The 56,936-nt window shown below is 61.2% G+C and carries 55 protein-coding genes and 1 riboswitch (3 of these 56 cut by a window edge); of the genes, 19 read left to right on the forward strand and 36 right to left on the reverse strand.

Translation table 11 applies throughout. The features are described 5' to 3' along the window. Positions 1-2 carry a 2-nt sliver of an alpha/beta hydrolase family protein gene (locus tag PQU94_RS07275; protein ID WP_272740799.1) on the forward strand. The gene continues 964 nt to the left of window position 1, outside the view, so a 2-nt sliver of its 966-nt coding sequence is all that appears in the window; the start codon falls outside the window, past its left edge; only part of the stop codon is in view: it crosses the left edge, with 2 bases visible at positions 1-2. Here the strand turns inward: PQU94_RS07275 and PQU94_RS07280 are convergent. The 4 genes in view from PQU94_RS07280 to PQU94_RS07295 are tightly spaced (at most 9 nt apart) and all read right to left on the reverse strand, a layout consistent with a single transcriptional unit that may run on beyond the window. Continuing rightward, a protein-coding gene (locus tag PQU94_RS07280; protein ID WP_272740800.1) for a glycoside hydrolase family 43 protein crosses the window boundary here: on the reverse strand, positions 1-1,605 show its 5' portion. It extends 18 nt beyond the left edge of the window; 1,605 of the gene's 1,623 nt are visible here — the first part of the coding sequence; its start codon is at positions 1,603-1,605; the stop codon falls past the left edge of the window. The two genes, PQU94_RS07275 and PQU94_RS07280, sit on opposite strands and share 20 nt — an antisense overlap. Continuing rightward, positions 1,602-2,867, reverse strand: a complete 1,266-nt coding sequence (locus PQU94_RS07285) for an MFS transporter (RefSeq protein ID WP_272740877.1) — start codon at positions 2,865-2,867, stop codon at positions 1,602-1,604. Before PQU94_RS07285 ends, PQU94_RS07280 begins: the two co-directional genes overlap by 4 nt. 3 nt (positions 2,868-2,870) lie before the next feature. Further along, a complete protein-coding gene (locus PQU94_RS07290; RefSeq protein ID WP_272740801.1) occupies positions 2,871-4,520 on the reverse strand; it encodes a glycoside hydrolase family 43 protein in 1,650 nt (549 codons plus the stop codon). A gap of 9 nt (positions 4,521-4,529) precedes the next feature. Next, positions 4,530-5,639: an endo-1,4-beta-xylanase gene (locus tag PQU94_RS07295; protein ID WP_272740802.1), complete on the reverse strand. Its 1,110-nt coding sequence runs from the start codon at positions 5,637-5,639 to the stop codon at positions 4,530-4,532. A 197-nt stretch (positions 5,640-5,836) separates the two neighbouring features. Here PQU94_RS07295 and PQU94_RS07300 point away from each other — a divergent pair, with 197 nt between their 5' ends. The 3 genes from PQU94_RS07300 (at position 5,837) to PQU94_RS07310 (ending at position 10,383) form a co-directional block, all read left to right on the forward strand. Continuing rightward, the gene (locus PQU94_RS07300; RefSeq protein WP_272740803.1) at positions 5,837-7,993 is read left to right on the forward strand and encodes a glycoside hydrolase family 43 protein; all 2,157 of its coding nucleotides are present in this window, start codon (positions 5,837-5,839) and stop codon (positions 7,991-7,993) included. A 28-nt stretch (positions 7,994-8,021) separates the two neighbouring features. Beyond that, positions 8,022-8,564 (forward strand): molybdenum cofactor guanylyltransferase, encoded by a 543-nt coding sequence (mobA, locus tag PQU94_RS07305; RefSeq protein ID WP_272740804.1) that lies wholly within the window; start codon positions 8,022-8,024, stop codon positions 8,562-8,564. 73 nt (positions 8,565-8,637) lie between these two features. Beyond that, positions 8,638-10,383 (forward strand): SLC13 family permease, encoded by a 1,746-nt coding sequence (locus PQU94_RS07310; protein ID WP_272740805.1) that lies wholly within the window; start codon positions 8,638-8,640, stop codon positions 10,381-10,383. On the opposite strand, the gene PQU94_RS07315 is transcribed toward PQU94_RS07310, so the two are convergent. From PQU94_RS07315 to PQU94_RS07335, 5 genes are all read right to left on the reverse strand, one after another. After that, positions 10,380-11,408 (reverse strand): methionine synthase, encoded by a 1,029-nt coding sequence (locus tag PQU94_RS07315; protein WP_272740806.1) that lies wholly within the window; start codon positions 11,406-11,408, stop codon positions 10,380-10,382. The genes PQU94_RS07310 and PQU94_RS07315 overlap by 4 nt on opposite strands. 12 nt (positions 11,409-11,420) lie before the next feature. Further along, the gene (locus tag PQU94_RS07320; protein ID WP_272740807.1) at positions 11,421-12,452 is read right to left on the reverse strand and encodes a DUF1852 domain-containing protein; all 1,032 of its coding nucleotides are present in this window, start codon (positions 12,450-12,452) and stop codon (positions 11,421-11,423) included. A 103-nt stretch (positions 12,453-12,555) separates the two neighbouring features. Beyond that, positions 12,556-12,748, reverse strand: a riboswitch (cobalamin riboswitch). Positions 12,749-12,863: 115 nt separating this feature from the next. After that, positions 12,864-14,054 carry a hypothetical protein gene (locus tag PQU94_RS07325; RefSeq protein ID WP_272740808.1) on the reverse strand — a complete coding sequence of 397 codons (1,191 nt, stop codon included), beginning with the start codon at positions 14,052-14,054 and terminating at the stop codon, positions 12,864-12,866. A gap of 110 nt (positions 14,055-14,164) precedes the next feature. Further along, positions 14,165-15,346, reverse strand: coding sequence for a hypothetical protein (locus PQU94_RS07330; protein ID WP_272740809.1), 1,182 nt, complete (start codon positions 15,344-15,346; stop codon positions 14,165-14,167). Beyond that, positions 15,343-16,248 carry a response regulator gene (locus tag PQU94_RS07335; RefSeq protein ID WP_272740810.1) on the reverse strand — a complete coding sequence of 302 codons (906 nt, stop codon included), beginning with the start codon at positions 16,246-16,248 and terminating at the stop codon, positions 15,343-15,345. The genes PQU94_RS07330 and PQU94_RS07335 overlap by 4 nt, the downstream gene beginning before the upstream one ends. 268 nt (positions 16,249-16,516) lie before the next feature. Between PQU94_RS07335 and PQU94_RS07340 the strand changes: the two genes are divergently transcribed. Next, positions 16,517-16,936: a Tat pathway signal protein gene (locus PQU94_RS07340; RefSeq protein ID WP_272740811.1), complete on the forward strand. Its 420-nt coding sequence runs from the start codon at positions 16,517-16,519 to the stop codon at positions 16,934-16,936. A gap of 35 nt (positions 16,937-16,971) precedes the next feature. On the opposite strand, the gene PQU94_RS07345 is transcribed toward PQU94_RS07340, so the two are convergent. Beyond that, complete coding sequence (locus tag PQU94_RS07345) at positions 16,972-18,576, reverse strand: peptide chain release factor 3 (protein WP_272740812.1); 1,605 nt, start codon at positions 18,574-18,576, stop codon at positions 16,972-16,974. Positions 18,577-18,627: 51 nt separating this feature from the next. Then, the gene (trhA, locus tag PQU94_RS07350) at positions 18,628-19,290 is read right to left on the reverse strand and encodes a PAQR family membrane homeostasis protein TrhA (protein ID WP_272740878.1); all 663 of its coding nucleotides are present in this window, start codon (positions 19,288-19,290) and stop codon (positions 18,628-18,630) included. Between the two features lie 150 nt (positions 19,291-19,440). Between trhA and PQU94_RS07355 the strand changes: the two genes are divergently transcribed. Next, positions 19,441-20,649 (forward strand): MFS transporter, encoded by a 1,209-nt coding sequence (locus tag PQU94_RS07355; protein ID WP_272740813.1) that lies wholly within the window; start codon positions 19,441-19,443, stop codon positions 20,647-20,649. A 98-nt stretch (positions 20,650-20,747) separates the two neighbouring features. On the opposite strand, the gene PQU94_RS07360 is transcribed toward PQU94_RS07355, so the two are convergent. Both PQU94_RS07360 and PQU94_RS07365 read right to left on the reverse strand, forming a co-directional pair. Further along, positions 20,748-21,137, reverse strand: a complete 390-nt coding sequence (locus PQU94_RS07360) for a hypothetical protein (protein WP_272740814.1) — start codon at positions 21,135-21,137, stop codon at positions 20,748-20,750. A 64-nt stretch (positions 21,138-21,201) separates the two neighbouring features. Further along, the gene (locus PQU94_RS07365; RefSeq protein WP_272740815.1) at positions 21,202-21,531 is read right to left on the reverse strand and encodes a DUF1491 family protein; all 330 of its coding nucleotides are present in this window, start codon (positions 21,529-21,531) and stop codon (positions 21,202-21,204) included. 72 nt (positions 21,532-21,603) lie between these two features. On the opposite strand from PQU94_RS07365, the gene PQU94_RS07370 reads away from it, so the two are divergent. Next, positions 21,604-22,533 (forward strand): hypothetical protein, encoded by a 930-nt coding sequence (locus PQU94_RS07370; protein ID WP_272740816.1) that lies wholly within the window; start codon positions 21,604-21,606, stop codon positions 22,531-22,533. 3 nt (positions 22,534-22,536) lie between these two features. On the opposite strand, the gene PQU94_RS07375 is transcribed toward PQU94_RS07370, so the two are convergent. Continuing rightward, a complete protein-coding gene (locus PQU94_RS07375) occupies positions 22,537-24,333 on the reverse strand; it encodes a sensor histidine kinase (RefSeq protein ID WP_272740817.1) in 1,797 nt (598 codons plus the stop codon). 192 nt (positions 24,334-24,525) lie between these two features. On the opposite strand from PQU94_RS07375, the gene PQU94_RS07380 reads away from it, so the two are divergent. Further along, positions 24,526-25,269 carry a sensor histidine kinase gene (locus tag PQU94_RS07380; protein WP_272740818.1) on the forward strand — a complete coding sequence of 248 codons (744 nt, stop codon included), beginning with the start codon at positions 24,526-24,528 and terminating at the stop codon, positions 25,267-25,269. A 92-nt stretch (positions 25,270-25,361) separates the two neighbouring features. Beyond that, on the forward strand, positions 25,362-25,775 hold the full coding sequence (locus PQU94_RS07385; protein WP_272740819.1) for a SufE family protein: 414 nt from the start codon (positions 25,362-25,364) through the stop codon (positions 25,773-25,775). A gap of 14 nt (positions 25,776-25,789) precedes the next feature. Here PQU94_RS07385 and PQU94_RS07390 read toward each other — a convergent pair whose 3' ends face one another. The 7 genes from PQU94_RS07390 to cysK form a co-directional block, all read right to left on the reverse strand. Beyond that, the gene (locus PQU94_RS07390; RefSeq protein ID WP_272740820.1) at positions 25,790-26,161 is read right to left on the reverse strand and encodes a hypothetical protein; all 372 of its coding nucleotides are present in this window, start codon (positions 26,159-26,161) and stop codon (positions 25,790-25,792) included. Positions 26,162-26,581: 420 nt separating this feature from the next. Beyond that, on the reverse strand, positions 26,582-26,836 hold the full coding sequence (locus PQU94_RS07395) for a hypothetical protein (RefSeq protein ID WP_272740821.1): 255 nt from the start codon (positions 26,834-26,836) through the stop codon (positions 26,582-26,584). After that, entirely contained in the window at positions 26,833-27,213 is a 381-nt protein-coding gene (locus PQU94_RS07400) for a helix-turn-helix domain-containing protein (protein ID WP_272740822.1), read from the reverse strand. The genes PQU94_RS07395 and PQU94_RS07400 overlap by 4 nt, the downstream gene beginning before the upstream one ends. Before the next feature lie 217 nt (positions 27,214-27,430). Then, entirely contained in the window at positions 27,431-27,937 is a 507-nt protein-coding gene (gene mopJ, locus PQU94_RS07405) for a motility/cell cycle regulatory protein MopJ (protein ID WP_272740823.1), read from the reverse strand. 427 nt (positions 27,938-28,364) lie between these two features. Next, the gene (locus PQU94_RS07410) at positions 28,365-28,820 is read right to left on the reverse strand and encodes a Ros/MucR family transcriptional regulator (RefSeq protein WP_272740824.1); all 456 of its coding nucleotides are present in this window, start codon (positions 28,818-28,820) and stop codon (positions 28,365-28,367) included. Positions 28,821-28,947: 127 nt separating this feature from the next. Continuing rightward, a complete protein-coding gene (locus PQU94_RS07415) occupies positions 28,948-30,177 on the reverse strand; it encodes a DUF2336 domain-containing protein (protein ID WP_272740825.1) in 1,230 nt (409 codons plus the stop codon). A 144-nt stretch (positions 30,178-30,321) separates the two neighbouring features. Further along, positions 30,322-31,308, reverse strand: coding sequence for a cysteine synthase A (gene cysK, locus PQU94_RS07420; protein ID WP_272740826.1), 987 nt, complete (start codon positions 31,306-31,308; stop codon positions 30,322-30,324). Positions 31,309-31,605: 297 nt separating this feature from the next. Here cysK and chpT point away from each other — a divergent pair, with 297 nt between their 5' ends. The 6 genes from chpT (at position 31,606) to PQU94_RS07450 (ending at position 37,800) form a co-directional block, all read left to right on the forward strand. Continuing rightward, positions 31,606-32,310, forward strand: coding sequence for a histidine phosphotransferase ChpT (gene chpT / locus PQU94_RS07425; RefSeq protein WP_272740827.1), 705 nt, complete (start codon positions 31,606-31,608; stop codon positions 32,308-32,310). Between the two features lie 126 nt (positions 32,311-32,436). After that, complete coding sequence (locus PQU94_RS07430; protein WP_272740828.1) at positions 32,437-34,839, forward strand: chemotaxis protein CheA; 2,403 nt, start codon at positions 32,437-32,439, stop codon at positions 34,837-34,839. 8 nt (positions 34,840-34,847) lie between these two features. Then, positions 34,848-35,291, forward strand: a complete 444-nt coding sequence (locus PQU94_RS07435; RefSeq protein ID WP_226744684.1) for a chemotaxis protein CheW — start codon at positions 34,848-34,850, stop codon at positions 35,289-35,291. A gap of 75 nt (positions 35,292-35,366) precedes the next feature. Then, positions 35,367-35,732, forward strand: coding sequence for a response regulator (locus PQU94_RS07440; RefSeq protein WP_272740829.1), 366 nt, complete (start codon positions 35,367-35,369; stop codon positions 35,730-35,732). A gap of 14 nt (positions 35,733-35,746) precedes the next feature. After that, on the forward strand, positions 35,747-36,961 hold the full coding sequence (locus PQU94_RS07445) for a protein-glutamate methylesterase/protein-glutamine glutaminase (protein ID WP_272740830.1): 1,215 nt from the start codon (positions 35,747-35,749) through the stop codon (positions 36,959-36,961). Further along, positions 36,958-37,800 (forward strand): CheR family methyltransferase, encoded by an 843-nt coding sequence (locus PQU94_RS07450; RefSeq protein WP_272740831.1) that lies wholly within the window; start codon positions 36,958-36,960, stop codon positions 37,798-37,800. The genes PQU94_RS07445 and PQU94_RS07450 overlap by 4 nt, the downstream gene beginning before the upstream one ends. Before the next feature lie 119 nt (positions 37,801-37,919). Here PQU94_RS07450 and PQU94_RS07455 read toward each other — a convergent pair whose 3' ends face one another. Continuing rightward, positions 37,920-38,276, reverse strand: coding sequence for an ArsR/SmtB family transcription factor (locus PQU94_RS07455; protein ID WP_272740832.1), 357 nt, complete (start codon positions 38,274-38,276; stop codon positions 37,920-37,922). A 175-nt stretch (positions 38,277-38,451) separates the two neighbouring features. After that, positions 38,452-38,964: an arsenate reductase/protein-tyrosine-phosphatase family protein gene (locus PQU94_RS07460; protein ID WP_272740833.1), complete on the reverse strand. Its 513-nt coding sequence runs from the start codon at positions 38,962-38,964 to the stop codon at positions 38,452-38,454. A gap of 212 nt (positions 38,965-39,176) precedes the next feature. Between PQU94_RS07460 and PQU94_RS07465 the strand changes: the two genes are divergently transcribed. Beyond that, a complete protein-coding gene (locus PQU94_RS07465) occupies positions 39,177-39,536 on the forward strand; it encodes an MliC family protein (RefSeq protein ID WP_272740834.1) in 360 nt (119 codons plus the stop codon). 248 nt (positions 39,537-39,784) lie between these two features. Here the strand turns inward: PQU94_RS07465 and ctrA are convergent, their stop codons facing one another. The 6 genes from ctrA to PQU94_RS07495 form a co-directional block, all read right to left on the reverse strand. Next, the gene (ctrA, locus tag PQU94_RS07470) at positions 39,785-40,486 is read right to left on the reverse strand and encodes a response regulator transcription factor CtrA (protein WP_013478129.1); all 702 of its coding nucleotides are present in this window, start codon (positions 40,484-40,486) and stop codon (positions 39,785-39,787) included. A 446-nt stretch (positions 40,487-40,932) separates the two neighbouring features. Then, the gene (locus PQU94_RS07475) at positions 40,933-42,771 is read right to left on the reverse strand and encodes an SGNH/GDSL hydrolase family protein (RefSeq protein ID WP_272740835.1); all 1,839 of its coding nucleotides are present in this window, start codon (positions 42,769-42,771) and stop codon (positions 40,933-40,935) included. Positions 42,772-42,933: 162 nt separating this feature from the next. Continuing rightward, a complete protein-coding gene (locus tag PQU94_RS07480) occupies positions 42,934-44,352 on the reverse strand; it encodes a rhamnogalacturonidase (RefSeq protein ID WP_272740836.1) in 1,419 nt (472 codons plus the stop codon). Then, positions 44,352-44,633 carry a type II toxin-antitoxin system RelE/ParE family toxin gene (locus PQU94_RS07485; protein WP_272740837.1) on the reverse strand — a complete coding sequence of 94 codons (282 nt, stop codon included), beginning with the start codon at positions 44,631-44,633 and terminating at the stop codon, positions 44,352-44,354. Before PQU94_RS07485 ends, PQU94_RS07480 begins: the two co-directional genes overlap by 1 nt. Beyond that, positions 44,620-44,862 carry a type II toxin-antitoxin system ParD family antitoxin gene (locus PQU94_RS07490; protein WP_272740838.1) on the reverse strand — a complete coding sequence of 81 codons (243 nt, stop codon included), beginning with the start codon at positions 44,860-44,862 and terminating at the stop codon, positions 44,620-44,622. The genes PQU94_RS07485 and PQU94_RS07490 overlap by 14 nt, the downstream gene beginning before the upstream one ends. A gap of 48 nt (positions 44,863-44,910) precedes the next feature. Further along, positions 44,911-46,863: a DUF2075 domain-containing protein gene (locus PQU94_RS07495; protein WP_272740839.1), complete on the reverse strand. Its 1,953-nt coding sequence runs from the start codon at positions 46,861-46,863 to the stop codon at positions 44,911-44,913. Positions 46,864-46,962: 99 nt separating this feature from the next. On the opposite strand from PQU94_RS07495, the gene fliI reads away from it, so the two are divergent. From fliI to PQU94_RS07510, 3 genes are read left to right on the forward strand one after another with little or no spacing between them, the layout of a single operon-like run. Then, a complete protein-coding gene (fliI, locus tag PQU94_RS07500; RefSeq protein WP_272740840.1) occupies positions 46,963-48,294 on the forward strand; it encodes a flagellar protein export ATPase FliI in 1,332 nt (443 codons plus the stop codon). 12 nt (positions 48,295-48,306) lie between these two features. Then, a complete protein-coding gene (locus PQU94_RS07505; RefSeq protein ID WP_272740841.1) occupies positions 48,307-48,720 on the forward strand; it encodes a flagellar export protein FliJ in 414 nt (137 codons plus the stop codon). 19 nt (positions 48,721-48,739) lie between these two features. Further along, a complete protein-coding gene (locus PQU94_RS07510) occupies positions 48,740-49,804 on the forward strand; it encodes an endo-1,4-beta-xylanase (RefSeq protein WP_272740842.1) in 1,065 nt (354 codons plus the stop codon). A gap of 29 nt (positions 49,805-49,833) precedes the next feature. On the opposite strand, the gene PQU94_RS07515 is transcribed toward PQU94_RS07510, so the two are convergent. From PQU94_RS07515 to fliF, 7 genes are all read right to left on the reverse strand, one after another. Next, positions 49,834-50,304 carry a DUF4282 domain-containing protein gene (locus PQU94_RS07515; protein ID WP_272740843.1) on the reverse strand — a complete coding sequence of 157 codons (471 nt, stop codon included), beginning with the start codon at positions 50,302-50,304 and terminating at the stop codon, positions 49,834-49,836. A gap of 62 nt (positions 50,305-50,366) precedes the next feature. Continuing rightward, positions 50,367-52,469 (reverse strand): flagellar biosynthesis protein FlhA, encoded by a 2,103-nt coding sequence (gene flhA, locus PQU94_RS07520; protein ID WP_409648263.1) that lies wholly within the window; start codon positions 52,467-52,469, stop codon positions 50,367-50,369. Between the two features lie 206 nt (positions 52,470-52,675). Beyond that, on the reverse strand, positions 52,676-54,046 hold the full coding sequence (gene flbD / locus PQU94_RS07525; RefSeq protein WP_272740844.1) for a sigma-54-dependent transcriptional regulator FlbD: 1,371 nt from the start codon (positions 54,044-54,046) through the stop codon (positions 52,676-52,678). A gap of 11 nt (positions 54,047-54,057) precedes the next feature. Then, entirely contained in the window at positions 54,058-54,390 is a 333-nt protein-coding gene (gene fliN / locus PQU94_RS07530; protein WP_409648261.1) for a flagellar motor switch protein FliN, read from the reverse strand. A gap of 2 nt (positions 54,391-54,392) precedes the next feature. Further along, positions 54,393-55,055 carry a FliH/SctL family protein gene (locus tag PQU94_RS07535; RefSeq protein ID WP_272740845.1) on the reverse strand — a complete coding sequence of 221 codons (663 nt, stop codon included), beginning with the start codon at positions 55,053-55,055 and terminating at the stop codon, positions 54,393-54,395. A gap of 45 nt (positions 55,056-55,100) precedes the next feature. Further along, entirely contained in the window at positions 55,101-56,120 is a 1,020-nt protein-coding gene (gene fliG, locus PQU94_RS07540) for a flagellar motor switch protein FliG (protein WP_272740846.1), read from the reverse strand. A gap of 10 nt (positions 56,121-56,130) precedes the next feature. Then, positions 56,131-56,936, reverse strand: the end of a protein-coding gene (fliF, locus tag PQU94_RS07545; protein WP_272740847.1) for a flagellar basal-body MS-ring/collar protein FliF. The gene runs 883 nt beyond the window's last position; 806 of the gene's 1,689 nt are visible here — the last part of the coding sequence; the start codon falls outside the window, past its right edge — the gene reads right to left on this strand; it ends in the stop codon at positions 56,131-56,133.

Here is a 56,936-nt window from a genome sequence, read left to right on the forward strand (position 1 = left end):
AAAGTCGCGCTCGCGATAATCGAACCTCGCGAAATCGGCGGGCAAGCCTTCGCCCGACGTATCCTGACAGGCCATGCCGACAAAGGCGCCGGTAAAGTTAGGCGCCCCCGGCACCGTGGCCTCGTCCGACAGGACACTGGCGTCGAAATGCCCGTCGATCCACGTCCAGTCAGCGTCCGCCGCCAGCCGAAAGGCAAAGCGCAGGCGCTCATAATCGACCTCGGCGCGCAGATGGATCGGACCATCGGCGACGGGATAGAGGGCGCTGAAAGCGTCACTCGTGGTGGAGTCCGGCAGGGCCGACATGACCCGCACGTGCCGCCCGACTTGTTCATCTTGGGTGACGTGCAGATAGTGATACTTGCTGCCATTATAGTAGCAGACCAGCCCCGCCGCCTGCTGATAATGGCGCGGCTGATAGTCGAGCACGGTTTCCACCGAATAGCAGAAGCCTTGCTGACGGCGCGCCACCAGCGCCTGCTCAAACAGGCTACCCAGGGTTTCGCGTCCATAGAGCCGCAGATGGCCCGGGCGGTCACTGAGGCTGAACAGCTTTTCGGGATAGGGTGAGCGCAGCCACTGGAAGTCTATGGGCAGATCCGGGCCATTGAAATCGACAGGGGTAGGCTCAAAGACCTCACCGACCGGCTCCGGGCTTTCGGCGATCAGCAGGGGCAGGCCCTGCCCGTCCAGCGTGCGCAGCCAGCCGGCTTCGTCCCAGCGCATCGGCTGGATGGCCGTTTCGCGCCCCAGCACACAACGCCCGCGATTGGGCAGGGGCCGCCCGCACAGATAGACCAGCAGCGGCGTGCCGTCGCGCGCTTCGACCAGATCACCATGACCGGCGCGCTGAAGCGGGCTGTCCGGGCGCAGGCGGCTGGAGAGAATATGCGTTTCGGGGTGCAACTCATAGGGCCCGGCGAGGGTCCGCGACCGGGCCATAGTCACCGCGTGGTTCCAGCCCGTACCGCCCTCCGCCGTGATCAGATAGTACCAGCCGTCGCGCTTATAAAGGTGCGGCCCTTCGGCCATGCCGAGCGACGTGCTCTCGAAAATCACCTGACGCTCACCGATCAGGCGCTGCGCAGCGGGGTCGTATTCCTGCAGGACGATACCGGCGAACCGCACGTGGCCCGGCCGATGATCCCACAGCATATTGATCAGATATTTGCGCCCATCATCGTCGTGGAACAGCGACGGATCGAAGCCGCTGCTGTTGAGATAGATGGGGTCGGACCATTCGCCGTCGATCGTGGGACAGGTGACCAGATAGTTGTGGAAGTCGCGCAAGGACGCACCGCTTGCCCCGCCGACTGTGGTGCGGCCATAGCGCTTCACATCGGTATAGATGAGGTAGAACAGGCCGTTATCGTAGGTCAGACACGGGGCCCAGACACCGCAACTATCGGGCGCGCCACGCATGTCGAGCTGCGCCGGGCGGCGCAAAGGCCGGGTGATCAGCCGCCAGTGAATCAGGTCACGCGAATGGTGGATCTGCACGCCCGGATACCATTCAAAGGTCGAGGTGGCGATGTAGTAGTCGTCGCCCACGCGCACGATGGACGGGTCCGGATTGAAGCCCGGCAGGATGGGATTACGGATCACGTTGCAGGCTCCGGCGTACTTTTCGGGGCGCGGACCAGCGTCCACAGCACCACCGCGGCGATCAGGTCGAGCAGACCCAGTATCACAAAGAAGGGCTCATAGCCGATCGTGCTGACCAGCGCGCCGATGGCGAGGGAGAACAGCAAGACCCCAAGATTGGCGAAGGTCCCGGCCATGCCGGTCACCGTGCCCACCTCGTTCTTGCGGAACAGGTCCGAGGACAGGGTGATCACCGTCACCGACAGGGTCTGGTGCGCGAAAGCCCCCAGACACAGCAAGCCGATGGCGACGAAGGGACTTTTGACCCAGCCGACAAACATGATGCCGGTCATAAGCACCGCGCCCAACGTGAACACCCATCGGCGCGCGTCGATCAGGCTGATGCCGCGCTTTTGCAGCCACAGCACCACCGCCGGGCCGAACAGGCAGCCGATATCGGCAAAGACAAACGGCAACCAGGCAAACAGGGCAATCTCTTTCAGATCAAAGCCGCGCGCCGTCGAAAGATAGAGCGGCATCCAGAAGGTCAGCGTCCCCCAGGTCGGGTCGGCCAGAAAGCGCGGCAGGGCAATGCCCCAGAAGTTGCGCTGCCCCAGAATTTTCAGTGGTGACGGGCGCGCCGCCGTGGCCTCCAGATGGCGCTCCTGACCGTCGCGGATATAGGTGCGCTCGCCGTCCGAAATGGCCTTATGCCTGTCCGGCGACTGATAGAAGAGGAGCCACAGGACGACCCAGACCAGAGCGATGACGCCGGTAATCACAAAGGCGGCGCGCCAGTCATAATAGAGGATGGCCCACACCACTAGAGGCGGGGCCAGCATCGAGCCGAACGACGCCCCTATATTATAGATACCGCCCGCCAGACCGCGTTCCTTCGCCGGGAACCATTCGGCGACGACCTTCAGGCCGCCCGGGTGCGCCACCCCTTCGGCAAAGCCTAAAAGCCCGCGCAGCATGGCCAGTCCCTGCCAAGTACCGGCGAGGCTGTGGGCGATGGTGATAATCCCCCACGCCGTGGCAAACAGGGCAAAGCCGATGCGCAAGCGGATCAGGTCGAGTATGTAGCCCGCAACCGGCTGCATCATGATGCCCAGTTGAAAGGCACTGGTGATGTAACTGTATTGCTGCGGCGTCAGGCTCAGTTCCTGCGTCAGGGTAGGGGCGGCGACGCTCAGCGTGCTGCGCGTCAGGTAATTGATAATGGTGCCCAGCATCACCAAAGCGATGATCCACCAGCGCAGATGCCCGACCCGTTTGAGCATCACCTACTTCGCCTCATAGGCATAAGGGCCGATCAGGGTGCCGACAAAGCCACCCGCCTTGCGCGTAGACAGGAAGGTGATATCGACGTCGCGGCTAAGGGTGCGGGTCTGACCATCCGCCGTATAGTCCGCCGCCAGACGCCCGCCGTCAAAGCGCAGAGTGAGGGTGACATCGCGCGCCGTCAGCGGAGCCGCAGCGATCAGCTTGTCTGCAGCGGTGTTTTCACGGGCATAAAGAGCGATCTGCGGCTTGCCGTCTATGCGCGTCAGGCCGAAGAACAGCCAGGCGTCATCGTTTTGCAGCGCCGCCAGTCCGGCACGGTCGCCGTCTTTTTCCGGGCTATAGCGGAGGGTGGTGGAGACGGTGGCCACGTGGTGCTGCTGACGGTGGGCGATGAAGGCCGGCGTCCCTTTCAGGTCGCCGAGCGCCGCCCCAGAATTGAGCACCAATGCCCCCTTGTCCAGTCGATAGACGGGCGTGCGCGGCGTGCGCACCCCGATCCAGGACAGGGGCAGGCTCTTGCCGTCAAACTCTTCGCTAAAGCCGAAATCGCCATTGACCGGCTGAGCCGGGGCGGGCTGCGTCGGCAGGTTGGGCTTTTTCCCCGTAAAGGGAATGGCCTTGCCGTCTTCCAGAATGACCGGCCAGCCGTCCTTCCACGTCACGGGCAAGAGGAAGGTTTCGCGCCCGATATTGTACAGGTCCGGACCATAGGGCCGCGTGGCGAGGAAGGTCGCCCACCATTCGCCCGTCTGGGTCTGCACCAGCTTGGCATGACCGGCGGAGGTCACGGGGTTTTTGCGCGCCGGGTCCAGCGTGCGCTGGCTGAGGATCGGGTTTTTGTCGTAGGGGACAAACGGTCCGCGCACGCTTTTGGCGCGCAGTACCACCTGCGAATGCTGATCGCCCGTACCGCCTTCGGCCGCCGTCAGGTAGTAGAAACCGTCCTTGCGCAGAATATGCGGCCCTTCGATCCAGATGGGCTTTTTGGAAATATCGACGCCGCCATTTACGATCTGCGTGCGCTCACCGACCAGTTTCAGCGCCTTATAGTCGAATTCCTGCACCCAGATGGCGCGGTGGCCGTCATAGCGCGGCGTCTCGTTCGGCGCGCCGTTGTTGACGATATAGGCCTTACCGTCCTCATCCCAGAAGATCGAGGGGTCGATGCCTTCGAAATCGAACCACACCGGGTCCGACCACGGACCCGCCGGGTCTTTGGCCGTGATAACGAAATTGCCTTTGCAATCCACGCAGGTGTTGACGATGTAGAACAGGCCGTCGTGATAGGAAATATCCGGCGCGAAGACCCCGCGCGACACCTTCAGCCCGTCGAAATTGAGTTGTTCCGGGCGGCTGATGGCATTGGCGATCTGCGTCCAGTGGATCAGGTCTTTGGAATGGAAGATGGGCAGACCCGGAAAGTGCGTGAAGGACGAATTGACGAGGTAGTAGTCGTCGCCGACGCGCGTCACCGACGGGTCGGGATAATAGCCCGACAGGATGGGGTTGAGATATTCCCCCGGCCCCGCCTTCGCCTGCTCCTGAGAGCGGCCCTCATAGGTGAATCTCTCAAAGCGCGCCGGCTCTGCCAGAGCCGGTAAGGACAGGCCCACAGACAGGGCGGCGGAGAGGGCAGCCAGATATCGCATGTCGGTCTCCTATCTTTTCGGGGCGGCCTTAAGCGCAGCGGCAATGGCGTCGCGCAGGGGCTTGGGGCGGTACTGGGCGTCATAGGGGGTCGGGCGCTGCGGCGTCTTGTCGGTGCGCGGCGTCCAGCCCTGAAGCCAGCTATGGTTATCGCTCATGCCCCAGCACAGGAACTGATCCAGTTGCTTGTAAGAGAACATCAGGTCAAGATAGTCCTTCGCCGCTGCGGCCACCCCGGCGTCACGCGCCGCCGTGTCGGTCGGCAGGTCCTTGTCATTGACGTCGAATTCGGTGATCAGTAGCTTGTAATTCATGCCCACCGCCCCGTCGATAAAGGCGCGCCACTGTTCGTGCTGCGCCTCCTTGATGTGGCCATCATTGCCGATATGGCTCTGGATGCCGAAGCCATCGACCGGGACATTCTTCGCCCGCAGGGTTTCCAGCAGCTTGAGCACACCCTTGCGGTGCGTCTCGTTGCCACGCTCCCAAGACATATAGTCGTTATAGACCAGTTGCGCCTTCGGGGCATATTCGCGAGCCGCCTCAAAGGCGATGCGGATACAGTCAAAACCCAGCGCCTTGGTGAAGGGCGTGTCGCGGATTTCGCCGGTCTTGGGGTCGATGGTTTCGTTGACCACATCCCACGAAATGATTTGATCACCATAGTGGGTGCACACCCGCTTGATATAGTCGCGCAGATAGCGTTCGGCCTCGCGCGCCGGGTTTGACCCAAAGTCGATATCGAGCAGCCACTTCGGCATGAACTCGACCTTGTTCCACAAAAGGGTGTGGCCCCGCATCTTCATACCGTTGTCGCGCGCAAAGCTGGCGATGGCGTCGCCCGGTGCGAAGTTGAAGCGGTCCGGCTGAGACGAGATGACATAGACCTTCAGCTCGTTCTCCGGCACGATCAGGCCGCACTCCGCCTTGAGGATATCGAGATACGGGGCCTCACTGATGCGGGCGCTCAGGGCCGAACCGAACAGGATTCCCTTTTCGGCGGCCAGAGCCCGCAGCGACGGGCCGGTGGCGGCAAAGGCGGTAGGGGAGACTATCGCCGGAAGGGCGGCAGCGCTCAGGCCCGCCAGCACGTGGCGGCGTGTCGGAAGTGGATTAGGCATTTGTGTCCCTGCACGAAGCTTGTTTTTATGTTAACGCTAACAAATCACGGTTCCGTCGCGCCTGTCAATCGGCATGACGCTTCACATTTCGCTGACGCCGCACCCAAAACCCCCGCGATCCTTGTCCAGCAAAGCGCGATTGACCGGATAACTCAGACTATTATAGTGCGCCAAAACACAGATAACAGGAAACGCTCATGCCCGCCCGCCCCTTGTCTGCCCGCCGGGTGCCTACCGCGCTGATGGCCGGCCTCGCCCTTCTCGCCCTGCCCGCCCTGGCACAAACCCCACCCGCCCAGACCCTGCCAAAGACTACGGCGGCCACCACATGGACGCCGGACAACGGCAATGGCACTTTTACCAACCCGTTGTTTAACGACGAATTTTCCGATCCTGATATTATCCGCGTCGGCGACGACTACTATATGACCGGCACCACCATGCACACCATGCCGGCCCTGCCGGTGCTTCATTCGAAGGATCTGGTGAACTGGCGGCTGCTCGGCTACGCACTGGACCGTCTGCAGATGGGGCCGGAATACCGCCTCGAAGGCGGCAGGGACGCCTACGGTGCCGGCATCTGGGCTCCCGCCCTGCGCTATCACAACGGCACCTTCTACATCTTCTCCAATATCAACGGTTACGGGATACAGGTGTTCACGGCGACCAATCCCGCCGGGCCGTGGATGCATAAGTCGCTCGACAGCAAGATTCACGACCTGTCGGTGCTGTTCGACGACGATGGCAAGATCTACGCCGTCTACAGCTATGACGAAGTGCGACTGGTCGAGTTGAAACCCGATCTGAGCGGCGTGGTCGAAGGCAGCGAACGGGTCATCATCCCGGCGGGCAACGCCATGGGCGAAGGCCACCATTTCTACAAGATCAAAGGCAAATACTACATCATCAGTGCCAACTATGCGCCGGTCGGACGTATGCAGGCGGCGCGCTCAGACAGCCCGTTCGGCCCCTATGAAACGGTGACGATCAGCGCACGGGAGACCATGGGCACACAGTTCGGCTGGCGCACCCAGGGCGTCGGGCGCAACCTGCCCGCCCCCGGCGACAAAATCAGCGTTTCGCCGCCCCCGCCGGGCGGCAATGCCTTCGGCGCCGATCCCCTGCATCAGGGCGGGCTGGTCGAACTGCCCAATGGCGACTGGTGGGGCTTTTCAATGATGGATGTGAAGTCGATGGGGCGCACCACCTTCCTGTCGCCCGTCACCTGGCAGGACGGCTGGCCCTATTTCGGCCTGCCCGGCAATCTGGGGCGCAGCCCGCGCACCTGGCTGAAACCCGCCACAGGGGCCACAGTCGCCCCGACGCCGACCTATCAGCGAAATGACGACTTCTCTGGCCCGAAGCCGCAAGCGATCTGGCAGTGGAACCACGTGCCGGACGACCGCAAATGGTCGTTGTCAGAGCGGCGCGGCTATCTGCGTCTGCACAGCCTACCCGCCCCCCACTTCCTGCTGGCCCGCAACAGCTTGACCCAGCGCGTGATCGGGCCGGAATCGACGGCAACGACGACGCTGGATGCCAAAGGGCTGAAGGACGGCGATTTGGCCGGTCTGGGCCTGCTCAACATCCCCTACTACTGGCTGGGTGTAGTGCGTGACGGTCAGGCCTATCGCCTGCGCTTCTATGATCAGTTGACCAACAAAACCATTGAGGCGCCCCTGCCGGGACCGCGCGTGCAGTTGCGCGTCAGCGGCAATTACGACACGGAGCTGTCGCAGTTCAGCTATTCCACCGACGGCAAGACCTTCACCCCGATCGGCGGCGACGTGCGCACCGCCTATCAGTTGCGCACCTTTCAGGGTGTGCGCTACGCCCTGTTCGCCTTCAACGAAAAGGGGATGACGGGCGGGCAGGCGGATTTCGACGATTTCCGCGTCGATGAGCCTCTGGCCGACCGCTCGCAGAACATTCCGGCGGGCAAGGTCGTGACCATCCGCAACTTCGCCAATGATCAGCCGATGTGGGCCAATCCGCACGGTATGCTGCATTTTGCGGCCAACGGCTCGAAAGAGGCCGCCGGACCCGGCGTCCGCTTCCGCGTCCACGATCGCGGGCAGGGGCGCGTGGCGCTGGAGGCCATGGATGGCAGCGGCTTCCTGACCGTTGTCGGGCTTGGCCTGTCGTCGGACGTGCGGCTGATGAAAACGGAAACGCCAGACAGCCTGTTCCAGTGGCAGGACATGCTGCGCAAACAGTTCATGCTGATGTCGCTGCGCACGCACCGCTATCTCGGCCTTGACGTGCGTACCGGTGAGCCCTACGCCGCCGACTGGCCCGGTGCCGATCCCGACCGCAAGGACGGCACGGTGCTGGTGTGGGAAGAGGTAAAGTAACACGAAATCCTTTTGGAGATCAGGCCACATGTCCCTTGCCGGTATTGTTCTTTGCGGGGGGAAATCGCGGCGCATGGGCGTGGACAAGGCGGGCCTGATCTTCGACGGCCGGACGTGGCTGGAGATCGCCGCCCACACCCTCACGGCAGCGGGGGCAGACCGCATCCTCTACAGCGGGCGGCCCGACCTGCCCGGCGGACTGGCCGACCCGACACCCGGCAGCGGTCCGGCGGGCGGGGTGGTGGCCGCCCTGCGACAGGCCCGCCTGTATTCCAATCAGGTCCTGTGTGTGCCCGTCGATATGCCGCAACTGTCACCCGACGCCCTGCGCCGACTGGCGGCACAGCCCGGCATCGGGGCCTGTTTCGAAGGTGAGCCTCTGCCCTTCGCCCTCAGACTGACGCCCGCTATCCTCGCGATAGCCGAGGCCTGCCTTTCTGCGCGAGGCGCGCCGTCGATACGCGCCCTTCTGCATCAGGTGGGCTGCGTCGAAATTCCGACCCCGGCGGGACTGAAGTTGCGCAACCTCAACACACCCCAGGACCTCGCGTCGCTCAAACCCGACGGCTGAGCATAATCCCTATCGCGCCTTTACGGGTGTTACCGGCAGTAGAAGGGCCTGCCTTCGACCGGACCTCCGCTGGATGGACTTAAGCCCCCTTGTTTCCCCCGCCCTCATCAGCGCGCTGATTCTAGCCGGGGCCCTCGTGCTGTTCGTCACCGAACGGGTGCGCCACGACCTGATCGCCGTGCTGGCCTTGTTGACCGGACTGATCACCGGGGTCGTCAAGCCCGATGACGCCTTAAGCGGCTTCGGCGACCCCGCCGTGGTGGCGGTGGCCGCCGTCCTGATCGTAGGTCGCACGCTGGAACTCAGCGGCGTGGCGGCCAGGCTGGCGCGCTACATCATGTTCGGTAAGGCGACCTACAGCCTGCAAATGGCCATGCTGATGGCCGTAGGTGCGCTATTGTCGGCCTTCATGAACAATATCGCGGCGCTGGTCATCGTCATGCCGCTGGGGGCCGAAATCGCGCGTCAAAACAAGAAGGCGGTCGGCACCATCCTGATGCCGCTTGCCTTTGCCACCATTATGGGCGGCATGATCACCCTGATCGGTACCCCGGCCAATATGATCCTGTCGTCGGTGCGCGAAGAGCGGCTGGGGCAGGGATTCGGCTTCTTTGCCATGGCACCAGTCGGCATCGCCGTGGCCGTGGTCGGCATCGTCTATCTGGCCGTCATCGGGTGGCGGCTGCTGCCGCCGCGCCGCGGCACGATGGAGGGCCACGCCGCCCCGTGGAAGGTGTTTGAACTGACCCTCACCCACGCCGTCGAACTTAGCCGCCACGCCCTATCGAAGCAGCTGCACACCAGCCGCACGCGCCTCCTGCGCCTTATCCGCCGCGACAAGATCCTGGACTGGCCGCAGGAAGGGCGTCTCAAGCGCGGCGACAAGATACTCCTTTTGTCGCGCTACATGCCGGGCGACGTGGCCGACAGTCTGGAGGTCAAAACCGCCGCGCCCCTGCCGGCCGAGCATGAGGTGACGGCGCACATGGTCGTGGCGCACGGCTCCCCTATCATCGGCGAACGTTACGATGCGATAACCCACCGCAGCGGCGGTGCGCTGAATGTCACGGCCGGCGGCCCACGCGCCGCCCGCCTGAAACAGCCGCTGGGGGGGATTATTCTGCAAGGCGGCGATCAGTTGTTTATCCGTGGGCAGGCCGCCGATATTGCACGCTTCGGTACGCAGCAACGCCTGCTGGAAATCGACCGCGCCGACACCGCACCCGTCAATATCCGCGCGGCGATCCAGACGGTCGGCATCTTCGTGCTGGCCATCGTCGTGACCGTGCTGTTCGACGTGTCCCCCGCCCTGACCTTTCTGGCGGCGGCCGCGGCGATGGCGGCCCTGCGCCTGATCCCTGCCCCGGAAATCTATAAGTCCATCGACTGGAGCGTCATCGTCCTTTTGGCGGCCATGATCCCGGTGGGACAGAGCTTTGAAAGCTCAGGCGCGGCGAAAATGGTCGCCGATGCACTGGCGGGCGGGCTTCAGGGCTCGCCGCTGATCGTCTGCATCGCGGCGGTCTCCGGCCTCACCCTGTTTCTGACCATCCTGCTCAATAATGTGGCTACGGCCCTGATCATGGGTCCGCTGGCCATTCAACTGGCGCAGATCCTCGACGTGCCGCCCGACGCTCTGCTGCTGGCGGTGCTGGTCGGCACCTCCTCGGACTTCCTGACGCCCATCGGCCATCAGAACAACCTGCTGGTCATGGCACCGGGCGGCTATCGCTTCACCGACTATGCACGGGCGGGCGCGCTGCTGGCGGTGCTGGTCGTGGCCACCACCGCCGTCATGCTGAACGTGCGCTTCGGTTAACCCAAAAGCTCCCTGCGCACGATAGCCGCCCCGGCGCCCAGCGCCCGCAGCTTGGCCATAGCGACCTCCCGCGACAAAGGGGCCATGCCGCAATTGGTACAGGGATAAAGCTTGTCGGCATCGACAAATTGCAGGGCCTTGCGCAGCGTCCCGGCCACCTCTTCAGGCGTCTCAATAACAGAGCTCGCTACGTCAATCGCTCCCACCATCACCTTCTTGCCGCGAATCAACTCGATCAGGTCCATTGGCACACGCGAATTGTGACATTCCAGCGAGATGATATCGAGGCTGGAGGTTTGCAGTTTTGGGAAGGCCTCTTCATACTGCCGCCACTGCGAGCCCAGCGTCTTTTTCCACTCGGTATTGGCTCTGATGCCATAGCCGTAGCAGATGTGCACCGCCGTCTCGCACCTTAAGCCCTCGGCGGCCTTTTCGAGCACCGCCACGCCCCAGTCATTGACCTCATCAAAGAAGACATTGAAGGCGGGTTCATCGAACTGGATGATATCAACGCCGGCGGCCTCCAGCTCTCTGGCCTCCTGATTGAGTATCTCAGCGAACGCCCATGCCAGTTTTTCGCGGCTCTTATAGTGGGTATCAAACAGGGTATCGACCATGGTCATCGGCCCCGGCAGCGCCCACTTGATCGGTTGCTTCGTCTGCTGGCGCAGGAACCGGGCGTCTTCGACAAAGACCGGGTGTGGGCGAGAGACCGCTCCCACCACTGTCGGCACACTGGCGTCATAGCGGTCGCGAATCCGGACCGTTTCGCGTTTTTCAAAATCGACCCCGTCGAGGTGCTCGATAAAGGTGGTGACGAAATGTTGGCGGGTCTGCTCGCCATCGCTGACGATCTCGATACCGGCCTGAAGCTGATCGTCCAGCGCCAGGCGTAGGGCATCGCGCTTGCCCTCTATCAGGGCGTCGCCTTGCAGTTTCCACGGCGACCACAGGGTCTGCGGCTGCGCCAGCCACGACGGTTTCGGCAGGCTGCCGGCAGTAGAGGGGGGAAGAAGGAGCGTCATCGGAATTACCTCTCAGGCGTAGCGGGCGGACCACTGCTCAAGCAGGGTGCGGTAGGGGGTGATGAAATGGGCCTCGGCAAAGCGTCCCTGTTCGACCGCCAGACGGCTGCGTTCTTCGCGGTCATAGACGACCTGAGTCAGGGAGTAGTCCCGGTGCTTCAGACTGGGTCGATAGACGGCACCGGCCACGGAATTGGCATTGTAGATTTCGGGCCGATATATCTTCTGAAAGGTGTCCATCGTGCTGATGGTGCTGATCAGCTCCAGAGGGCTGTAGTCCGAAAGCAGGTCACCAGTGAAATAGAAGGCCAGCGGGGCCACGCTGTTCGGCGGCAGGAAATAGCGGACCCGCAACCCCATTCTGGCGAAATACTGATCGGTCAGGGAATAGTCATCCTGCCGGTATTCAACACCCAGCACCGGGTGATGATTGTCCGTCCGTCGATAGGTGCGGGTATGGGACACGCTCAGACAGATGACAGGTGGTTTGTGAAAATGCGCCTTATAGGCCGGTGAATTGAGGAAGCTCTTAAAGAGCTTACCGTGCAGGACGCCATAGTCCGCCGGCGTGCTGAAGGTCGGCTGATCCTGGTTGTGCGCCAGCAGTAAAACGCTAAAGTCGTAATCGCGCACATAGGAGGACAGGTTATTGCCCACAATGCCCTCTGTGCGGGTGCCGGTTGTGCGGTCCAAGATATGGGTTCTCAGGATTTCCAGTAAGGGAAAGGCCTCCCGCTTTCCCTGTCCCCCCAGCGTCAGCTCAACAGAGATGATGTCGAGTTCGACCGCATAGCGATCCCCCTGCGGATTGTCCCAGTGCGCCATCGCGTTGAAGCGAGCGTCGATCATTCTCAGGGCATTGCGCAGGTTTTCGCGGCGGTTGGCCCCTCGGGCCAGATTGGCAAAATTGGTCGTCAGCCGCGTCGTTTCGGCGGGGGTATAGTCTTCATCAAAACGCAGACTTTTGATGGCGAAGTCGAACTCCGTCTGTGGCGTGACAGGCGACGGATGGCGGGTGGCGACAGGCGGTCGGGTGTGTGACACGGGGGGCCCCTTGGCTGTCGGGGGAGCGCTATGGGCACGGGTCCGCGGTCCCGCGACGGGCCGCAGGATCAGAAGACACATGCCCGTGGCCCTCCGCCCGGGATGACATATAAGGTCAGTGGCAGGTCTCCTGGCTTGCGGATCAACGCGTGGACCCACCTTCTCAGGGCGCACCCCAATGGTCTTCCGGATCGACGCTCACCGCCTACAGTTGCGGGGGCAGCGCCGGCTTTGGACCGGCTTCCCTCTTAGCCGCGTGCCACAGGACAGGCGGAACCGCTGACGATCCAAACCTACGCGCCCCCGCCGCAAGAGTCAATAATCATATAAACATATCTTTATATGATTATATTTTATCCAAAGAAAAAAGGCGGGGGTCACCCCTTCGCCTTCTCTTCCCTGTATCTCTTTTTAACCCGCCGGGGCGCTGGCCCGCAGGTAGCCGGACGTGGTCGTGTTGAAGCTGGGCCGGTCTTCGAACAGGTAGTTTAGCCCGCTTTCAAAATCCATCAGCACATCGGCGTACTCCACGGGCTTCATCGGCTTCCCCGTGTAAAGGGCGCGGCTCATGCGGAAGCTCCAGAAGGACGAAATATGATCGAGCGTGCCGATGATTTCCCCCAGCTCGGTAAACAGACCCGACCCATTGAGCAGAAAGCGTTTAAAGGGTCCCGGCTTGTTATGGCTGACCAGATCGGAATAGGCCGTGTCATAGACGTTCAGCACATCATAGGCGTGGTTCAGCGCCCGTGCCATGCCGCGCGCCAGCCGGATGCGAGCATGGGTGATATAGTCCTTGACGCGGTCGTCGCTGACGCCGAACGGCTGATAGCTGCCGATGCCGGAGAGGACTTCGCGTAGCTTGTCCTGAAGGTCCAGATAACGCCATTTATAGTAGAGAAAACCACGCCAGGCGAAGATGCCCTCGGCAAATTCCGAGTCGGACATCCGGAAGGTATCCTTCAGCGGCCACAGTTCGCGGTCGAGTTGATCGGATAGTATCTTGTTGCCGAGCTTCATTGAGGCCCCGGCATAGTGATCGCCCAGCGCCGTATTGACCAGCCGCTCGATTTCGCCCGAGGTGAATTGCATCATGCGCGACAGATCGGCCGGCGACAGACGCAGATAGATGCCCGCCGGACGATGGCCATGGCGCGCCAGGGTTTCGCGGATCAGAAACGGGTCAAGCGACGGCAACTGATCCAGACGACGCAGAATCTTGATGTCCGGATTCTTGTCGTAATCGCCGATGGACAGATATTCCTTTGCCAGTTGCTCGAAGCCGATCTGGTTGATGAAGATGCTCGATGCCCCCAGACGCAGATCGAAGTGGTCGTAGGGCAGGATGATCTTGGTCACAGTACGGCGGGTGCCGTGATAGAAGTGCCGCTCATTCAGCCGCAGGGTATGTTTGAGAATGATGCAGCGGTTGAGCAGCGAGGACTGAAAGAAGGGGTTTTCCCCATAGTCCTCATCCTTGTGATGCAGGCGGTACACCCGCGACAGGTTGAGCACCCGCGTCGAGGCCGCGGTTTGCCCCAGATTGGCCAGATTACGGTATTCGCGGATGACGCGGCTCGGCTGATCGGGGCCACGGGTCATCTTGTAATTTCGGCGGGCCGTTGAAACCATGACTATCCTGGGGGCAACTGGGGACGAGGCGTATCCCAGACCCTAGAAGACAGGTTCCAACAGGGCGTGAATGAAGAGGGTTAATCCTCGTCGTCAGGCCCCAGAATCATCAGGCTGTCGTCAAAGTCCATCAGCACGTCGGCATATTCCAGCGCCGTCAGGCGGTGGGTGGCGAAGCTCGACGTCATGCGATAGCTCCAGAAGGACGCGATGTGCCCCAATATGCCGATGGTTTCGCCCAGCTCGAAAAACAGTTTCGGACCTTGAAGCAGGAATTGCCGGAAGGGACCGGGGTTCTGCCCCTGGGTCAGGGCGTGATAGGCGCGGTCATAGATGCCGATGGTGCGGGCCACCTCATTAACCGCCTTGGCGATACGCCGCCCCAGACGCGGACGCACCTCGCGCAGATAATCGCGCACCTGATCGTCGACGGCCCCAACCGGCTGATAGGACCCCAACCCCTGAATGACGCGGCGCATCTCGTTTTGCAGTTCTTCGTGTCGCCATTTGAAATAGAGAAAGCCGCGCCACGAAAAAATACCCTCGGAAAACTCTTCTTCGGACATGCGCAGGGTCATACGCAAAGGTGACAGTTCCTGATCCAATTCGTTCGACAAGATCTTGCCCGCCAGCTTGATACTGGCCCCCCCGATCATGGCATGGCCAAAGGCCGTGCGCACCAGTTGCTCGATCTCGGCATTGGCAAAGCCGATCATCCGCTGGATGTCATTGGCGGAAATATTGAGATAGCAGGTGCCGGGCTTGAAGCCGTGGCGCGACAGGTGCTCACGCACAAGAAACGGATCGAGCGACGGCAGGGCGTCGAGCAGGCGCAAAATCTGTACGTCGATATGGGAATTGACGTCGCCAATGCCGAACTGCGTACGGCAGAAGGCTTCAAACCCCACCTGATTGACCATCACCGAGCGTCCGCCCAGGCGCAGGTCCGTGGCGTCGAAGGGCATAATGACCTTGGTGGCCGTACGGCGCGTTCGGCTGAACAGATCGCGCTCATTGGCCCGCAGGGTGTGCTTGATCAAGATGGCGCGGTTAAGCTGCTTGTCTCGGAAAAAGGGCCTTGCGATATAGTCTTTTTCATTGGACATGACGAGACCGATGGCCGCCAGATTGAGAACGCGGCTGGTGGAAGCCGTATCCCCCAGATTGGCCAGATTGCGTACATCGCGCGTAGCGGGCTTGCCCTTGTCCGAACGCGCCTGAAACGCCCCCCGGGTCTGTTGGTAGGTCGCCACAGCCGTCATGCCGATAGTCTCTTCCTCTTGCGATTCCTAACCAGCGCCTCAAGCTGACGGATGATGGCCACAGCCTCCGGCATCTCTTCATTGCGCAAGTCATTGAGCCGACGAATGGAACCCAGATGCACGTCGAGCACGTCCGGTTCGGTCTCATTTCCGAAAAATGCCACATATTCCTTTAAAGAACGTGTAGCTTCGGCCAGAAGTTTATGGCGATATTTTACCGCCTGCGTTTCGGCCTCGGTCGTGCGTTCAATCAGATAATCAAGCGTCTCCTTATGCAGGCCGCCACGCGCCGCCATCAGGGCATGCAAGGCCTCAAGTTCTACCGACAGCCCCTGCTGGAACAGGATACGCGAGTGGCGGTCAGCCGCCGCTTCTATGTCATCGACACGGCGCATCAATCCCCGATAGTCGGCATCGCGCCGACGGCGGCGGCACGGCCCTACATAGCGCATGGAAACGATAAATGGACGCGGATGACACAGGGCCGAGGTCACGCCCCGCAACAGGCTGCGGGTCGAGAACGGCTTAATCACAAACTCATCGACACCGGCATTGCGGGCTTCGGCTACGTCGCGCGAACGCTGACGACCGGTCAGCATCAGGACGGGGATGCGCGGATTGGGGAAACGGAGATCATCATGCACCGCCGCCTGACGCAGCAACAGAGTCAGTTCAATGCCCGACAGGCCTGGCAGGTTCCAGTCCAGGATCATCAGGTCGGGATTATAGGCCCCCAGAAGCTCAATCGCTTCTTCGGCATCTCGCGCCTGCACCGTTTGGTGAAAGCCAGAGGACCGCAAGACCTCAACGATCATCCGCCTCAGGCCATCATTATCTTCAACGATCAGAACCGTCGTGCCGGACAGATTGACATTGCGCAACAACGCAGAGGCTTCAGACATGATAAGGGTACCATATAATACCATGGACGGAGAGGTTGATCGCCTCCCGGCCGTTGAAGGCACGAAACGATCTCATCTGCATCCGCGACATGAGATCGTCTCGAAAGGCATACCGAGGACCATTTCCACGAACCTTGATATCAACATGCGAGGCGAGCCTAGAGCACAATCCTTAACCCAGACTTTAACCAATTGAAAATACTATGGTTAATTGAAATTAAGCGCAGCTGGAAACCGCTTGTAAACCCTGTTGTGCTAGTCTGTGACCATGAACAGACGTGACCTTTTAAGATGGCAATTGTCCGGCCTGACCCTGATGGCGGTGGGCGGCGCGGCTTCGCAGGCGCTCGCCAGCGGTGCCCCCAAGAAGAAGGGCGGCGGGGCCGATTTTGTGCAGATGCCGTTGCTGACCGTCTTCACGAAGGCGCGTGGCGGCAAGCACGGTACGCTGACGGTCGAGGTGGGCCTCGACACCAACAAGAACGAAAAGCTGGCCGAAATGCTGAGCAGGTCGGTTCCGCGCCTGCGCGACGCCTATGTGGCCCGCCTGCAAGCCTACGCCATGGGGCTGACGGCCTCGTCTGTGGTCGATCTCGACTATATGACCCGAGAGCTTCAGACGGCCACCGACGCCATTATTAAACAAAAGGGCGTCAGGGTACTGCTGGGCAGCGTGGTTCTGGCGTAAAAACAGCCTGCCCCTGATATCAGGGGCAGCGCTTGTTACCCCCGCTCCTTGGTGCGCAGGAATTTCACGTCGGGATAGCGTTCGGCGACATAGCCGATCTCCCAGGCCGACTTGCCCAGAAACACCGGAAACTCGTCGATATCCGTGCCCATGGCTGAGCGGTGCTTGCCGGCAAAGTCCTCGATCTTGGCCGCATCCCCGCCCAGCCAGCGCGCTTCGGCATAGGGTGAGGGCTCAAAGATCACATCCAGCCCGTATTCGTTGGCCAGACGGTCGGCCATGACTTCGAACTGAAGCTGACCCACGGCACCGACGATAAAGTCTGAACCGATGGACGGACGGAACAACTGGGTCACCCCCTCTTCGGCCAGCGATTCCAGCGCTTTTTTAAGGTGTTTGGCCTTCAGCGGGTCTTTGACGCGCACGCGCTGGAGGATTTCCGGCGCGAAGTTGGGCAGGCCCTGAAAGCGCACTGTGCCGCTTTCCGACAAAGAGTCACCGACACGCAGCACGCCATGATTTGGGATGCCTATGACATCGCCGCCAAAGGCGTCTTCGGCCAGTTCGCGGTCCGAGGCAAAGAACATGATCGGCGCATTGACGCTCAGTTGTTTACCCGTATTCTGCACCTTGAGCTTCATGCCACGCTGGAACTTGCCCGAGGTCAGCTTGAGCATGGCGATACGGTCACGGTGGTTGGGGTCCATATTGGCCTGCACCTTGAACACGAAGCCGGTGACTTCCTTGTCGGTCGGATCGACCGCGGTGTCGGTCCCGGCCTTCGATGCCGCCACTGTCTTGGGGGCCGGGGCGAAGTCGCCAATCGCCTGAAGCAACTGATTGACGCCGTAATGGCGCAGCGCCGAGCCGAAGATGACCGGCGTCATATGGCCTTCGAGGAAGCTCTCGACCTCAAACGCCTTGAAACCGCCCTCCAGCAATTCGGCCGTATCGCGCAGTTCGTCGAGTTCGCCTTGGTCAAGCCAGCCCTTGGTCACGGCCTGATCCAGCGGGGCCGGGGCTTCGTGGCCCTGATCGTATTCCGAACCCGACTCGCGGCGGGTGAAGGGGTAAAACAGGCCGGTCTTCAGCTCCAGCATCCCGCGGAAACGGTTACCCGATCCCGCCGGCCAGTAGAGCGGCGACGGATCGAGTTGAAGCTTCGACGCCACCTCGTCCAGCAGGGCCAGCGAGTCCTCAGCCTCACGGTCCATCTTGTTGATGAAGGTGATGATGGGGATATCGCGCAGGCGGCACACTTCAAACAGTTTGAGCGTTTGCGGCTCGATACCCTTGGCGGCGTCGAGCACCATGATGGCGGCGTCGGCGGCGGTCAGAGTGCGATAGGTGTCTTCCGAAAAGTCTTCGTGGCCAGGCGTATCGAGCAGGTTGAACACCTTGCCATCGTGCTCAAAGGTCATCACCGAGGACGACACCGAAATGCCGCGTTCCTTTTCGATCTTCATCCAGTCGGAACGGGTGCGGCGGTTTTCGCCGCGCGCCCGGACCTGACCGGCGGCGCGGATCGACCCACCGGCCAGCAGCAGGTGCTCGGTCAGGGTCGTCTTACCCGCGTCCGGGTGCGAGATAATAGCGAAGGTACGGCGGCGGGGCGCTTCGGTGGCGGGGGTATTAGACATGCGGTGCGGATAAGGCTTTGGGGGTAAAATGTAAAGGCCCCGAACCCGCCGTCAATGCCCGACCAATACCACGCCGACGAGCACCGCGCACCAGTGCAGGACAGCCCCCGTAATCACGTGGCCATGCCAGATGGCCCGGCGGAATTTCAGCCGCTTCATCATATAGAAGATAGCTCCGACGCTATAAACCACCCCGCCAATGGCCAGCAGGATCATGGCCGCGGGCGGAACATCGGCGATCATCGGTTTGAGTGCAATCACCACCAGCCAGCCGAGGATGAGATAAAGCGCCACCCACACCCCCTTGCCCACGCCCGGCATGAACAGCTTGCCCAATATACCCAGCCCGGCCAGAGTCCATACGCCAGCCGTCATGCCCCAGGCCCACGGCCCGCTTAGGGCCTGCGTGGTGAAGGGTGTATAGCTAGCGGCGATCATCAGGAAAATGCCCGCGTGATCGAGGCGGCGTAGAAAAGGCTGAAAACGCGGGCTGGCGAAATTATAGGCCGTCGAAAAGGCTAGCATGGCGATCATGCCCACCGAATAGATGATCACGGCGGCCACCATGCCCAGCAAACCTTGCGTGACGGCCAGCCCCAGTGCCACCCCGCCACCGAACAGGGCAAAGGCCAGTCCCGTCACGTGCACGATCAGATCGGCGTGGCGCGCCCAGCGTGTGGGATAGTGCGGCAGAGGGGGCAGGGAAATATTCATGGGCAGAGGATCGCGCAAAGGCTGGTCAGGGTCAATTCAAACCCTGTTGCATCGCATTGTAACCGCCTGCCGCAACGGAAAGGCAAGCCCCTTTCGCCCCCGTCCGGTCCAAACGTTTGCATCTTCGAAAACGCCACCCATATGTGCGCCATGACCGATACCCGCGCCCCCGCCCCGCCTAACCTGTCGCCCGCACTTGTGGCGCTGTTCGCCTTCGCGTGCGGCGCCATTGTCGGCAATCTCTACTACGCCCAGCCGATTATCGAGCTGATCGCGCCGGATGTCGGCCTGTCGCAGACGACGGCCAGCCTGATCGTCTCATTGACCCAGATCGGCTACGTGGCGGGGATGGTGTTCATCACGCCCTTGCTCGACCTGTTTGAGAATAAACGCCTGATCCTTATTACCCTCGGTCTAGCGTTTGTCAGTCTGATCCTAAGCGCCACGGCGCAAAACGGCGGGCTTTTTCTGTTCGTTGCCTTTCTGACCGGGCTAGGGGCCGTGTCAGTGCAAATGCTGATACCGTTAGCAGCGCATCTGAGCCCGGAAGAAACGCGCGGTCGCACGGTCGGCAATATTATGGGCGGGTTGTTGACCGGGATTTTGTTGTCGCGGCCCTTGTCGAGTTTTGTGGCCGATCAACTGGGGTGGCGGGCGGTGTTCTTTATCGCCGCCGGGCTGATGATCGCCATTGGTCTGGTGCTGGCCCTGACCCTGCCGCAGCGCCGCCCGGCGCACACAGCCTCTTACGCGGCCCTGCTGCGGTCGATGGCATCGCTATGGCTCAACCAGCCGGTGCTACGGCAGCGCTCGCTGCTTCAGGCGACCATGTTTGGGGCCTTCAGCCTATTCTGGACCGCTGTGCCGGTGGAGTTGTTCCGGGCGTTTCACCTTAGCCAGTCACAGATCGCGCTGTTTGCCCTGTCCGGGGCCGCAGGCGCTCTGGCCGCCCCGCTCAGCGGACGGCTGGGCGATGCCGGGCACGGAGCAAAGGTCACTCTGTTTGGCCTGATCGGTGCGGCTCTGGCTATGCTGAGCGGCACCGTGCCGGCTGTGGTCAGCATTCTGTCGCTGATGGTCGCCGGGATCGTGCTCGATGCCTGCGTGCAACTGACGATGATCCAGGGGCAGCGCGCCATCTATGGCCTCGATCCGCACAGCCGCGGCCGTCTCAACGGGCTCTATATGGCGTCGATCTTTTTAGGCGGTGCAATCGGCTCGGCGGTGGCCAGCCCACTCTATGGTTTGGGCGGCTGGATGGCCATTGCCATCGCCGGTACCGTCGCGCCTCTGATCGGTCTTACCCTCTTCCTGACCCGCGAGCGGAAGATCGCAACCTCACCCGTTGCGCGGTGGTAAAAGGCTGAATTTTGGATAAGATGTCAGGAGCCTAGCGCTGGCTTTATATGGATACAGCCAGGCGACAGCGACGCCCCAGATTGCCAAAAGGCAGGCTATTACGCGGCGTGGCGGTGCCAGACGGCTCCATCCACCTTCGCGGCATCCAGTTGTCCGGCGACCTGTTGCTGGTACATCATACCGAGCGCCATTTCATTAAGCGCCTTGAAATCGGCCAGCACCTCGGCGACCTGACCGCGACCGCCGTGATCCAAAAACTGCGCCGCGTTGACGTGCGGCATCTTGAGATGCAGCAGGTAGCACAGACGGCGGGCGCGTTCCGGGTTGTAGCGGTGGGCCTGCGGGTTTTCGGCAAACATCTCTTTACCCAACTGGGCGATGTAGTCGATCGACAGCGCCTCAAAGCGCTGCGCATCCAGCGGATGCATCATGCGCGAGGGGTCAAGATCGAAGACGACATCGTTGAGGAGAAAATGCAAGGCGATCACCTTTATGAACTACTAGGCGATCATCATGACACAGAGGGTTTGAAATCCCGTTTAGGAACAGGGTTTACAAAAGCTGAATAGACTCGGTGAGGAAATGCCGCCCCTCGGTATCCTCGATTTCGACGACCCATAGATCGGAGTCGAAGCGGCGTTCGCGCACAATATAAGACTCAATGGCCTCAGGATCGCGTGAGGTGATGGGCTTCATCCACTTCACCTCGTCCCCGGCGGTGACCTGACGCAGAATATAGGTTTCGCGTTCGCGAAGGTGGGTGATTTTGAGAATGACGGCCCCGGCCCGTGCATCGCCCTTTTTCAGCACGTAGGCAAAGGCCCCGGCCTGCTCGGCGCGTCGGATCAGGGCCGATACCCAAAGGTCGGTCGGCAGTAACATGTGGTTTACCCTGTTTGCTCACCGGGACTTAAACACGTTCGTCTATAGTCGGCCTGCGAAGGGATGTCGAACGTGAACCGCTGCAAAATACTGGCTTCGGCCGTGGCTCTGATGCTGACCGCCACAGGTGCGGCCGCCGAAACCGTGTCTCTGGAGACCCTGACCCGTCGTCAGTTTATCAGCAGCGCCAATGCCCGCTGTAACTGGTTCGAAGGCCCCACCTTGCTGGCGCTGAAGGCCGGGTTGCTGCAAAACCGCAATGCGGCGCTGAACCATGGCATCGCGGCCTCGACCGTTTACGCGACGATTGATCAGGCGCGTGCCGCCGCCAACCGCGCCGACTGCAATAATCCGGCCCTGAAACAGGAGGTCGAAACCCTGCGCGGCGCCTATCGCGGGTTTGTGGCGCAAAACCGTCTGACCCTGCGCGGCGTGCGAAGCGAATGGCTGGCCGACCGCACCGAAGAACGCCTGTCGAAATGGCGTCTGGTGCAGTATCAGCAGGCCGGCGATGTAAGCATGGGCTTTGGCCTTTATGGCACGCTGAAAGTTCAGACGCTCAGTGTGATGGCGCAATTCCGGGGCGAAACGCCCTATGCGGCGCGGCTGATCGTGCGCGATCCGGCCCGCCGTTCCGGCCTGATCAACCGTGACGCTCTGGCCGTGTCGGCGCAGATGCCGAAAGGGGTGAGCCCGTTTGATCTCAGCTTTGCCGCCTCCGGTCGTCGCAGCACGCAGATCGCTCTGACCAACGCGCCGCGCGTCAATCTGGCGGGGTTCACCGTGGATGGCAAGTTCGCCGGTCACGCCGAAAAACGCGACACCCTGCGCTTTGATTTCCCTCTGAGCGCGACGGTCGCCATCGGCAAACTCGACCCGCGCGAAGACGTTGTGGTGGCGTTCGACTTCAATAGTGGCACGCAGTATGCGCGCTTTGAAGCCGGGGATTTCGTACCGGGTCTGGTCTTCGCCACCCTGCCCTCGCCGTATGGGGTGAAGTAGAGGTTACGACTTCGGGGGGCGGATGACAAAATCACTGCCGGTCAAGTCGGGCGGCGTGTAGAGACGGTCTTCCAGTGGCCTGGGCGTTTCAGTTGACAAGGCGACCAGCGTATCGCTATCCGGGGCTCCGGGCGGGCTGAGCGGCAATTCCGGCTGATCCGTATTGACCGCGACTGGCAGCAGGAGGCTGACGCTTGTCCCCACCCCCAGCTCGCTTTCTATCGTCATACGCCCCCTATGCAGCCCGGCCAGGGCCTGTACCAGCGACAGGCCGAGCCCTGTGCCCATGGCCCGCAACTCCATCGGCCCGGACTGCTCATAGGGCTTGCCCAGCCGCTTGAGGTCTTCGGGCGCGATGCCGACGCCGGTGTCGGTGATCTGGATGTCGATACTGTCCTGCCCGGTTTCGCTGAGCATCAGGGTAACCGTGCCGCCCTGCGGCGTGAACTTTACGGCATTGGACAGCAGGTTAAGGCACATTTGCTTGATGGCGCGCTTGTCGGCCGTGACCTCAAGCGGCGTCGGAGGCAGGACGGACTTCACCGTCACCCCCTTGTCGTGCGCCGTCGCCAGTATTAGGCGCAGCGCCGCCGACACCGGATCGCGCGCATCGAAACGTTCCAGCGACAGCTCATAGCGGCTGGCCTCGATCTTCGACATGTCAAGCACGTCATTAACGAGATCAAGCACGTGCTGCCCGGACTCCCAGATCAGTTGCGAGTATTCAGCGTATTTGCCAGTCAGGGGGCCAAACATCTGCTGACGCATGATGTCGGAAAAGCCGATAACGGCATTGAGGGGCGTACGCAGTTCGTGGCTCATCCCGGCCAGAAAACGCGACTTGCCCTCATTGAGCGCCTGCGCTTCCTGACGCGCCGTTTCCAGTTCATCCTCGCGCGCGTGCTGCAGCGAGGCGTCGGACAGAACGCCATAGAGCTTGCCGTCCGCCCCGCGTCGCAGACTGAGGCGCAGGAAATGATTGAGTGCGGCGTGCGGCATAAAGCCGGCTTCGGCGCGGCCCGTATCCTGCGCCACCTCCAACGCCTGCATCAGGCCCAGACGGTGCGGGACGTGCGCGCACGTAATCAGGCCGTGCTTCATCAAATGCCCCATATCGAGCCCGGGCGGTGATTCGCCATAGGCCGATAAGAGCCGCCCCTCGCCATCGACGCTGATGATCAGATGGGGCTGTTCGCTGAGCAGGGTCAGGAAGCGCGAGCGGTCGTGTTCGACGCCACGCACCGCCTCGGTCCTGACGCGCAGGGCGGGCAAAAGCGACAGACCGAGCCCCGTCACCAGCGTTACCACCGCCACTGAAGCCAGCCAGAAACTTTCGACAATGTCCGGCAGGGGAAACAGCCGCATCAGCGAAAACAGTATGCCGAATAGGGTCACCGCCACCGACAGGGCCGCGCCCAGCAGGATAAGACGCCGCTGATTGAGTGCCACGGCAGCGGCCATCGGCGCGGCCACCCACGGCGCCAGCGGCCCCAGCACACCGCCTGAAAGACCGAGCGCCAGAAGACAGGCCACTGCCCACACCCAGACCAGCATCTGGCGGGTACGAAAATCATCGCGATTGAGCAGGAAGACACTGCACACACCCGGCAGGGAGGCCGCCGCCAGCGCCGCCAGCACATTGATCGACGCCGGCAGGAAGATCAGATAGACCATGGAGGCCAGACTGACCGCAGACCAGCCGAGGTGCCAAGCAATGACCCCCAGGCGCACGCGACCCCGCGGCGTGGCCATGGCCCCGGTGGGTGATCTCAGTTCCCGAAGATAGGATTTCAGCGGCACATCATGACTCTTGTACGGACTGGCTATCCTAACCAATTGCCTGCCAAAGAGAAAGGCTATCACCCGTCAAGCGAGAAAACCGACAGAAGGCCCGAAAATCCGGCCTGCGTCCGGAAACCTCTGCTTAAGACGTTAACTGTACGATTCACCTCAAAGTTTTATTCTGGTCCCCCTCCTTCCGGCGCAGGCTTCATGGACAAACAACCGGTGGCCCTCCCCCCCTCTGCCTGTCCCCAACCGGAGAGCGATTTCGGCAAGCGCGCCTTCATGCGCATGGTCAGCCACGAACTGCGCACTCCGCTTAACTCGATTATAGGCTTTGCCGAAGTCCTGACGCACGAACTCTACGGCCCCCTGGGGGCCCCCCAATACACCGAGTATGCCGGGATTATCCGCGACAGCGGCAAGAAACTCCTAAGCCTGTTCAACGATGTGCTGGAACTGGTGCGGCTGGAGAGCGAGCCCGGCCTTCTGCGCCCTGAGGTCGAGGCCCTGCTGCCCCATATCCATGACGCCGTACGCCGCCACACACCGGCGGCGCAGGCGCGCGGCGTCCATATCCTGCCCGGACTGACCGATTCCGAACTGAGCGCACATTTCGATCCGCGCGGCCTGTGCCTGTGCCTCGACCACCTGATCAGCAATGCGATCGACTTTACGCCCGAAGGCCGCGATGTCGAAATCACGGTGCGCCCGGAGGGCGACCATGTCGATATCGCCGTCTTCAATCCGGGCAAGGCCCCGGACCCTGCCGATATTCCGCGCCTGATGCGGCCATTCGAACAGGGGGCCAGCGACTATAACCGCAGCCGCGAGGGGGCGGGTCTGGGCTGGCCGGTCGTCCGGCTGGCCGCTGAGGCGATGGGCGGCACCTTTTCGGTGCAGTCCGACCCCCGCCATGGCCTGAAAGCCACGGTGCGATTACGACGCCGCTGAGTTTCGGAACACGCTTTTTTTTCGACGCGCATTTGATCTTGAAAACCGTTTCACACTTTCCGGAAGGCGCTTTCACGCGCTATAGCCACCCCATGACCGATACATTCGACGCCCGACTGAATGACCTGCTGGAAGAATTCGACCTCTTCGACGACTGGGAAGACCGTTACCGCTACATCATCGACCTCGGTAAGACGCTGGCCCCGCTCAGCGAGGCCGAGCGCAACGAGGTGACGCGCGTGCGCGGTTGCGCCTCTCAGGTATGGCTGATGATGGATGAGGCCGGTGGCGGCATCTTGCGCTTTCGCGGCGATTCCGATGCCCATATTGTAAAGGGGTTGATCGCCATTCTGGTGCGCTTGCTGGACGGCCTGCCACGCGCCGACGTGCGCGACTTTTCGATCCGCGACACCTTGACCCGGCTGGGGCTTGACGAAGCCCTGTCGTCGCAGCGGACCAATGGCCTGATCTCGATGGTCGAGCGCCTGAAACAGGCGGCTGCCTGATCAGGTGACGCGTCTCAGGCCCGCATGCGGATATCGGCTTCGATATCGCGCAGGCGACGGGCGCGCCGGCGAGCGATCATGCCCATACTGTACATGACCGACAAGGCGGCGCAGAACAGGCCGAACTGGAGCAGACCTTCCGGGCGGAACCCGTAGGCCGTGCCCTGCGTGATATAGCCGTGCAGCAGGGCCACCGTGCCGGGCAGGCTGCCAACCGCTATGCCTATGGCGGCCCAGACATATTCAGTGATGTGTTCGCGACGGGTTTCGCACAGCGCATCCAACTCCTCATTGCTCACGACGTGGCGCAGCGGCTTGTCCAGCGTGCCGCGCAGAGGGCTTTTGAGGCTGGTGACCGAACCAGCCGAAAGTTTGTCTTCAGACATGATGCGTCCTTTTTCCGAACTCTGCCCCTATCCTCCTCTTGCCGTGCCGTTGCGTCAATCGCTGCGCCCGCATTCTGTAACAGCGTCATCTGCGCGCTACAGTTTGCCCCGCTTTCGTTTCATTGCGGCACAGCACACCGTTACCCGCCAATCTGATAATCAACCGCAAGATGCTTATAGGCTTCCCGGAGTTGTGCAGCGCCACATGAGGCCTAGGACAGAAACCTGTCCTCAAGGCCTACCCGACGCCCAAATCCGGCCAGATCACCCAGAACCCCGCCGCCTCTACGCTCCAGAGCGGCAGACTAGAAGCACAAGTACCACGCCCTCCGCCGCCGAAACGGCCTCAGTCCTAAGTGAGCCGGTCGCCGCCATGGGCGGTGGCATCAACACGCGGCCACAGATCGAGGGCAGCCACTGTTAGCGATCAAAACAGCCTTCGCGGATCAGTCCGCTGAGATCATCCGACGGCGGCATCAGGCTCAGCCGCCCGTCCGCGTGACGGGTCAGCGGCCCCAGCGCCTGCACGGACCTCAGGTCAGCCTCACTCAGCCCGTCAACCGCCCGGCCCCGTCCGTCAGATGTCAGACGCAGTTCATAGCCGCCCGGCACGGGTTTCAGATGTGCGCCCGATGTCCTCATCCGTTCGCGCAAGGCGTTGGCCGTGCCCCTCATCTGGCGGCCCGCCCACCCGACAGGGCCAGTCCCGCCGGTATTTCCTGAAGGCAGGCTTCCAGCCGCTCGATCTGCTCATCCCACTGCCGGTCATCCCGCAGGTCCTCGATACGGCGGCAGGCGTGGCCCACCGTCGTGCGGTCGCGGCCGAAGGCTGCCCCGATGCGGTAAAGCGGCCATTGCCAGGCGACCGAGATCAGGTACATGGACAATTGCCGCGCCCGTGCGGTGCGCGCATCTTTGCGATGGGTCGCCCAGATATCGCTAAGCGGTACGCCCGTCACCCCCGACACCAGCCCTATCACATATTCGACCGGCGCCGTGTCCGCCTTCGGATCGCGCCCCGTCTCTGCCCCCGCTTCCCTGCTGCGTTTCACCAGATATCCCCTTTCACGAGATTCAATTGTTGCCAATTTGTTCTCATGTTAAGCGCAGGGGATATCGAGAGGATAGTTTTCCTATTTTAAATTAAAACGTGGGAAATTGCGCCTATTTTGGCGTGGGGCTAGGCGCATCCGGGTAATTTTACGAGCACGAATCCTTGACGCGGATACACGTTCATTCTCTGTCAGAAGGCTCGGCCGGGCGAAAAAATCAAGCGGCGCGGATGCCGCTGGGGCCGGTCAGGTCGGGCTGTCCGATCAGGGCATCGTGTCCCAGAATCATATCGACGTGCACGCCATCGGACGCCAGAGGCAGTCGTAGCCAGAACAGGCTCAGCGACTTCGCCCCGCGCCAGGCCATGGAATGCAGACCTACGCCGGGCTTGCGCGAGCGGACCACGAAGGTGAGTTCCTCGGCCCAGTAACGCGCCTCATCCGGACCATAGATTTCGGTAAAATGCTTGCCGGTGATTTCCATACCGTAGGCCGTGTAAAGGTCGGTCCCGGCCAGACGCTGACGGAAACGATCCGGGCTATTGGCCGGATCTTCCGACAGCACATCGATCAGCGAGATGGTCGGCAACAGTTTGCGCACACTGCATGGATCAATGTCCGCACGCGAAGGCAGGCGCCCGGGACGGCGCAGGCTCTTCCAGTAGCGGAAGACCTCCTCATGCATGCGCAAAGCGCTCAGCATTTCAGCCGCCATGCCCGTCATAACTGTCCTGAAACCACGCCCCGTATACGAATCACCGATGTTCACCTTCTCTTAATCAGCGATTCCTTGGCAAGCAAAAAAGGGTTAACCAGAGATTTAAACCCGGTTAGCCACCCCTTCTGTCCACAGATGCAGAGGCAATGCACGCGGCCACAGGGTTTAGACTCCTTTTGTTCTCATAAAGGGCCGTATCTTGTAAAAAACGGCCTTTATTACCTCCTGAAAAACCCAGAAGAGGCCCAGAGTTCCACGCTCTGTAATATCGGGTACTTTGACGAGTCTTGTGCGGCGGGTCGCGTGTGGCGATTCTATATTTAGTGCGCCTTCAAAAAGCATGCAGCGGTCTCAGAACTCGCATGTGTGACCCTACACACGCTTACCGCGAGACGATCCCTTAAAAGATCAGTCTCTTTTAAATCATACCGCTCTAACGACGGCCAGCCCCCAGCGCGGCACTGCGGCTCGCCCCTTTGGAGGCGGGCTCAGTGGGACCACGCGATTGGCCCAATCCCATCTGCCGCGCCAGATCAGAACGCGCCTGCGCATAGCCGGGCGCCACCATTGGATAGTCCTGCGGCAGGTTCCAGCGGGCACGGTACTCTTCCGGACTCATCTGATAGCGTGCGCGGAGGTGTCGTTTGAGGGATTTGAACCGGAGACCATCTTCCAGACAGACGATATAGTCGCGGGTGATGGATTTACGTATCGGCACGGCGGGTTCACGCGCCGGGGCCGCTACGCTTACGCCGCGCGACAGGGCCGACAAGGCACCGTGCACACCCTGAATTAATGCAGGCAGATCGGCCGAGGACAGGGAGTTTTGCTCCACGTAGGCCGCGACGATTTCCACGGTTCTGTCCGTGAGGCTGGACCTAACAGTCATGGCACACCTGAAGTGGATGGAAGATATAGGTAAAGAAATGCGTTCCGTCCGCTCATAGGAAAGGCTGCATCAAAAAGGGATATGGAATTTCCCTGGGCTTTCGCCGCCCTCGGCGACAGACCGTTAGCTAGCGCTTCAGATCCTGCGCAAAGGCCAGCATGGCCACGCGTTGCGGCACGGACAGGGCGTCTATTTCCATGGCCTCGCCCTGCGACAGGGCACGGATCATCATTGGTGTCAGGGCCGAAGACAGCGACCAGTTCCAATAGCGCAGAACCGTTTGGGCCCGGTCCACGGCCAGGGTATCATAGACGACCAGCACCCGTTCCAGATCGGGGTGCACCTCGCCATCCATTTGGCCCGGACGCCGCAACGCCCTCCACAGATTACGCAGATCGGCCTTTTTAAGCCCCGTTGCCTTGCACAGAACGGCCAGCCCTTCCCCGCCCCGGTCACGCAGGATCTTGGCCCCCGTCGAAGGCTTGATGCCGGACAGGTAGGCGATTTCCTCCGCGGTGTGGCGCGACATCCCACTGCGCGCCGCTTCGGCGATGGCGGCTTCGAGACTGGCGAAGGGACTTTTTTTCAGGGCTTCGCGGTTGCGCTGTCGGCGCTCAATGAATTGCAGGGCCTTGCGCGCCAGCGGATCGCCCCAGCCTTCGCCCGCGGCCATGGCAAAGACATCGCCGGCGGAATCCTGCATGACCTCGCGATTAACCGCAAAGCGGCTAAGTATGACGCGGCGTACATCGGCGTCGGCCCACCAGAACATAACGTAGGCCGAGCTGGGACGCAGTTCGAGACGACGGATAAGAAGGGGCACTAGATGCGGTGCGTCCTGACTGAGCGACACCGCCACCTCAATCGCGCCTTGCGACAAGGTGGCCGTGCGGTTTTTCAGCAACTGCTCGACCGTCTCGATATCGCCCGTATCGGTCAGGGCTTCGGCCACCACCGGCCCGATATGTTTACGGCTCGCCAGAAGGCGGCAATGGACCGGGGTCGCCCGGCGGATGCAATAGAGCAGATCGGTTTCGGCAAGAGACTCGCAATCCTCAATCAGAAAGCGGGCAATCTCCGGGTCATCGGTGATCAGCAGACGCACCAGCGTGTGGGGCACTTCGCTTAGCTTACTGAGACGGCGGGCCACGCGCAGGCGCTCGCCCTTTTGGGCCTCCCGCAACATTTCCACTAGCAGGTCGGCGGTCACCGCGCGCTCAAACGCATTGACGCGCGTTTCGGGCAGACAGACCACATCGGCCAGGCGTTTTAGCAGGGTCTGACGCGCAGGAAAAACCTGTTCCGGGACCTCGTCGGGCCGCGCACTGCCCGCGCCCGGGCCGTCATCGACGGACATATCATCTTCGGGGCCTATGGCATGTGAGTCGGGCGGCGTGCTCATGAGGGCACTATGCCTAGCGAGATATTAAAAGAGGTTAAAGCCGGCCCCGAACGCCTCTTTAGTCGGCCGCTCCCCTACAATCAGGGGAGCGGCTTGATTTTAAAGTCCGTCGAACAAAGCGGTCGAGAGATAGCGCTCGGCAAAGGACGGAATGATGACCACAATGGTCTTACCCGCATAGGCGTCCTGGGACGCAAGACGGAAGGCGGCCTTCAGCGCCGCGCCAGACGAAATGCCGACCGGCAAGCCTTCCAGCTGGGCCGCTTGACGCGCCGTGGCGAAGGCGTCGTCGTTCGACACCTTCTCGACCTTGTCAATGACGCCCTTATCGAGAATGCCCGGTACGAAGCCCGCGCCAATACCCTGGATCTTGTGCGGGCCGGGCTCACCGCCCGACAGGACGGGCGAGGCTTCGGGCTCGACGGCCACCACTTCGACCGAGGCCTTCTTTTCCTTCAGTACCTGACCGATACCGGTGATCGATCCGCCGGTCCCGACGCCCGAGATCAGCACATCTACCGCGCCCTCGGTATCGTTCCAGATTTCCTCAGCGGTGGAAATGCGATGGATTTGCGGGTTGGCGGCGTTTTCGAACTGCTGCGGCATGACCGCGCCCGGGGTGGCCGCAACCAGTTCCTGCGCGCGATTGACGGCTCCGCGCATCCCCTTCTCCGCCGGGGTCAGCTCAAGGCGCGCTCCCAGAAGGGCCAGCATCTTGCGGCGTTCCAGCGACATGGATTCCGGCATGACGAGGATCAGCTCATAACCCTTTTGCGCGGCGACAAAAGCCAGCGCGATACCCGTATTACCGGACGTCGGCTCGATAATGACGCCGCCGGGCTTCAACTGGCCCGTAGCTTCCAGCGCTTCGACCATGGCCACGCCGATGCGGTCCTTGACCGAGGCCAGAGGATTGAAAAATTCCAGCTTGGCCAGAACCGTTGCCTTGGCGCCGTATTCGGCCGACAGGCGCGGCAACTTCACCAGCGGCGTGTCGCCAATCGTGTCGAGGATCGATTCGAATACCTTGCCGCGGCCTTTGCGGGCAAAACGCGGGGCTGTTGATTGCGGTTGCGTGTCGGGCATTGGGAAACCTCCGTAACAGGTTCGATGAATAGGGCCTGGCGTCCCGCATGGGCTGACCGGCACGGCGAGCGGGCACCAAAAACAGGTGTCCAGCCCTATAGGATATGGGTTCGCATGGCCATGGCCGCGACGTGCAGCATCGCCATCGACTGCGAATTTTAGCGATTATAGCCGCAAGGGTGTTCCCTGATAAGGCAAATCACCTCACACATGGCGCGATCAGAACTAAACTGCCTGGTTCGAAGCCGGGTCTAAATCCACATCGGTTCGCCGATCCCACTGCAGAGACTGAAGACCATGGACGACCTCTCGCTGGCCACACCTGAACAGGGTTCCGAAACCGAGGCCAAATCCCCCGCGCACGCCCTGCCCAACCCGCATGAACTGGCGACGCAACTGGTCGCCAAGCTGTGCCACGACTTTATTTCGCCGACCGGGGCCATTATTTCGGGCCTTGACCTGCTCAGCGACCCGTCGGCGCAGGACATGCGCGACGATGCGGTCAACCTGATCCAAACCTCAGCGACCAAGCTGGTCACGCTGGTGCACTTCGCCCGCGTGGCCTTCGGGGCGGCGACCTCGGCCGAAGCCTTTTCGGCCAAGGAGTTGAACAATACCCTGTCCGATGTCTTTTCGACTATGCGCGCCACGCTGGATTTCGACGTGGCCGACGATATCGTGTTTGAAAAGCCGGCGGCCCGAGCTCTGATGAATCTTGGCTATATTGCCGGTAACGCTTTGCCGACCGGGGGCACAGCGACCATACGCCGCGAAGACAGCGATGAGGCCATCACCCTGAAGGCGCAGTCCAACGGGCCGCGCGCCCGCCTGAAGCCCGAAGCGGTCGAGGGCCTGAACGGTCAGCCGCTGTCGGACGGCCTTAGCGGGCAATGGATTCAGCCCTACTGGCTGTACAGTGTGGTCCAAGAGGCCGGCGGCACGCTGGAGGTCAATCTGGCACCCGATTCACTAAGCATTAAGATCGTTCTTCCGAAAAAATAACAAAGTTCACGTTTCCAGCCCGTTCTGCAAACACTCCTTTAACCAAACCATCTGATGATGGGCGGTCAAAGGTCCGACCCACGCCCTCGATTCCGGGTCGGCCATAGTGTTCTGACGGGGTGTAAAGTGGACGATCTGATTGCGGAATTCCTGACCGAGACGGCCGAAAGCCTTGAGGTGGTCGATAGTGAACTGGTCAAGTTCGAGGCTAACCCCAACGAACGAAAAACGCTCGATAATATTTTCCGGCTTGTGCACACCATCAAAGGCACCTGCGGGTTTCTGGGCTTGGGCCGTCTCGAAGCGGTCGCCCACGCAGGTGAAACCCTGCTGGGCCGCTTCCGCGATGGCAAGCTGGAGGTCACGCCGACGGCGGTGACGCTGGTTCTGCACTCCATCGACCGCATCAAGCTGATCCTTAACGGTCTGGAGCAGACCGGCAATGAGCCCGACGGCGATGATCAGGACCTGATCTCGCAACTGGAAGCCATGGCCGAGGGCCGCGAGGTCGCTATCGAGACCGTTCAGGCGGTTCAGGTGCCCGACCGCCCGATCAATGCCGACATCCCCGAAGTGGTGATCGCCGAGACCAAGCCGGAGCTGGATCGCCCGCTGCGTCCGGGTGAGGTTTCGCTTGATGAACTGGAAGCCGCCTTCCTGGCCGCCGAGGCCCCCGACTGGATGAGTGATCCGGAGCCGGAACCTGCGGTCGAAGCCCAGGCCGAAGCACCCAAGGCGGAAGCGAAGCCCGAACCCAAGGTCGAAGTCCCCGTCACCGCTGCGCCGAAGGCTGAGCCGGTCGAAGCGCCGTCCGGTGCCCTCGCCGCCGCGCTGGGTGAAGAAAACGGCGGTATCGCCACCACCCAGTCGATCCGTGTCTCGGTCGATGTGCTGGAAGGGCTAATGACCCTCGTGTCGGAAATGGTTCTGACCCGCAATCAGCTTCTGCAAATTTCGCGTAACCGCGAAGACTCCGCCTTCGCCACTCCGCTGCAACGCCTGTCCACCCTGACCGGCGAATTGCAGGACAGCGTGATGAAGACCCGCATGCAGCCCATCGGCGCGGCGTGGAAAAAGCTGCCCCGTCTGGTGCGCGATCTGTCGCACGAACTGGGCAAGAAGATCGACCTGATCATGGAAGGCGAAGGCACAGAACTGGACCGTCAGGTTCTGGAACTGATTCGCGACCCGCTGACCCACATGGTCCGCAACTCGGCCGACCACGGTTTGGAGCCGACCGAGGAGCGCATCGCGCTGGGCAAGCCCGCCAATGGTCAGGTGAAGCTGGCGGCCTTCCATGAAGGCGGCTACATCGTCATCCGCATTTCTGACAATGGCCGCGGCCTGAACACCGCCCGCATCCGTGAAAAGATCGTCGAAAAGGGTCTGGCCACCCGCGCCGAAGTCGAAGGCATGAGCGATCAGCAGATCCATCGCTACATCTTCGCGCCGGGCTTCTCGACGGCGGCCAAGGTCACCAACCTGTCCGGCCGCGGCGTCGGCATGGACGTGGTGCGCACCAATATCGAGCAGATCGGCGGTCAGATCGACCTCAACTCGATCGCCGGTCAGGGCACGACCTTCACCATCAAGATCCCGCTAACGCTCGCCATCGTTTCCGCACTGATCGTCGGTGCGGGCGGCCAGAAGTTCGCCGTACCGCAAACCTCGGTTATGGAACTGGTCCGCACCGGTACCAATGCCGAGCACAAGATCGAAAAGATCAACGATGCCCTCGTCTTGCGCCTGCGCGACAAGCTGCTGCCTCTGGTCCAGCTTGGCCCGACACTGCAACTTGAAACCGCGACCGAAGAGAACGCCACCTTCGTCATGGTCATCCAGGTCGGTGAGCGCCGCTACGGACTGGTCGTCAACGACGTTCTCGACACAGAAGAAATCGTCGTCAAGCCGCTGGCCTCCATTCTGCGAGACGTCGATCTGTTCTCCGGCGCGACCATTCTGGGCGACGGCTCGGTGGTGCTGATCCTTGACCCGAACGCCCTGTCCGAGCGCGCTGGCAACATGCTGGAAGAAAAGGTCGAAGACGGGGCCGAAGACGCCATCGCCGAAAGCGCGCTGGGCCAGAAGGTGGCCATGCTGCTGTTCCGTGCGGGCGGCGGTGCGCCGAAGGCGGTCGAACTGGAGCATATCACACGCCTCGAACACATCGAGTCGGACAAGATCGAACGCATGGATGGCCGCGCCGCGCTCCAATATCGCGGCAAGCTGATGCCGATCCTTAATGTCGCCGACGCTTACGGCTTCAAGGAGCAGGACATCCAGCCGCTTCTGGTCTTCACCGGCGAAGGCTACGCCATGGCGCTGGCGGTCGATGAGATCGTCGATGTGGTCGAAGACTTCCTCAATATCGAACTGTCGCCGGATCGTCCGGGGGTACGCGGCACGGCCGTCATTACCGGTCGCGCCTGCGAAATCCTCGACGTCGATCACTACCTGCTGCGCGGTCTGGCCGAACACGCCCGCCGTCAACACCCGTCCGCCCAAGACCTTATCACCGAAGCTGCCTGAGGTTCATAATGAGTATCCGTGATTACGTGACCCTGCGTGTCGGTGGCCAGTTGTTTGGCGTCGATGCCGCCCGCGTCCATGATGTTTTCCATCCGCGCGGCCTGACCCCGGTGCCTTTGTCGCGCACCGAAATCGCTGGCGTGCTGAACCTGCGGGGCCGCATCGTGACCGCCGTCTGCGCCCGCCGTCGTCTGGGCCTTGGGCCGCGTCCGGCCGATGCGCCGGAGCCGCTGGCCATCGGCCTCGAAGTTCATGGGGACTCCTACGGTCTGGTCATCGACTCCGTCGATGAGGTGCTGAAGCTGGACGATGAGAAATTTCACGCCCCGCCGGGCAACCTGCCGCCGCGCTGGGCAGAAATTATCGTCGGCGTTTATCAATTGGAAAAGGAACTTCTGATAGTTCTGGACCCGCACACCCTTCTGGACGCTGCCCACCTCAAGGCCGCTTAAAGTTTGGCGCGCGATTGAATCCGAAAACCGGTGCCCACTTTTCGGATTGCGCTTACGGGCTCAGGAAAAAGCGATATGAAAACCTGCCTCGTCGTCGATGACAGCCGCGTTATCCGCAAGGTGGCGCGCCGCATTCTGGAAAACCTCCAGTTTGAAGTGGCTGAGGCCAATGACGGTCTGGAAGCCCTCAATTACTGCAAGTCCTCCATGCCTAACGCCATCCTGCTCGACTGGAACATGCCGGTCATGGATGGCATCACCTTCCTGCGTCAGTTGCGCAAGGAAGAAGGCGGTACGGCCCCGGTCGTAGTCTTCTGCACCACGGAAAACGATCTGGCGCATATTACCGAGGCCCTGACCGAAGGCGCTTCAGAATACATCATGAAGCCCTTTGACGGGGAAATCCTCGAAGCCAAGTTTTCCGAAGTCGGCCTAATCTAAGGTTTTGTCAGCGTATGTCGCTTAACCCCAATCCATCGGTATCGCTGCGCCCACTGCGGGTGATGATCGTCGATGACTCGGCCGTCGTGCGCGGCCTTGTGACCCGCTGGATCGAAGCGGAAAGCGATATGGTTCTGGTCGGTTCCGCCACGGACGGTCAGAAAGGCATCGACAAGCTGAAAGAGCTTCAGCCGGACGTGCTGATCCTCGATATCGAGATGCCGAACATGAACGGCCTCGAAGCGCTGCCGAAGATGCTTGAGGCCAAGCCGGGCCTGAAGATACTGATGGCCTCCACGCTCACCACACGCGGCGCGTCGGTCACCATCCGCGCCCTGGAACTGGGGGCGGCGGACTACGTGCCCAAACCCGATTCCGCCCGCATCGGCGGGGCGGACGGCTTCAAAAGCGAGCTTTTGACCAAGGTTCGCGCCCTGTGCGGTCGCACGCGCGCCTGGCCGAGCGCCGCCGCAGCCGGTGCATCAACCACGGCCCCAAGCGCCCCGGTTAACCTTAATACGCCCACACCTGGCATCATAACCCCTATTCGCCGCATTGACCGGCCCGCCGCACCGTCCTCGACCGGTCTCGGCACCGGCCACGTGGCCGCCGCTCCGCGTGTGCGCCCGGCCGCGGGGCCGCGCCGCTGCGACATCCTGCTGGTCGGCGCCTCCACGGGCGGGCCCCCGGCCCTGCGCAACTTCCTTGCCGGTCTCGGGCCGGACTGGCGTATCCCGGTGCTGATCGTTCAGCACATGCCCTCGACCTTTACGACCATCCTCGCCGAACACCTCGACAAGGCCCTGCCGCAGAAGGTGGTCGAAGCCCAGGACGGTATGGGCCTGAAAGGCAGCCACATCTATATTGCGCCCGGTGACTTCCACATGACGCTGAAAGGCACGCCGGGTCAGCCATCGATCCGCCTCGATCAGTCGGCCCCCGTCAACTGGTGCCGTCCGGCGGTCGATCCGTTGTTTAAATCCGGCGCGGAACTCTATGGCAAGAATGTCGTGGCCGTCGTCCTGACCGGCATGGGCCACGATGGCCGTGACGGTGCGCGGGCTTTGGTCGATGTCAATGCCACCGTGATGGTGCAGGACGAAAAGTCGTCGGTCGTCTGGGGAATGCCCGGGGCCGTCGCCGAAGCCGGACTGGCCGAATTTATAAAACCCATCGATGGACTGGCGCAAACGTGCCGTGCCATCGCCAAAGGTGAGAAAATTATATGACCCCGGAAGATACCGAACACCTTGCGGCCCTGCTGAAGCAACGCTCCGGTCTGATCCTCGGCTCGGACAAGACCTACCTCATCGAAAGCCGTCTGGCCCCCGTGGCGCGCCGCGAAGGCTTTGCCAATGTCGGTGCCCTGCTGACGGCCTTGCGTACCAAGCGTGACGAAAAGCTGATCTATACCGTCACCGACGCGATGACGACGAACGAGACCTTTTTCTTCCGCGACAAGACGCCGTTTGATCAGTTCAAATCCGACGTCCTGCCCGCTTTGGCCAAGAGCCGCACGGGCGACATCAAGATCTGGTGCGCGGCCTGCTCGACCGGTCAGGAACCCTATTCCCTGGCCATGATGATGGAAGAATCGCGCGCACAGTTTCCGCGCGTCAATCTCGACATCCTGGCCACCGATATTTCCGAACGCTGCCTCGAAAAGGCGCAGGCTGGCCTCTATACCCAGTTCGAGGTTCAGCGCGGCCTGCCCATCCAGATGATGGTCAAGCACTTCGAAAAAATCGACGAAATGTGGCGCATTTCGCCTAAAATCCGTCAAGCCGTCCGCTACAAAAAGCTGAACTTGCTCGACGATCTGCGTTCGGTGGGCCGTCAGGACGTTATTTATTGCCGCAACGTGCTGATCTATTTCGACCTCGAAACCAAGAAGCGCGTTCTGGAGCAAATGGCCACCCTGCTGGCAGATGACGGCTTCCTCTTCCTTGGGGCCGCAGAAACCGTGCTTGGCATTACCGACGTGTTTAAGCCGATGGCCGGGATGCGCGGGCTTTACGTAAAAAATCAGGCCAGTGCGGCGCCGACAGTGCGCAAGTTCGGCACCTGATTACGAGCTCCTTGCGATGAGAAAAACCCCGCTCTCACAGCGGGGTTTTTTATTGCCTGTTACGTTTTGTTTGATACCAAATTTGATTTCGAAACGGAGTTCGGAATACGCTTTGACGATCAGGCCGTCTTCTTGGTGCCCGGTTCCGGCACGGTCAGTTGACTCCACGCCTCCGGCTTGCCTTGCGCGCAATCGTTGAGCAGATAGTCCGCCAGGTCCGACAGATGCGTCAGCTCCGCGCTGTAGATGATAGAGCGTCCGCTGCGATAGGCTTTGAGAAGACCTGCCCCGGTCAGAATGCTGAGGTGAGTCGAGGTCGTATTGGCGGGAGCCTTAATGGCGCGGGCGATCTCACCGGCGGGCATACCGGAGGGGCCAGCGCGCACAATGGTGCGAAAGGCTTCCAGCCGGCCCGGATGGGCAAGGGCGAACAAGGCAACGACGGCATCATCCATTTCCATGAGCAAACCATACATGAAAGCGCCGGGGCTAAAAACCCCCGGCAGGGGAAATTGCAGACGAAAACGCTCGTTTTCTGACGCTGTAAATATAAGGAAACCATAAAGAAAGGGCGGTTGCGCAAAACAACCGCCCAAGGTCAGGGAGAATTTCGAAAAACCCGACATTCAAACGGTTTTTTACGGCCGCCTGTCAGGCCGCCAGACGGATATAGGCCTCGCCCATGCGCTCCAGACGGTCGGCTGCGGCTTCCCCCGCGAGGAAGGTGGGGCTCATCTGGCTTAGCGTTTCGATGCGCGAGCAGAGCGCGCCAAACAGGTCGGCATAGGCGGTGGCGATCATGGCCGGGGAGCCCATCACGTCTTCGGGGTCGGGGAGGAACCAGTCGATCAGGCGGGGGTTGCCCTTGAATTGCGGCAGGCGGCCCTGCGGCAGGTGGTGCGAGAGGCGGAAGACGAAGTCCAGCTCCGGCGCATCCGCCGCGCCGAAGTCTTCGACGGCCTTGGGCACAAGGGTCTGAATATTGTAGTTGATGCGGTGCAAAAGCGCGATGGCGTAGGGGCTTATGGCCACAGCCGGCGTCACCCCGGCGGAAAAGGCCTCAAAGCGCCCGGCGCCCAGACGGTTGAGCAGGGCTTCGGCCAGAATGGAACGCGAGGAATTACGCTCGGCCAGAAACAAGACGTGGATCGGACGATGATACATGTAGGCTCTCCCCGGCCCCACACCCCGGCGGCCGTCTGCAGGCGGGAGGAAAACGTCCTTCCCACAACTACGTTATCAGAGCTTGATGAGTTTGCGGTTTACAGACAGGGTTAAGATATTCCTGACAAAAATCAGTGGTAAACCTTATCGTGAGCTTATTTCTAAGCCGCTGGAAACCGGCTATGGTTTGCATGAAAATTGTGGAGAACCCTATGCGTCGCAGCCTGCCTATCGTCGCTCTTTCCGCTTTGGCACTGACCCTTGCGGGATGTGTCACCACGACGCCCCCGACCGACAGCGGCATGGTCCCGCCGCCTCCCCCGCCGCCGCCGGTGGTCGAAGCCCCGACGGGCGTGCTATATACCTGTCAGGACGGGACGACCTTCCGCATCGCCTTCAGTGAAAAGGCGGCGACCGTGACGCTGAAAGACGGCACAAAGCTGCACCTGCCGCAGCAGGTGGCGGCTTCGGGTATCTGGTATTCGTCGGGCAAGCACGATTTCCGCGGCAAGGGCCGCGACGCCACCTGGACCGTCGGCAAAAAGATGCCGACCCAGTGCATAACGGATTAACCGGCAAAAGCTTAGCGGGTGGACGCGCCTGGTGGCCGAAACGTAATGGAGAACTTCGTCGGTTCGCTGAACGGCATAAATAGTATCGCGATCAGCAGAACGGTACCTATGAGAATCGTAATCCATAGAATAGTCTTACGCGTCATAGTCCCCTACTTTTGCTTTCGCCAATTCCGGTTCACCGATAAAAAAAAACGCCTGCCGTGAGAGGTCGGCAAGCGTTTTTTCGTAGTCGTAGAACCGTAGGCTTAGGCGGCGACGATGCCGCCCTGCTCTTGCGGGTCGCGCAGCACATAGCCACGACCCCAGACGGTTTCGATGTAGGAGTTGCCGTCGTTAGCCACGGCCAGCTTCTTGCGCAGCTTACAGATGAAGACGTCGATGATCTTCAGTTCCGGCTCGTCCATACCGCCATAGAGGTGGTTAAGGAACATTTCCTTGGTAAGCGTCGTGCCTTTGCGCAGTGATAGAAGCTCCAGCATCTCATATTCCTTGCCGGTCAGGTGCACGCGGTTGCCCGCGACTTCGACCGTCTTGGCGTCGAGATTGACGATGATGTCGCCGGTCTTGATAACCGACTGGGCGTGACCCTTGGAGCGACGCACCACCGCATGAATGCGGGCGATCAGCTCGTCCTTGTGGAAGGGCTTGGTCATATAGTCGTCGGCGCCGCCGCCGAGCGTTTTGACCTTGGTTTCGATTTCCGAGGTACCCGACAGGATCATGACCGGCGTATTGACCTTGCCGACGCGCAGCTGGCGCAGCACTTCGAGGCCGGACATGTCGGGCAGCGACAGGTCGAGCAGGATCAGGTCATAGTCATAGATCTTACCCAGATCCACGCCTTCTTCGCCCAGGTCCGTCGTATAAACGTTGAACCCTTCGGATTTCAGCATCAGCTCAATGCTTTGAGCGGTCGCGCTGTCGTCTTCAATCAGCAATACGCGCATGTAGCCCCTCCCGGCTATGGCAAACACAAAGTGCGAAGGCGCAGACGCCCCCGTGTGGTGAGAATTTGAGGCTAGCCCGCAAATCCCTTAAGATTAGTTAAGCCTAACGAAATCTCAAAGAGGGGTACGCTGATTTGCGAATCGCTGACAAGAGTCGTGAGTCAAGAGGCGGGCTTTTCCCCAGGTCTTTTTTCATTCTTTTTTAAGAAAGAGTCTTTTTTCGCACACAGTCGGGGCGATAATGCGCCGCCACCTTTATAAATTCCTGATTTTATGATGTTTTTATATGCTTATTCGTCATGATCTTGCCCAAGCAAGGGGCGAAGTCGGCCTTGGCGACAGGCGTCGGGCGGACTTTTTAGAAGAAAGCACAAAAAAAACGGAGACCTTCCGACGAGGGCCTCCGTGTTTCTTTTCTGCGCTCCGTTAAAAAATAAAATGCCAGATCAGAAGGATTTGGTCAGCGCGATCAGGGCCGACTGGGTCTGATAGTCGTCCTTACCGAAGCTGCCCGCATAACGGGCCGTCACGCCAAAGCCCATTACCTCAGTCGTCAGGCCCACCCCGGCGATAACCCCTTCCGTGGGCCGCTCGCCCATCTCACGGCTAAACGGCTGGGCGCTGTTATTGATCAGACGCCCCTTCAACGGGTCCGCCTCACCACTGATGACGTCTTCGTAGCCCACCGAACCGGAAAGCCGCGTCTTGTCGCTTAGACGCGCCTGAGCCCGCAGTTCCAGAGCACCGGACACCGCTGATACTTTGCGACCTTCGAAGCTGACCGCCCCGATGGTGTAGTTTTCATCAAAGCTGCGCATATGACCACTGACCCAGGACAGGCGCGCCACCGGCGTCAGGGTCACAGAGCCCACGTCGTGCCGCCAGCCCGTTTCGACCTGCGCCGAGGCCGACCACGCCTGCACCTTTTCCTGCTCGATGGCGACCGCTGCCAGAGTGGTTTGGCGCCGGTAGTCTTCGAACTCCTCGTAGCCGACACCGAGGCCGAAGGTGACAAAGTGCGGCCCCTTATCCCATTTGGCCCCCGCATCGACGCTCATCACCGTCGGCTTGGCCGTCAGGAGGTAACCCGTGGCATCGCCCTTCAGCAGGGTCACGCCCGCTCCCAGCGTGGCGCTGTCGCCGTGGCCGAAGACCGTGCCGAAACGCAGCCCCGTCAGGTCGTAATCATAGGCCTTGGTCTTCAGTCCCATCGCCGTCGCACCGGGAGCCGATTGCAGGCTGACCATGCGTTCCGACGTTGCCTGATCGCCAACCACCTCGACAAAAACACCCTTTTGCCCGTCATAGAGGCGCTGATTGAAGCCTAGCATGGCCGAGCGGCGCGCGGCATAGGAAACGTCGGCAAACAGGCTCACCCCTTCGGACAGGGTCGGCGTATAGAGATATTGCGTCGCCACGGCCGCCACCAGTCGATGACCGGCGGCGGTCGGGTGTACCCCATCCCAGAACAGGTAGTTATTCTGCACCGAGGCCCCACCAGTGACGCAGGCCGTGGTGGCCACGCAGCTAGAGGACACATCGCTGAGCCCAAAGGCCTGCGGATTGGCGAGGATCAGCTTGAACGCCGTGTTGATATCCACCTGCACGATATTGGTGGTGGGGCGGCTGGCGGCGACGGTCTTCACCGCGGTGTTCAGCGCCGAATTAAAGGATGAGCCGGAAAACCCGGCCAGATCCTGCGCCGCGGTGCCTTTGAACTGCGGCGTATTGTTAAGGTCAGGCAGGTTCAGCACCAGCACCGTGCCGGCTCCCGCACCGGCAATCGTATTGACCTGAGACGCAATGTCAGCGGCCGCCGTATTGGCGAGGCTGCCCATCACGCCCGTCGCCGTGGAGGGGTTGGTCGCCGCGACCGGCAGGCCCTGAAACAGGTTGTTGGCCCCGGCCCACATCGTCACCACATCGCGCGCCCCAAAGGTGCCGCCGCGCGCCTGATAGGCCTGAAGCTGCACGGCGGTGCCGGGCGGATTGGCCTGCGTGTCGGTACGTGCGCCGCCAAAGGCGAAGTTGACATTGCCCGTCAGCGCCCCCGGCGTCGTATAGCCGTTCATGGTCCCGACCAGATATTCGACCCACACCTTGTCATTGGTGAAGCGGCGATTATACGGCGCCGGCGGCTGCGTCCCGCCGGTCACGGCGTAGAGATTGCCGGAATCGCTCAGCGAGTCACCAAAGGTAATGACGCGATCATAGGTCTGGGCTGAGGCCGCCCCTGCCGATAAGGCAAGGAGTGAGGTTAGAATAAGCAGGCTGCTGCGTTTCATGTGAGGGTCCGCCCTGTACGGAGTTTATGTTCTGCACAGGAGGGAAGGCCCGTTTCACACGGATGGCAAGTGTGACGCATCGTCAATTTGTGACGTTTTGATGCCAAACGTCACAAAATTAACACACTGAATTTTCTGTAAAATTTCGCAAATGCGAAAAATTTATCGCTTAAGCGAGACAGCATGATACAGGGTCTGCGGCCGCGCATCCGGGGTTTGCGTCGCCATCTCCAGCCCCTTTAGCTCAAGCCCTTCGACGTGGCGCGCCCACAGACCCCAGGCCGGCGTCACCCCAAACATGGACGGCTCCGGATAGGCGCTCGGCAGGTCATTGACAAAGGGCGCGACCGAAGCCGGGCTCAAGCCACCCAGATAGGTCAGGGCGACGTTTTCCAGCGTCACATTCTGAATAGGGCTTTCAGGCAGGCCCATGATCAGCGCGCAATAGTCGGGCAGGACGTCGGTGGCCGTCAGGTTGCGGATCGTCACGTTACGGATGCCGCCGACCCTGGTGCCTTCCGGCCCACGCAAGCGCGCGCCCACACGCAGGAAGATCGGCGCGGTGGTGATCTCAGACAGACTGAGGTTTTCGCACAGCACGTCCTCGATGAGGCCGCCATCGACCGTCTCCAGCGCCAGCCCACGCGAGCGCTCAAAGCGGCAGTTGCGGATGCGGATGCGGCGGAAATCGCCATTGGACTCGGTGCCTATCTTGATGCGCCCGGTGACGCGGTCCTGATCCGGCGCGCGGTCCTGCGTGCGGCCATAGGTGCCGTCCAGCACGGTCCCCAGATCATAGCCCGACACGGTGCAGTCTTCGATGGTGATGTCTTCGCAGGCCCGTGCCTCACCCAAGGCAAAGCTCGATTTCAGCACAATGGCGTCGTCATTGGGCGTGTTGACGCGGCAACGACGGATGGTCACACGACGGCAGGCGTCGATATCCAGCCCGTCGCGGTTGGTATCGAGGCTTAAGCCCTCGATCTCCATATCCTCGACCCCGGTGGCCAGCAGGGCAAAGTGCCCGCCGTTCTTTATGGTGAATTCTTTCAGCGTCACCTGGCGGCAGTTTTTCAGCGCAATCGCCTTGTTGCCCAGCCCCTGCATGGCCGACACTTCGGGGGCCAGTTCGGCCATCACCTCGGCCGACAGACCACGCATGGACAGGGGAAATTCACCGGCCTGCTTTTGCCACTGAGAGCCCGGCCCTTCGCGGGTCAGGCCTTCGCCGTCGATCGTGCCTTCGCCCGTAATAGCGATGCGCTCCGCCCCTTCGGCCCAGATCAGGCTGTTGCGCCAGTGCGAATGACCAAAATCCTGATAGAGGTCAAAAGCATTGTCTTCGGGCAGATCATAGTGCCCGACATGCCGCGCCGGATCGGCCGCGATCAGCACCGCCCCATTGTCCAGATGCAGGGTCACACCCGATTTGAGATGGAGCGAAAAGCTGAGATACCGCCCGGCCGGAAACCGCACCACACCGCCATTGACAGCCGCAGCCTCGATCGCCGCCTGAATGGCAGAGGTATCCAGCGCCTCCCCCGCGCCCGTGACACCGAACGCCCGCACATCCCACGTCATTAATCCAGCCTGCTGTCTATGTCTTCGTTATGGTGAAAGATTTGCACGATCAGGACGCCGTAATCCGTCTGTGCATAAAAGACTGTGTGCGAGCCGTGCTCATGGCGTCGATACTGACGAAAAGTCCGCCCCATCAAAGGGTGCTGCGCCAAGAGATCGAACACAGCGTGCAGGCCATAGAAGTAGTCATCGGCCTGTGCCTCTCCTAAATTCAACAGGGAATAGGCATAGATTTCAGCCAGCTTGCGCTCTACTGCCGCCGATAACCTATAGACGGCCATCGGCCTTCAGCTTTTGTTTGACCGCCTGCATGATGTCCGGCAGCGATTTGTCACTCAGGCCACTTTGTTCGGCCTCTTCCAGAAGTTTAGCGAGGCGCAGTTCCTGATTTAAGCGCTCCTGATCACGCCGCACCAGATCGCGGATGTATTCGCTCTCATTATGATAATCGCCACTGCTCACCCGTGATTTAATAAAACCGCGCATGGTTTCCGAAAGGGACACGCTCATCGACGACATCATGACCTCCGTTTGTTGAGACCAATAGATAATATTAGATCACAAATCCTGCAATCCACAGGCTTTCAAAAACGCATAGGTGGCATCGTAAAAGCCCGGCGGACGGGTCGGATCATCGGCATCGCCCTTTGGTACGAAAATGACCATACCTTGCCGCGCACGGGTTAGAATAACGCGATAGGCATTCTTCAGATACAATTGCGCAAACGCATCGTTCACATGGCGCCATTTGGTGCCGGCAAATTTGTGGTGCTGCCAGCCGTCGTCTGAGTAACGGTAATCGGCATCCCAGCAGACACCCACCCAATCCAGTTCCAGCCCCTGAACGTCGAACTCGGTTGCCACGTCCTCCAGATACCAGGACGAGCGCACATCCTCTCGATCATTCAAAAACCAGTTGGCCGGCTCGATACTGGCCTTCACGTGCAGGCCCTCGGATTTAAGACGATAGGCGCCTGAGGAGGCCACCAGACCATAGCGTTCTGTGCCGCGGGCTTTGCGGCGTAACCAGCAGCGGGCGACATTCAGATCACGGGTGATGACAATGGGATAGGCCGTCAGTTGCGCAAAGGCGGTACGAGCGGCCTCGGCCTCACCGTTCAACAGATGCGCAACAAAGCCGGACAAAGTTTCCGCGCGGAAAGAGCGCATCGAGACACCCAAGTGCAGGTCGTCGCTCAGCGTCACCTGATCCTGCTGGATGAAACTGCGGGCGTCGTGGTTCAGATCATAGTCCGGCTGCACAATCTGCCCCGAGGCATAGACCCGCCAGTGCGTGAAGCGCGCCCGGATCGCCGCCATCCATTCGGACAAGCCGGCCTCGCCCGTATTGATCTCCTGCCCGCCACCGATCAGGCACACCACCGTGCACCAGTCAGGGTGACGGTCCATCACGCTGAGCAGAAATTCCGGTTCGGACATGTCGAAATCGGCAATGCCGCGTTTGGCCTGCATGAATTTTGAGGCCTGAGTGCGAGTCCAGGCCCGCTGCGCCTCATCAAACACAACCACGTGTTCGCTGGGGATGGTCGCACTGCCCGCATAGTCGTCGCGGAAATGGTGGATGTTCTGGATAAAGGCGCGCACATCGCGTTCGACATGCTTTTTGGAACGACCGGTGCGCGCACTCTGATCGCGCGCCAGCGCCTCACGCAACACATCGACCAAAGGCCCGTTCCCCGACAAAAAGGTCGCGTGTTCGTCGGCATGGGACTCGCTGCGCTGGGTGGCGATATTCAGCCCGGCCAGCGTCTTGCCCGCTCCCGGTACGCCGGTGACAAAGCAGACCGTTTTGCGCTGGTGCGACTTGGCGTCCTCAATCACCGCGGCAATATAATCCTGCGTGCGGCTAAGGTTGATGGCGTCGGCGTCTGAGCGTGCGATATCCCTGACATCGTGCCGGGCATAAAGCGCCCGCGCCGCTTCGATAATGGTCGGGGTCGGGCGATAACCACTGGAGGCCCATTGGGCCACATCCAGTTGCCGGTGACGGTGCGGCGCCGCCGCGTTCCGGAGGATGTCACCAAGGTCGATGACATTGGACAGCAGCGGCTTTGACACATGATCAAGCGCCAGTTCTGGTTGCGACTTCAGCGACGTTTTGGCCCGCGTCGCCACCAGAATGGGTACGATCGACAGATGATGACTGCCCGCATGAAAGTTTTTCAGATCGAGCGCGTAGTCTTCGACCTGCTCGATAGCGTGGCGGTCAAAGCCTTCGCTGCCGACCTTAAATTCAGTGATGAAAATACAGTCGCCAATCACCACCACCGCATCGGCGCGCTTGCCCATGCGCGGGATGGTGAACTCGAAATAGAGGGTGAAGGCGTCAATCGCCATCAGCGCATTGCGCAGGATGGGTATCTGCTGAAGCCACGCGCCCTTCTGTTCAAGGTCGAGCGCAAAGGTATTGGCGCGTGCCAGTTCACCGAGAATCTGATCATCGGAATCGCTGAAGAATTTCTCCCGGTCGGCGGTATAATAGGCGCGCATCTGTCCCCCTTTAAGAGAGCACCCTGCCAGGTCTTCTGACTATTGAAAAGTGGCAATCCGTTAACCTTTCTTAAGGCCCCGTTCACCATACTCCTGGCCATGCAGGACCTTCTCCATACCGCTCGCAATATCGACCCGATGCAGGTCTATGGCCGTGTGGCCGTGGTCAATGGCTTGCTGATCGAAGCCAAGGGCGGCATGTCGTTCATGGAGGTCGGTTCGCGCTGTGAGATCATGCGGCGCCACGCTCCCCCCCTGCCCGTCGAAGTCGTCGGTTTCCGCGAAGACCGCGCCCTGATGATGCCTTTCGGCCCGGTCGAAGGCGTCGCCCCCGGTGCCGAAATCCGCATTTCGAACGAAGGGGCCAAGGTCTATCCTTCGACGGCCTGGCTCGGGCGGATTATTGACGCCTTCGGTGACCCCATCGACGGGCTTGGGCCATTGCCCAAGGGCGGCATCGGTTACCCGCTGAAGGCCGCACCGCCCCCTGCCCATTCGCGCGCGCGGGTGGGGGAACGCCTCGACCTTGGCGTGCGGGCGATGAACGTCTTTACCACCTGCTGCCGCGGTCAGCGTCTGGGGGTGTTTGCCGGTTCCGGCGTCGGTAAGTCGGTGCTTCTGTCCATGCTGGCGCGGGAAGCGGCCTGTGACGCGGTCGTGGTCGGCCTGATCGGCGAACGCGGCCGCGAAGTACGTGAATTCGTCGAAGAAACGCTCGGGGAGGCGGGGATTGCGCGCGCTATCGTCGTCGTCGCCACCTCGGATGAGCCCGCGCTGAAACGGCGGCAGGCGGCCTACATGACTTTGGCCCTGTCGGAGTTTCTGCGCGATCAGGGGCTTGAGGTCCTGTGCCTGATGGACTCGGTGACGCGCTTTGCCATGGCGCAGCGCGAGATCGGTCTGGCTACAGGGGAGCCGCCGACAACCAAGGGCTATACCCCTACCTGCTTTGCCGAATTGCCCAAGCTGCTGGAGCGCGCCGGACCGGGGCCGGTCCTGCCAGACGGGACGCAAACCGGTCCCATTACCGGGCTGTTCACCGTGCTGGTCGATGGCGACGACCACAATGAGCCGATTGCCGACGCCGTGCGCGGTATTCTGGACGGCCACATCGTGATGAGCCGTTCGATTGCCGAACGCGGCCGCTTCCCGGCCATAGACGTACTGAAAAGCATTAGCCGCACCATGCCCGGCTGTCAGACCGTTCCCGAACGTGAGATCGTGCGCAATGCCCGCGCCGTCCTCTCGGCCTATACAAACATGGAGGAACTGATCCGCATCGGCGCCTATCGCACAGGGGCCGATCCGCTGGTCGATCGGGCCATTCAGCTCAACCCCGGCATCGAACAATTTCTCTCGCAAAGCCCCGATGAAGCCACAAGTCTTGACGACTCCTTTACCCTTTTGGCCCAGATTCTCAGCTCTGAATAAGGGAGTTGCGTGATGGCCTCGTGGGTAAAGTCTCTAATCCGTATTTCGACTTTCGAGGTGGAGACGCTGCAGAAGCGTCTGGCCGAGGTGGCCACCCGCCGCACGCACGTCGAAATGAAGATTTCGACCCTCGATGCCGAACTGGCACTTGAAATCGCCCGCGCCGCTCAGGAACCGACCTTCAATTTCGACCTCAGCGCCTATAAGAAGGGCTGGGCCTTGCGTCGCGAACAGTGCGTCTCGGAACTCGAACTGATCGCCCACGAAGAGGCTGGTATTCGCGACTCCCTGAACGGCGCCTTTGAAGAACTGAAGAAGTTTGAGCACGTCGCCGAAGCGACCCGCCTGTCAAAGATGGCCGCCGAACTGAAACGCGAAAGTGCGGCCATGGACGAGGCGGCTCTGCGTCAGCGCTTCGTCGGCTAAACTTATCGCGGGGGGACATGTGACGACAAAATCCCAAGGTTTTCCCCGCCGCACGGCCCTGATGGGTCTGGGCGCGACACTTGTCAGCGCCTGTAGCCGCGGTGAAGCCGCAACGGGCGACACGCTTCCGCTCAAATCACACGTGAGTTTCCCGCTGGGCGTTTGCGCGATGACCGCGCAAGTGAATGATCCGCAGTGGGCCAGCCTGATCGCCACCCATTTCGACCGCATTACGCCGGAATGGGAAATGAAGATGGAATACATCCTCCAGCCCGACGGCAGCCTGCGTTTCGACGCCCCCGACCGCATTGTGGCGCAGGCCCGGCTGAACGGACAGTCCGTACTCGGCCATACCCTGATCTGGTATGCGCAGGATGGCGACTATTTCCAGCAGCTAAAGGCGGATCGGCGGGATTTCGAAACCGCCTACCGCACCTATATCCGTCAGGTCATGAGCCACTACAAAGGCCAAGTCGATGGCTGGGATGTGGTCAATGAAGCGATCAGGGACGACGGTTCGGACCTGCGTGACTGCCTGTGGCGCGAAGTACTGGGAGAGGCCTATATCGACATCGCCTACCGCGCGGCACATGAAGCCGACCCGGCCTGCCCCTTGATCCTGAACGACTACAATCTTGAATACTACCCGGCCAAACGCAAACGCTTTCTGAAACTGGTCGAGGGGCTGCAAAAGCGCGGGGTACCGCTAAACGTTCTGGGGACGCAAACCCATATCGCCGCCGATCTGTCGAAGGGAGCGATTACCGAGACGCTGCGCGATCTGGCGGCAACGGGACTGAAAATCCACCTGTCGGAGCTGGATGTCAGCCTGAAAGAGGCGGCCAAAAACGCGCTCGACTTCCGCAATTACCGCGATGCGCAGCGGGCCCTCTATGAAGAAGTGGCTGAAGCCTATACGGCGCTTCCGACCGCGCAACAGTTCGGCCTGACCCTCTGGGGTCTGCGGGATGAGGACTCATGGTATAACCGGCAAAACAAGGGCATGGTCGCCGACGAGCCGCTGCTGTTCGATGACGCCGGACGGCTGAAACCGGTCGGTCAGGCCTTCGTCAAGGCGTTGTGAACCACCCGTTTTCGGGGAGGCGGTTAAGACTAATCTGCCTTTTTGGGCGCCGTAAACGGGTTTTCCAACACGTCGGTTTCGCCCGTTTCGGCCGCTGGCGTATCCACTGGCGCGGTAAAGATGGGGTTGGCCACAGGCTCAGCCGCCACCGGCTTTGTGCCTTCGGTCACCGCTCGCAAGGCCCGCAGATCGTCGGAGATGCGGAAAATGGCCACGTAGAACTCGCAGAAGGAGCGCCACAACAGAAGCGCCGCCACAAGGAACAAAAGTCCCCCGATCAGAAACGGAATTGCGAGAAAAATACCCCAGGGCATTTCTTCGCGCATGGCGATGCCGACCGTCCCACCCAGCACCGCAAACAGGCCCAGCGCCACCAGCGCCAGACCCGCCCAGTAGATGAGGTGGATGACCGGCTTGGTCAGCAGGCGGTCAAAGGTCATCAGATCGACGACAATGTCTTTCGGCTTGGTGCTGCCGAAGGCTTTTTTGATCACGCCCATGCCCTTGCCTCTTCGTTGCGCAAACGCGCTTTGGATTTATCCAGACCCGCTGTCAATAGATATTACACCTGTCCTACCGTCCGCAGGCGGACCTTCGGATGGATTTCGTTCTGGCTCATGACGGTAGTATTGCCGCGGAAGCGTTCGACGATCGAGCGGACATAGGGGCGGATGCCGGGGCTGGTCAGCAACACCGCCACTTCGCCCGACATGGAGACGCGCTCAAAGGTGTCGCGCACCGCGCGGATAAAGTCCTGAAGCTGCGACGGAGCCATCGACAACTGCCGCTCCTCGCCCACCCCGATCAGCGCCCCGGCAAAGGCGTTTTCCCAATCGTTCGACAGGGTGACGATAGGCAGGGCACCGTCTTCGGCGCGGTTCTGCCAGCACAGTTGCCGCCCCAGGCGCGAGCGGACGTGTTCGACCATCTGGGTCACCGACTTGGTATGCGGGGCCACCTCACCCAGCGCTTCGAGGATGGCGGGCAGGTCGCGGATCGAAACGCGCTCTTTCAATAGCGCCTGTAAGACACGTTGCAGCGTGGCTACCGTCACCACCGACGGGATCAGGTCGTCGATCAGCTTCTTCTGACCTTCCGGTGCGTCTTTCAGCAGCTTCGCCACCTCCGAATAAGACAGCAACTCGGACATATTGTCCTTGAGGATTTCCGTCAGGTGCGTGGTCAGAACTGTTGCCGGATCGACGATGGTATAGCCCATGAAGGTCGCCTCTTCGCGCAGCGCATTGTCGATCCAGGTGGCCGGAATCCCGAAGGCGGGCTCCTTCATGTGCTCGCCCGGCAATTCGACCTGACGCCCGGACGGGTCCATCACCATCAACTGCCCCAGCCGCACCTCGCCGCTGCCTGCCTCCATCTCCTTGAGGCGAATGGCATAGCCCTGAGTCGGCAGACGCATATTGTCCATCAGGCGCACAAATGGCATGACGAAGCCGTATTCCTGCGCCAGGGTGCGACGCAGCGCCTTGATCTGATCGGTCAGCTTGCGGCCTTCATTGTCATTGATGAGGCCCAGAAGCCCCAGCCCCAGCTCCACCTTCACATCATCGATGGCGAGGGTTTCGGCCATGGTTTCTTCGGCCGGGGCAGCCGGGGCGGCCTGAAGCGCTGCGGCCGCCGCGGCAGGGTCTTCCTTGGGCTTGCGCCCCAGCTTCCACGCCAGAAAACCCGCGCCCATGGCAATCGCGGCAAACGGAATGATCGGCATACCCGGGACAAGACCCAGCACCCCCGCCGTGGCCGACACCATGCCCAGCACGACGGGATTCATGGCCAGCTGTGCCACCAGTGCCTTGTCGGCCGAACCGTCAACGCCGGATTTCGACACCAGAAAACCCGCGCCCATCGAGATGATCAGGGCCGGGATCTGCGTCACCAGACCGTCGCCGACAGTGAGCTGGATATAGGTCGAGGCCGCCTCAGCCGCCGGCATACCGTGCGACAGGATACCGATCAGGATACCACCGACGATATTGATACCGGTGATGATCAGCCCGGCAATGGCGTCGCCGCGCACGAACTTCGAGGCACCGTCCATGGCACCGAAGAAGTTCGACTCCATCTCGACTTCCTTGCGCTTGCGCTTGGCCTCTTCCATGTCGATTATGCCCGCCGACAGGTCGGCATCAATGGCCATCTGTTTGCCGGGCATGGAGTCGAGAGTGAAGCGCGCCGACACTTCGGCGATCCGGCCCGACCCCTTGGTGATGACCACGAAGTTGATCAGGATGAAGATTGCAAAGACGATCAGCCCGATGATGAAGTTGCCCTGCATGATCAACTGGCCGAAGGCCTGAATGGTCGCACCGGCGGCGGCGTGACCTTCGTGACCGTGGCTGAGGATCAGGCGCGTCGAAGCAACGTTCAGCGCCAGTCGGAACAGGGTGGTGATCAGCAGCACCGTCGGAAAGGCCGAGAATTCCAGCGGCTTCTTGATCAGGATGGCCGTCATCAGGATGAGTACCGAGGTGGCGATCGAGATGGACAGCAAAAGATCGAGCAGGATGGCCGGGATGGGGATGATCAGGAAGACGATGATCATCATGATGCCGACGGCCATCACGACTTCACCGCGCTTCAGCCAGCCCGCGACCTCAGACAGCTTGAAGGGCTGAACCCCTGTATTGGCTGTTGCCGCGTCCGCCACTCACTGTCCCCGAAACCAAAGCCTGTATCTACGCGCAGAAGGCACACTTCTGGCATTAGGCAAAAATTACCTATGGCGTGGTGAAGAAAGGGTTAAGGCCGGTTAACGCGCGCGCTTTTAAGCGGGCGGACTGGGGCATTTTCCAGCTTTTCGTGGCTAAATCTGGCTTCAGGGGTCCGGGGCCAACTGGCCCCGGGGCCTTAGCCTTACGCCGCCGAAGCGCCCGATTGCGGGGCCGGGATATTGAGCCCCTGAGCCGCGTATTCGTTCAGCTTGTTCCGCAGGGTGCGGATCGAGATACCGAGGATATTAGCCGCATGGGTGCGGTTACCGAGGCAGTGGCTCAGCGTATCGAGGATCAGCTTCTGCTCGACCTCAGCCACCGTCGAGCCAACGAAGGAGCGCGCGGCGCTTTCAGCGGCCTGAGCGGCGCGGTTGATATAGTCCATGCCGATCGGGGCCACCGGGTTGAGCGGCTGACCGTCTGGCAGTCGGATGGCCTCTGCGTCGATTTCCGCCCCCGCCGACAGTAGCACCGCGCGGTGCATGGCGTTTTCCAGCTCACGCACATTGCCGGGCCAGCCGTGCGCCTGAAGGCGGCGCTTGGCTTCCACACCGATGGGCTTTTGCGGGATGCCATTGGCCTCGGAATACTTCTTCACGAAGAATTCCGACAGGACGAGGATGTCGGCCGGGCGTTCGCGCAGCGGCGGGATGGCCAGATTGATGACATTGAGGCGGTAGAGCAGGTCTTCGCGGAAGATCCCGTCCTTAACCGCCTGCGCCAGATTGCGGTTGGAGGTCGCCAGCACGCGGATATTGACCGGCACCGGCTTGGCCCCGCCAACACGGTCGATGACGCGTTCCTGAAGGGCGCGCAGTAGCTTGGCCTGAAGGCGGGCGTCCATTTCCGAAATTTCGTCGAGCAGCAAGGTGCCGCCGTCGGCCTCTTCGAACTTACCGATACGGCGCGCCATAGCCCCGGTGAAGGCACCCTTTTCGTGGCCGAAAAGCTCTGATTCCAGCAGATTGTCGGGAATGGCCGCGCAGTTGACCGAGATGAACGGCTTTTGCGCGCGCTTCGATTTTTCGTGGACGTAGCGCGCCATGACCTCCTTACCGACGCCGCTTTCGCCGGTAATCATGATCGAGGCATCCGACGCCGACACCTGATCGGCGAGCTTGATCACCGCTTGCATGGCCGGATCGTGCGAGATCATCGGGCGCGAGTCGTCGGCGACAGCGGCCAGGACGGCGGCGATCAGCTCGGCATCGGGCGGCAGGGGGATGAATTCCTTCGCCCCGGCAGTAATGGCCTGCGCCGCCTTGCGCGGATCGGGATTGACGCCACAGGCGACGACCTGAACGTGGATGCGTTCGCGCTCATTGGCTTCGATCAGCGCGCCGATATCCAGCTCGTAATCGACCATAAGGAGGTCCGCGCCCTGCCCCTTGCGCAGGGCATCGGTGGCCTGCGTTACGGTTTCGACGTGCGCCACCTTGGCTCCGGCATCCATAGCCATCTTCACGGCGGCGGAGAGTTGCCCGCTCAGGCGTCCAACAACCAGCAGTCTCATATCCCTACTCCTTACCCGGCCGAATCTTCAGACTTGATGATTTCCGTCATGGTCACGCCCAGACGTTCATCCACCACCACCACTTCGCCACGCGCGACCAGGCGGTTGTTCACGTAAATATCAATGGCTTCACCGACCTTGCGGTCCAGCTCCAGCACGCTGCCCTGCCCCAGCTTGAGAAGCTGCGACACCGACATATAGGCCTTGCCCAGCACGGCGGAGATATTGACCGGCACATCGAAGACGGGCGCGAGGTCTGCCGCCGCCTTGGTGCCTTCATCGTCACCGCCGGGCACCATGGCCTGACCTTCGCCGAACTCTTCAAGCTCGAAATTCTCAGACATGGTTATGCCTCTCTCGCTAAGGGCGCATGGGCCGCATTCTGACTGTGGGCCATCTCGGCCATCAACACTTCCTTGAGCGCGGCGCGCAGCGCCTCGGTGATGCGCTCTGGATCATAGGCGGCACGGCCTTCGGGCCACTGAATCTCAAAGGCCCCGACGTGACGACCACCGCCCTCGCGGAACTGGATCGCGCCCTGAAAGCCGGTCAGGGCGGCGGCTTCGCGCGCCGCCTTTTGCAGATTGGCGTCGGGTGAAGACGCCGTAATGATCAGGCGCGGCGCGCCGGAAATCTCTTCGGCCAGCGCTTCCAGCGCCGCCTTGACCGGCGCTTCCGGGAACAGCTCCAGCGCCTGCGCGGCGATCTTCTGGGCGCAGACCAGAGCCAGTTCGACGCATTCGGCTTTATGGCTCATCAATACGGCATTGAGCGCCTCAAGCCCCTGACCAGCGGCTTCGGCCAGAGCCTGAACGGCTTGCGCCTGTGCCGCCTGAGCGCGCGCCATGGCCGATAGCTCACCCTGGGTATAGGCCTGCTGACGGATGGCCTCCACTTCGTCGGGGGTGTAGTATTTCTTTTCCTTCGGGGTGCTGGCCAGCACATGTCCCCCGTCGCCATAGACGGTGCCGAACTCGAACTTTTTGTACCGGGGCGGGATCTGGGTCATGCGAAGGCTCCCTGCCCTTCGCAAAGAGACGCGGAGAAAAGAGACTTAATAGATAAGCTCATCGTCGCCTCCCTGACCGGCCAGCATGATTTCGCCCTTGGCCGCAAGGTCCTTGGCGACCTGCACCATGGCCATCTGCGCGGAATCGACATCTTTCAGGCGCACCGGCCCCATGGAGTTCATGTCGTCGCGCATGATCTTGGCGGCGCGTTCGGACATGTTGGAGAAGAAGAGGTTGCGTAAAGAATCCGACGCGCCTTTGAGCGCCAGCCCCAGCTGATCCTTTTCCACCGCCCGCAGCAGAGTCTGCACCCCGCCCGGATCGAGCTTCGACAGGTCTTCGAACACGAACATCAGGGCGCGGATACGTTCGGCCGACTCGCGATTGCGCTCTTCCAGAGCGGCGACGAAGCGGCTTTCGGTCTGGCGGTCGAAATTGTTGAAGATTTCCGCCATCAGTTCATGCGAGTCGCGCTTGGAGGTGCGCGCCAGATTGGACATGAACTCGACGCGCAGGGTCTGCTCGATCTTGTCGAGGATTTCGCGCTGGACCGGCTCCATGCGCAGCATCCGCTGCACGCATTCCAGAGCAAAATCCTCGGGCAGGGCCGACAGGACACGCGCCGCGTGGTCGGACTTGATCTTCGACAGAACGACCGCCACCGTTTGAGGGTATTCGTTCTTCAGATAGTTGGCGAGCACCGCTTCATTGACGTTGCCCAGCTTGTCCCACATGGTGCGGCCCGCCGGACCGCGGATTTCTTCCATGAGCGCATCGACCTTGTCCGACGGCAGGAAGGATTGCAGCAGACGCTGGGTCTGTTCGTAAGACCCCATGATGGTGCCGGAATTCGACAGACCGGACACAAATTCGACCAGCAGTTCTTCGACCACATTCGACGAGACCGTGCCGAGCGACGACATGGCCTGAGAGATTTCCTTGATCTCTTCCTCATCGAGCTGACGCCACAGCTCGGTGTGATCCTCGCCAAGGGCCAGCATGACTACCGCCGCCTTTTCGACGCCGTTCAGTCGTTTGGGATCATCAATGATGTTCTTTGCCACGGGTTACGCCTTAACTGTCGTGCAGCCACGAGCGCAGGATCGAGATCGATTCCTCCGGGTGGCGTTCCACGAATTCCGATACGCGCTTGACCGAAGAGGCCTTCACCTGACCTTCGATCTTGGCGATGTCGATGCGGCTGTCTACCGGGGCCAAGGCCAGCCCGGTACCCGGTGTCCCCTGATAATCGAGCGCGGCCGCCGCAGGCACTGCGACCGGGACACCATCGGCCCCCATCACCATCTGAACCGGCCCCCCGGCGCCAGCCAGCGCCGGCACGCCGCCCGGTCCGGCCACCGCGCCGGTGTTTACGAATTTCAGCAGCGGGCGGGCGACGAAGAAGAGGACCAGCAGGGCCACCACCAGCAGGATCAGCCACTGGATGGCGGTCACAATATCGTCCTTGGTGAAGTCGAACATGCCCGCCGAAGCCGCCGTGCCGCCCAGACCTGCCGCATCACGGGCAAAGCGGATATTGGTGACCTTCAGTTCGTCCTTGCGCCCATTGGGATTGGTCGCGGTCTGATCCGTGTAGCCGATGGCGGCGCGAACCAGCTCTTCGATCTGCTGCATGTCCTGTGCAGAGCGCGGCGTATAAGTCGGCGGCGACTTGCCATCCGCCGCCGGGGTCCAGGTGCCATCGACCACCACCGCCACGGCCAGCTTCTTGATCGCCCCGGGGGCGACCACCTCGGTCGTCTTGGTGTTCGAGATTTCGTAATTGGTCAGTTCCCCGGTCGTCTGGCTCTGATTGCCCGTCGTCGTCTGCCCGCCCGCAGGGGCACCGCCGGGGATATTGGCCTGCGCCGTTACCGTGC

Origin of the sequence: Asticcacaulis currens, from assembly GCF_028550395.1 — a bacterium.
Taxonomy (GTDB): Bacteria; Pseudomonadota; Alphaproteobacteria; order Caulobacterales; family Caulobacteraceae; genus Asticcacaulis; species Asticcacaulis currens.

Excerpts from the sequence above, each read along its gene's own strand:
- PQU94_RS07285 (WP_272740877.1), bottom strand. The coding sequence starts at position 2,867 with ATGCTCAAACGGGTCGGGCATCTGCGCTGGTGGATCATCGCTTTGGTG.
- PQU94_RS07290 (WP_272740801.1), bottom strand. The coding sequence starts at position 4,520 with ATGCGATATCTGGCTGCCCTCTCCGCCGCCCTGTCTGTGGGCCTGTCC.
- PQU94_RS07295 (WP_272740802.1), bottom strand. The coding sequence starts at position 5,639 with ATGCCTAATCCACTTCCGACACGCCGCCACGTGCTGGCGGGCCTGAGC.
- PQU94_RS07300 (WP_272740803.1), top strand. The coding sequence starts at position 5,837 with ATGCCCGCCCGCCCCTTGTCTGCCCGCCGGGTGCCTACCGCGCTGATG.
- mobA (WP_272740804.1), top strand. The coding sequence starts at position 8,022 with ATGTCCCTTGCCGGTATTGTTCTTTGCGGGGGGAAATCGCGGCGCATG.
- PQU94_RS07310 (WP_272740805.1), top strand. The coding sequence starts at position 8,638 with ATGGACTTAAGCCCCCTTGTTTCCCCCGCCCTCATCAGCGCGCTGATT.
- PQU94_RS07315 (WP_272740806.1), bottom strand. The coding sequence starts at position 11,408 with ATGACGCTCCTTCTTCCCCCCTCTACTGCCGGCAGCCTGCCGAAACCG.
- PQU94_RS07325 (WP_272740808.1), bottom strand. The coding sequence starts at position 14,054 with ATGACCCGTGGCCCCGATCAGCCGAGCCGCGTCATCCGCGAATACCGT.
- PQU94_RS07330 (WP_272740809.1), bottom strand. The coding sequence starts at position 15,346 with ATGACGGCTGTGGCGACCTACCAACAGACCCGGGGGGCGTTTCAGGCG.
- PQU94_RS07335 (WP_272740810.1), bottom strand. The coding sequence starts at position 16,248 with ATGTCTGAAGCCTCTGCGTTGTTGCGCAATGTCAATCTGTCCGGCACG.
- PQU94_RS07340 (WP_272740811.1), top strand. The coding sequence starts at position 16,517 with ATGAACAGACGTGACCTTTTAAGATGGCAATTGTCCGGCCTGACCCTG.
- PQU94_RS07345 (WP_272740812.1), bottom strand. The coding sequence starts at position 18,576 with ATGTCTAATACCCCCGCCACCGAAGCGCCCCGCCGCCGTACCTTCGCT.
- trhA (WP_272740878.1), bottom strand. The coding sequence starts at position 19,290 with ATGAATATTTCCCTGCCCCCTCTGCCGCACTATCCCACACGCTGGGCG.
- PQU94_RS07355 (WP_272740813.1), top strand. The coding sequence starts at position 19,441 with ATGACCGATACCCGCGCCCCCGCCCCGCCTAACCTGTCGCCCGCACTT.
- PQU94_RS07365 (WP_272740815.1), bottom strand. The coding sequence starts at position 21,531 with ATGTTACTGCCGACCGACCTTTGGGTATCGGCCCTGATCCGACGCGCC.
- PQU94_RS07380 (WP_272740818.1), top strand. The coding sequence starts at position 24,526 with ATGGACAAACAACCGGTGGCCCTCCCCCCCTCTGCCTGTCCCCAACCG.
- PQU94_RS07385 (WP_272740819.1), top strand. The coding sequence starts at position 25,362 with ATGACCGATACATTCGACGCCCGACTGAATGACCTGCTGGAAGAATTC.
- PQU94_RS07390 (WP_272740820.1), bottom strand. The coding sequence starts at position 26,161 with ATGTCTGAAGACAAACTTTCGGCTGGTTCGGTCACCAGCCTCAAAAGC.
- PQU94_RS07395 (WP_272740821.1), bottom strand. The coding sequence starts at position 26,836 with ATGAGGGGCACGGCCAACGCCTTGCGCGAACGGATGAGGACATCGGGC.
- mopJ (WP_272740823.1), bottom strand. The coding sequence starts at position 27,937 with ATGACGGGCATGGCGGCTGAAATGCTGAGCGCTTTGCGCATGCATGAG.
- PQU94_RS07410 (WP_272740824.1), bottom strand. The coding sequence starts at position 28,820 with ATGACTGTTAGGTCCAGCCTCACGGACAGAACCGTGGAAATCGTCGCG.
- PQU94_RS07415 (WP_272740825.1), bottom strand. The coding sequence starts at position 30,177 with ATGTCCGTCGATGACGGCCCGGGCGCGGGCAGTGCGCGGCCCGACGAG.
- cysK (WP_272740826.1), bottom strand. The coding sequence starts at position 31,308 with ATGCCCGACACGCAACCGCAATCAACAGCCCCGCGTTTTGCCCGCAAA.
- chpT (WP_272740827.1), top strand. The coding sequence starts at position 31,606 with ATGGACGACCTCTCGCTGGCCACACCTGAACAGGGTTCCGAAACCGAG.
- PQU94_RS07435 (WP_226744684.1), top strand. The coding sequence starts at position 34,848 with ATGAGTATCCGTGATTACGTGACCCTGCGTGTCGGTGGCCAGTTGTTT.
- PQU94_RS07440 (WP_272740829.1), top strand. The coding sequence starts at position 35,367 with ATGAAAACCTGCCTCGTCGTCGATGACAGCCGCGTTATCCGCAAGGTG.
- PQU94_RS07445 (WP_272740830.1), top strand. The coding sequence starts at position 35,747 with ATGTCGCTTAACCCCAATCCATCGGTATCGCTGCGCCCACTGCGGGTG.
- PQU94_RS07450 (WP_272740831.1), top strand. The coding sequence starts at position 36,958 with ATGACCCCGGAAGATACCGAACACCTTGCGGCCCTGCTGAAGCAACGC.
- PQU94_RS07455 (WP_272740832.1), bottom strand. The coding sequence starts at position 38,276 with ATGTATGGTTTGCTCATGGAAATGGATGATGCCGTCGTTGCCTTGTTC.
- PQU94_RS07460 (WP_272740833.1), bottom strand. The coding sequence starts at position 38,964 with ATGTATCATCGTCCGATCCACGTCTTGTTTCTGGCCGAGCGTAATTCC.
- PQU94_RS07465 (WP_272740834.1), top strand. The coding sequence starts at position 39,177 with ATGCGTCGCAGCCTGCCTATCGTCGCTCTTTCCGCTTTGGCACTGACC.
- ctrA (WP_013478129.1), bottom strand. The coding sequence starts at position 40,486 with ATGCGCGTATTGCTGATTGAAGACGACAGCGCGACCGCTCAAAGCATT.
- PQU94_RS07475 (WP_272740835.1), bottom strand. The coding sequence starts at position 42,771 with ATGAAACGCAGCAGCCTGCTTATTCTAACCTCACTCCTTGCCTTATCG.
- PQU94_RS07480 (WP_272740836.1), bottom strand. The coding sequence starts at position 44,352 with ATGACGTGGGATGTGCGGGCGTTCGGTGTCACGGGCGCGGGGGAGGCG.
- PQU94_RS07485 (WP_272740837.1), bottom strand. The coding sequence starts at position 44,633 with ATGGCCGTCTATAGGTTATCGGCGGCAGTAGAGCGCAAGCTGGCTGAA.
- PQU94_RS07490 (WP_272740838.1), bottom strand. The coding sequence starts at position 44,862 with ATGAGCGTGTCCCTTTCGGAAACCATGCGCGGTTTTATTAAATCACGG.
- PQU94_RS07495 (WP_272740839.1), bottom strand. The coding sequence starts at position 46,863 with ATGCGCGCCTATTATACCGCCGACCGGGAGAAATTCTTCAGCGATTCC.
- fliI (WP_272740840.1), top strand. The coding sequence starts at position 46,963 with ATGCAGGACCTTCTCCATACCGCTCGCAATATCGACCCGATGCAGGTC.
- PQU94_RS07505 (WP_272740841.1), top strand. The coding sequence starts at position 48,307 with ATGGCCTCGTGGGTAAAGTCTCTAATCCGTATTTCGACTTTCGAGGTG.
- PQU94_RS07515 (WP_272740843.1), bottom strand. The coding sequence starts at position 50,304 with ATGGGCGTGATCAAAAAAGCCTTCGGCAGCACCAAGCCGAAAGACATT.
- flbD (WP_272740844.1), bottom strand. The coding sequence starts at position 54,046 with ATGAGACTGCTGGTTGTTGGACGCCTGAGCGGGCAACTCTCCGCCGCC.
- fliN (WP_409648261.1), bottom strand. The coding sequence starts at position 54,390 with ATGTCTGAGAATTTCGAGCTTGAAGAGTTCGGCGAAGGTCAGGCCATG.
- PQU94_RS07535 (WP_272740845.1), bottom strand. The coding sequence starts at position 55,055 with ATGACCCAGATCCCGCCCCGGTACAAAAAGTTCGAGTTCGGCACCGTC.